This is a genomic window from Amycolatopsis sp. NPDC034160, assembly GCF_055575355.1.
This window is the reverse complement of sequence record NZ_JBVISU010000022.1, coordinates 57672-112501: the sequence shown is the minus strand read 5'-3', so window position 1 is coordinate 112501 and position 54830 is coordinate 57672. Positions and strand designations below refer to the sequence as shown.

The 54830-nt window shown below is 68.6% G+C and carries 47 protein-coding genes (1 of these 47 only partly in view); 29 read left to right on the top strand and 18 right to left on the bottom strand.

Features of this window, described 5'->3' with window-relative positions; translation table 11 throughout:
* Positions 1–1222, bottom strand: a 1222-nt coding sequence (locus tag ACZ54P_RS33015; protein WP_465465520.1) for an aldose epimerase family protein, incomplete at its 3' end; no start/stop codon positions are given.
* Between the two features lie 285 nt (positions 1223–1507).
* Here ACZ54P_RS33015 and ACZ54P_RS33010 point away from each other — a divergent pair.
* The 10 genes from ACZ54P_RS33010 (at position 1508) to ACZ54P_RS32965 (ending at position 17175) form a co-directional block, all read left to right on the top strand.
* Entirely contained in the window at positions 1508–1867 is a 360-nt protein-coding gene (locus tag ACZ54P_RS33010; protein ID WP_465465519.1) for an RIFT barrel domain-containing protein, read from the top strand.
* 304 nt (positions 1868–2171) lie between these two features.
* A complete protein-coding gene (locus ACZ54P_RS33005; protein WP_465465518.1) occupies positions 2172–5159 on the top strand; it encodes a glycoside hydrolase family 3 C-terminal domain-containing protein in 2988 nt (995 codons plus the stop codon).
* A 30-nt stretch (positions 5160–5189) separates the two neighbouring features.
* Complete coding sequence (locus tag ACZ54P_RS33000; protein ID WP_465465517.1) at positions 5190–7607, top strand: glycoside hydrolase family 95 protein; 2418 nt, start codon at positions 5190–5192, stop codon at positions 7605–7607.
* Positions 7608–8260: 653 nt separating this feature from the next.
* The gene (locus ACZ54P_RS32995) at positions 8261–8956 is read left to right on the top strand and encodes a glycoside hydrolase family 12 protein (RefSeq protein ID WP_465465516.1); all 696 of its coding nucleotides are present in this window, start codon (positions 8261–8263) and stop codon (positions 8954–8956) included.
* Positions 8957–9050: 94 nt separating this feature from the next.
* The gene (locus tag ACZ54P_RS32990) at positions 9051–10337 is read left to right on the top strand and encodes a GDSL-type esterase/lipase family protein (RefSeq protein WP_465465515.1); all 1287 of its coding nucleotides are present in this window, start codon (positions 9051–9053) and stop codon (positions 10335–10337) included.
* 421 nt (positions 10338–10758) lie between these two features.
* Positions 10759–11511: a thioesterase II family protein gene (locus ACZ54P_RS32985; RefSeq protein ID WP_465465514.1), complete on the top strand. Its 753-nt coding sequence runs from the start codon at positions 10759–10761 to the stop codon at positions 11509–11511.
* On the top strand, positions 11508–13274 hold the full coding sequence (locus ACZ54P_RS32980; RefSeq protein WP_465465513.1) for an amino acid adenylation domain-containing protein: 1767 nt from the start codon (positions 11508–11510) through the stop codon (positions 13272–13274). The genes ACZ54P_RS32985 and ACZ54P_RS32980 overlap by 4 nt, the downstream gene beginning before the upstream one ends.
* Positions 13256–14620, top strand: coding sequence for a tryptophan 7-halogenase (locus ACZ54P_RS32975; protein ID WP_465465512.1), 1365 nt, complete (start codon positions 13256–13258; stop codon positions 14618–14620). Before ACZ54P_RS32980 ends, ACZ54P_RS32975 begins: the two co-directional genes overlap by 19 nt.
* A complete protein-coding gene (locus tag ACZ54P_RS32970; protein ID WP_465465511.1) occupies positions 14613–15785 on the top strand; it encodes a cation:proton antiporter in 1173 nt (390 codons plus the stop codon). Before ACZ54P_RS32975 ends, ACZ54P_RS32970 begins: the two co-directional genes overlap by 8 nt.
* Positions 15778–17175, top strand: coding sequence for a tryptophanase (locus ACZ54P_RS32965; RefSeq protein WP_465465510.1), 1398 nt, complete (start codon positions 15778–15780; stop codon positions 17173–17175). Before ACZ54P_RS32970 ends, ACZ54P_RS32965 begins: the two co-directional genes overlap by 8 nt.
* Before the next feature lie 585 nt (positions 17176–17760).
* Here the strand turns inward: ACZ54P_RS32965 and ACZ54P_RS32960 are convergent.
* Positions 17761–19092 (bottom strand): FAD-dependent oxidoreductase, encoded by a 1332-nt coding sequence (locus ACZ54P_RS32960; RefSeq protein WP_465465509.1) that lies wholly within the window; start codon positions 19090–19092, stop codon positions 17761–17763.
* Positions 19093–19196: 104 nt separating this feature from the next.
* On the opposite strand from ACZ54P_RS32960, the gene ACZ54P_RS32955 reads away from it, so the two are divergent.
* Positions 19197–19991, top strand: coding sequence for a helix-turn-helix domain-containing GNAT family N-acetyltransferase (locus ACZ54P_RS32955; protein WP_465465508.1), 795 nt, complete (start codon positions 19197–19199; stop codon positions 19989–19991).
* 42 nt (positions 19992–20033) lie between these two features.
* On the opposite strand, the gene ACZ54P_RS32950 is transcribed toward ACZ54P_RS32955, so the two are convergent.
* Complete coding sequence (locus ACZ54P_RS32950; protein WP_465465507.1) at positions 20034–21158, bottom strand: S1 family peptidase; 1125 nt, start codon at positions 21156–21158, stop codon at positions 20034–20036.
* A gap of 242 nt (positions 21159–21400) precedes the next feature.
* Between ACZ54P_RS32950 and ACZ54P_RS32945 the strand changes: the two genes are divergently transcribed.
* Positions 21401–21646, top strand: a complete 246-nt coding sequence (locus ACZ54P_RS32945) for a hypothetical protein (protein WP_465465506.1) — start codon at positions 21401–21403, stop codon at positions 21644–21646.
* Positions 21647–21655: 9 nt separating this feature from the next.
* Here the strand turns inward: ACZ54P_RS32945 and ACZ54P_RS32940 are convergent, their stop codons facing one another.
* Positions 21656–22123: a glycogen operon protein GlgX gene (locus ACZ54P_RS32940; protein WP_465465505.1), complete on the bottom strand. Its 468-nt coding sequence runs from the start codon at positions 22121–22123 to the stop codon at positions 21656–21658.
* Between the two features lie 88 nt (positions 22124–22211).
* Between ACZ54P_RS32940 and ACZ54P_RS32935 the strand changes: the two genes are divergently transcribed.
* Entirely contained in the window at positions 22212–22970 is a 759-nt protein-coding gene (locus ACZ54P_RS32935) for a TetR family transcriptional regulator (RefSeq protein WP_465465504.1), read from the top strand.
* 9 nt (positions 22971–22979) lie between these two features.
* Here ACZ54P_RS32935 and ACZ54P_RS32930 read toward each other — a convergent pair whose 3' ends face one another.
* From ACZ54P_RS32930 to rho, 5 genes are all read right to left on the bottom strand, one after another.
* Entirely contained in the window at positions 22980–23207 is a 228-nt protein-coding gene (locus ACZ54P_RS32930; RefSeq protein ID WP_465465503.1) for a hypothetical protein, read from the bottom strand.
* Positions 23208–23279: 72 nt separating this feature from the next.
* The gene (locus tag ACZ54P_RS32925) at positions 23280–23615 is read right to left on the bottom strand and encodes a cupin domain-containing protein (protein ID WP_465465502.1); all 336 of its coding nucleotides are present in this window, start codon (positions 23613–23615) and stop codon (positions 23280–23282) included.
* Positions 23616–23670: 55 nt separating this feature from the next.
* Positions 23671–24669 carry a MerR family transcriptional regulator gene (locus ACZ54P_RS32920; RefSeq protein ID WP_465465501.1) on the bottom strand — a complete coding sequence of 333 codons (999 nt, stop codon included), beginning with the start codon at positions 24667–24669 and terminating at the stop codon, positions 23671–23673.
* A gap of 9 nt (positions 24670–24678) precedes the next feature.
* The gene (locus tag ACZ54P_RS32915; protein WP_465465500.1) at positions 24679–25338 is read right to left on the bottom strand and encodes a HEAT repeat domain-containing protein; all 660 of its coding nucleotides are present in this window, start codon (positions 25336–25338) and stop codon (positions 24679–24681) included.
* Between the two features lie 333 nt (positions 25339–25671).
* Entirely contained in the window at positions 25672–26802 is a 1131-nt protein-coding gene (rho, locus tag ACZ54P_RS32910) for a transcription termination factor Rho (RefSeq protein ID WP_465465499.1), read from the bottom strand.
* A 517-nt stretch (positions 26803–27319) separates the two neighbouring features.
* On the opposite strand from rho, the gene ACZ54P_RS32905 reads away from it, so the two are divergent.
* From ACZ54P_RS32905 to ACZ54P_RS32890, 4 genes are all read left to right on the top strand, one after another.
* Positions 27320–28468, top strand: a complete 1149-nt coding sequence (locus ACZ54P_RS32905; protein ID WP_465465498.1) for a hypothetical protein — start codon at positions 27320–27322, stop codon at positions 28466–28468.
* Between the two features lie 497 nt (positions 28469–28965).
* Positions 28966–29277 (top strand): hypothetical protein, encoded by a 312-nt coding sequence (locus ACZ54P_RS32900; protein WP_465465497.1) that lies wholly within the window; start codon positions 28966–28968, stop codon positions 29275–29277.
* A 36-nt stretch (positions 29278–29313) separates the two neighbouring features.
* Complete coding sequence (locus ACZ54P_RS32895; protein ID WP_465465496.1) at positions 29314–30561, top strand: nucleotide sugar dehydrogenase; 1248 nt, start codon at positions 29314–29316, stop codon at positions 30559–30561.
* A 74-nt stretch (positions 30562–30635) separates the two neighbouring features.
* Positions 30636–31172 (top strand): EF-hand domain-containing protein, encoded by a 537-nt coding sequence (locus ACZ54P_RS32890; RefSeq protein WP_465465495.1) that lies wholly within the window; start codon positions 30636–30638, stop codon positions 31170–31172.
* Positions 31173–31216: 44 nt separating this feature from the next.
* Here ACZ54P_RS32890 and ACZ54P_RS32885 read toward each other — a convergent pair whose 3' ends face one another.
* The 6 genes from ACZ54P_RS32885 to ACZ54P_RS32860 are packed head-to-tail and all read right to left on the bottom strand — an operon-like array spanning position 31217 to position 36582.
* The gene (locus ACZ54P_RS32885; protein WP_465465494.1) at positions 31217–31618 is read right to left on the bottom strand and encodes a DUF6917 domain-containing protein; all 402 of its coding nucleotides are present in this window, start codon (positions 31616–31618) and stop codon (positions 31217–31219) included.
* Positions 31551–32495 (bottom strand): Gfo/Idh/MocA family protein, encoded by a 945-nt coding sequence (locus tag ACZ54P_RS32880; protein WP_465465493.1) that lies wholly within the window; start codon positions 32493–32495, stop codon positions 31551–31553. The genes ACZ54P_RS32885 and ACZ54P_RS32880 overlap by 68 nt, the downstream gene beginning before the upstream one ends.
* A complete protein-coding gene (locus ACZ54P_RS32875) occupies positions 32492–33541 on the bottom strand; it encodes an Ldh family oxidoreductase (RefSeq protein WP_465465492.1) in 1050 nt (349 codons plus the stop codon). Before ACZ54P_RS32875 ends, ACZ54P_RS32880 begins: the two co-directional genes overlap by 4 nt.
* Entirely contained in the window at positions 33538–34758 is a 1221-nt protein-coding gene (locus ACZ54P_RS32870; RefSeq protein WP_465465491.1) for a M20/M25/M40 family metallo-hydrolase, read from the bottom strand. Before ACZ54P_RS32870 ends, ACZ54P_RS32875 begins: the two co-directional genes overlap by 4 nt.
* Positions 34755–35573, bottom strand: coding sequence for a sugar phosphate isomerase/epimerase family protein (locus tag ACZ54P_RS32865; RefSeq protein ID WP_465465490.1), 819 nt, complete (start codon positions 35571–35573; stop codon positions 34755–34757). Before ACZ54P_RS32865 ends, ACZ54P_RS32870 begins: the two co-directional genes overlap by 4 nt.
* A complete protein-coding gene (locus ACZ54P_RS32860; RefSeq protein WP_465465489.1) occupies positions 35563–36582 on the bottom strand; it encodes a Gfo/Idh/MocA family oxidoreductase in 1020 nt (339 codons plus the stop codon). The genes ACZ54P_RS32865 and ACZ54P_RS32860 overlap by 11 nt, the downstream gene beginning before the upstream one ends.
* 253 nt (positions 36583–36835) lie before the next feature.
* Here ACZ54P_RS32860 and ACZ54P_RS32855 point away from each other — a divergent pair, with 253 nt between their 5' ends.
* Genes ACZ54P_RS32855 through ACZ54P_RS32810 form a run of 10 tightly spaced genes read left to right on the top strand, consistent with a single transcriptional unit; the run spans position 36836 to position 47632 of the window.
* Positions 36836–37897 (top strand): DegT/DnrJ/EryC1/StrS family aminotransferase, encoded by a 1062-nt coding sequence (locus tag ACZ54P_RS32855; protein WP_465465488.1) that lies wholly within the window; start codon positions 36836–36838, stop codon positions 37895–37897.
* Positions 37894–39015: a DegT/DnrJ/EryC1/StrS family aminotransferase gene (locus ACZ54P_RS32850; protein ID WP_465465487.1), complete on the top strand. Its 1122-nt coding sequence runs from the start codon at positions 37894–37896 to the stop codon at positions 39013–39015. Before ACZ54P_RS32855 ends, ACZ54P_RS32850 begins: the two co-directional genes overlap by 4 nt.
* A complete protein-coding gene (locus ACZ54P_RS32845; RefSeq protein ID WP_465465486.1) occupies positions 39015–39656 on the top strand; it encodes a class I SAM-dependent methyltransferase in 642 nt (213 codons plus the stop codon). The genes ACZ54P_RS32850 and ACZ54P_RS32845 overlap by 1 nt, the downstream gene beginning before the upstream one ends.
* A complete protein-coding gene (locus tag ACZ54P_RS32840; protein WP_465465485.1) occupies positions 39653–40576 on the top strand; it encodes a UbiA family prenyltransferase in 924 nt (307 codons plus the stop codon). Before ACZ54P_RS32845 ends, ACZ54P_RS32840 begins: the two co-directional genes overlap by 4 nt.
* A complete protein-coding gene (locus tag ACZ54P_RS32835; protein WP_465465484.1) occupies positions 40573–41862 on the top strand; it encodes a protoporphyrinogen/coproporphyrinogen oxidase in 1290 nt (429 codons plus the stop codon). Before ACZ54P_RS32840 ends, ACZ54P_RS32835 begins: the two co-directional genes overlap by 4 nt.
* Positions 41859–43352 (top strand): class I adenylate-forming enzyme family protein, encoded by a 1494-nt coding sequence (locus tag ACZ54P_RS32830; protein ID WP_465465483.1) that lies wholly within the window; start codon positions 41859–41861, stop codon positions 43350–43352. The genes ACZ54P_RS32835 and ACZ54P_RS32830 overlap by 4 nt, the downstream gene beginning before the upstream one ends.
* Positions 43349–44152 carry a class I SAM-dependent methyltransferase gene (locus ACZ54P_RS32825; protein ID WP_465465482.1) on the top strand — a complete coding sequence of 268 codons (804 nt, stop codon included), beginning with the start codon at positions 43349–43351 and terminating at the stop codon, positions 44150–44152. Before ACZ54P_RS32830 ends, ACZ54P_RS32825 begins: the two co-directional genes overlap by 4 nt.
* Entirely contained in the window at positions 44149–45522 is a 1374-nt protein-coding gene (locus ACZ54P_RS32820; protein ID WP_465465481.1) for a CoA transferase, read from the top strand. Before ACZ54P_RS32825 ends, ACZ54P_RS32820 begins: the two co-directional genes overlap by 4 nt.
* On the top strand, positions 45519–47000 hold the full coding sequence (locus ACZ54P_RS32815; RefSeq protein WP_465465480.1) for a class I adenylate-forming enzyme family protein: 1482 nt from the start codon (positions 45519–45521) through the stop codon (positions 46998–47000). The genes ACZ54P_RS32820 and ACZ54P_RS32815 overlap by 4 nt, the downstream gene beginning before the upstream one ends.
* 41 nt (positions 47001–47041) lie before the next feature.
* Entirely contained in the window at positions 47042–47632 is a 591-nt protein-coding gene (locus ACZ54P_RS32810; RefSeq protein WP_465465479.1) for a hypothetical protein, read from the top strand.
* Positions 47633–48540: 908 nt separating this feature from the next.
* Here ACZ54P_RS32810 and ACZ54P_RS32805 read toward each other — a convergent pair.
* Positions 48541–49062 carry a hypothetical protein gene (locus tag ACZ54P_RS32805; RefSeq protein WP_465465478.1) on the bottom strand — a complete coding sequence of 174 codons (522 nt, stop codon included), beginning with the start codon at positions 49060–49062 and terminating at the stop codon, positions 48541–48543.
* Between the two features lie 324 nt (positions 49063–49386).
* Between ACZ54P_RS32805 and ACZ54P_RS32800 the strand changes: the two genes are divergently transcribed.
* The gene (locus tag ACZ54P_RS32800) at positions 49387–50838 is read left to right on the top strand and encodes an amidase (protein ID WP_465465477.1); all 1452 of its coding nucleotides are present in this window, start codon (positions 49387–49389) and stop codon (positions 50836–50838) included.
* A 70-nt stretch (positions 50839–50908) separates the two neighbouring features.
* Here ACZ54P_RS32800 and ACZ54P_RS32795 read toward each other — a convergent pair whose 3' ends face one another.
* Together ACZ54P_RS32795 and ACZ54P_RS32790 are read right to left on the bottom strand one after the other, a co-directional pair.
* Positions 50909–51937 (bottom strand): hypothetical protein, encoded by a 1029-nt coding sequence (locus tag ACZ54P_RS32795; protein WP_465465476.1) that lies wholly within the window; start codon positions 51935–51937, stop codon positions 50909–50911.
* Between the two features lie 978 nt (positions 51938–52915).
* Positions 52916–53356: a hypothetical protein gene (locus tag ACZ54P_RS32790; protein ID WP_465465475.1), complete on the bottom strand. Its 441-nt coding sequence runs from the start codon at positions 53354–53356 to the stop codon at positions 52916–52918.
* Between the two features lie 175 nt (positions 53357–53531).
* On the opposite strand from ACZ54P_RS32790, the gene ACZ54P_RS32785 reads away from it, so the two are divergent.
* Positions 53532–54830, top strand: partial view of a DUF6461 domain-containing protein gene (locus ACZ54P_RS32785; RefSeq protein ID WP_465465474.1) — the 5' portion only. The gene runs 861 nt beyond the window's last position; the window shows 1299 of its 2160 coding nt (coding positions 1–1299); the start codon lies at positions 53532–53534; its stop codon lies off the right edge, out of view.

The window sequence follows — 54830 nt, the reverse complement described above, 5'->3', positions numbered from 1 at the left end:
GGGCCTTGGGCCGAGAGTAGGGGGGGGCCGGGGCCGGGGAGGGGGGGGGGGTGTTTCGGCCCCGTTGTTGGGGGGGGGCGTTTGGGGCAAAACCCCACCCCCCCCCCCACGACCCGTCCGGACCGTCGGCGACGCCGAGTTCGTAAACGGTCGTCTGCCGGTAGGTCTGCCCCGGCCGCAGGACGGTGCTGGGGAAGTCCGGCCGGTTCGGCGAATCGGGGAAATGCTGCGCTTCGAGGGCGAAACCGGCACCGGGGCCGTACGGACGGCCGCCGGTGCCGGTGAGCGCGTCGGTGAGGAAAGCACCCGAATAGAACTGGAGGCCGGGTTCGGTCGTCAACACGGTGAGAACGCGGCCGGACACTGGATCGCAGGCACGCGCGGCGACGCTGAGCGACGTCGTGTCGCTCCGGTTGAGCACCCAGTTGTGGTCGTATCCGTGTCCGGCACGCAGCTGGGGATCGTCCAGGTGGAGGCGGGCGCCGAGCCGGGCCGGACGGCGGAAGTCGAACGGCGTGCCGTCGACCGGTTCTGGGTCACCGGCCGGGATCAGGCCCGGACCGACAGGGGAGAAATGGTCGGCGTTGAGGGTCAGCCAGTGATCGTGGACGTCGCCGGAGCCTTCGCCCGCGAGATTCCAGTAGGTGTGGTTGGTGAGGTTGACGACCGTCGGCGCGTCCGTGGTGGCCTGGTAGCCGATGGTCAGCCGGTTCCGGTTGTCGAGGCTGTAGACCACCTCAGTGGTGAGGGTGCCGGGATAGCCCTGTTCCCCGGCTGGGCTGACGCGGGTGAGCCGGACCCCGGCGGCGTCCGCGTCGGCGAGGTCGGTCGCCGCCCACACCTTGGTGTCGAAGCCTTCGCTGCCGCCGTGCAGGCTGTTCTCGCCGTTGTTCAGCGGGAGCCGGTACTCCTGGCCGTCGAGGGTGAAGCGGCCGCCCGCGACGCGGTTCGCGTAACGACCGATGATGGCGCCGAGGAAGACCCGGGCAGCGTCAGGGCGGTTGTTCGCGACGTAACCGGCGAGGTCCGCGAAGCCGAGGACGACGTTGGCGCTGTGGCCGTCGCGATCGGGCGCGTGCACCGACTGGACGACCCCGCCGTAGGTGAGGATCCGCACGGTGACGCCGTGTTCGTTGGCGAGGACGTACCGGTGCACGTCCTCGCCGTCGACGGTGCCGAGGTGCTCCTTGCCGACGGTGGGGGCCTTCGAAACCACGCTCATTCCCGAGCCTCCGATGTCCGGTTCGCCGGTCGTCGTCCGGCGTGCGCTGTTAACGCTAACACGTTGTGAGTCGGGTTCGGGTGAGTCTGCCGGGGAGGAGTGATCGGCGGGTGATGTCCTTATTGGACGGTGACACGGCCGCATGGGTGACAGCGAAAAGTCACCCCTTGTGCCCGCCTCAGGAAAGCGCTTTCCTGAACTTGCCGGAATTCGGCCGCGGACGCCAGAAATCCTTTGCAGGTTCGGCATGTCCTTACTCACTCGACGGACGCTGTGGAAAGCGGTGTGGTCGCAGGGACGGGTTCCGCGCTGCCGCTGGCGCTTCCTGTTCCGGCCGTGCACGCGGCGGAGCCTGGCGAACCGACCGAGATGCGCTGCCTCGACGGTCGCCCTCCTGGCGAGATGGTCGGGGTGACCTGGGAAGCGCCTTGGCCGAAAGGCCGCTTGCAGCCGGGTTCGCCGTTCGGGCTGCGTAGCCCGGACGGCGTCGAGGTGCCGGTACAGAGCTGGCCCATCGGATACTGGCCTGACGGCTCGCTCAAGTGGAGTGCCCACGCCGTGCCCGCCGGTATCTCGCCCGCCGCGCGGTATCGGCCACCAGACGGCGCGGGAAGATCGTGGGTGTCGACCAACGCGACGGCGTAATACGTGCTGGCCGCGATCCAGTGCCTGGCGCTGGTGGGCGACCGAGTTCCTGGGTAGCACCCGACGGGAAAGCGGTTTCCCGACGAGCGACGGAAGCTGGAGGTGGCCCCAGCACGGGCTGGAAGATGAGCCATTGTCTCGTCGTGTCCGGTCCGCTAACATCGCCGTGACACAGGACCGAATCGTTTCGACAACCCGTTTCCCTCCTTTGGTCACCGATTGATCGCCACCACCTCGAAAATAGCCGGGACAAGTCCCCGGCCATTCGTCGAAGCGCTTCGATTTTCCCGCGATGGAGTCCCCGATGAGCAGAGCAGCTCTCTTCACCCGCCTACGCAGGACGGGAATGTTCGCTATGGCGGTCGCCCTCACCATGGGCCTCGCCTCACCCGTTGTCGCGGACGAGCTGAACGCTTACCCGTTCCGCAATCCCGCGCTGCCGTTGAACACCAGGGTGGACGATCTGGTGAAGCGGTTGACCCTGGCGGAGAAAGTGTCCTTGCTGCACCAGTTCCAACCCGCGATCCCGCGACTCGGCGTCCCCGAGTTCAAAACGGGGACCGAGGCGCTGCACGGCGTCGGCTGGACGACGGAGCGGAAGAACGGCAACGTCGTGACCGCGAACGCCACGGTCTTCCCGCAGGCGATCGGGCTCGCCTCCACCTGGGACCCGGCGTTGATCAAGCAGGTCGGCTCGGTCGTCGGTGACGAGGCGCGCGGCTACCACTCGCAGGACCCGGGATTCTGGGGTCTCCAGCTGTGGGCGCCGGTGGTCAACCTGCTGCGTGATCCGCGATGGGGGCGCAACGAGGAGGGCTACTCGGAAGACCCCTTGCTGACAGGGGCCATTTCGACGGCGTACGGGAAGGGGATGACGGGCGAGCACCCTCAGTACCTGAAGACCGCTCCGGTACTGAAGCACTACTTGGCCAACAACAACGAGATCCGCCGCGACACCACGTCGTCCAACCTGCGCCCGCGGGTGCTGCGTGAATACGACGAGCAGGCGTTCAAACCGGCGATCGCGGCCGACGCGGCGACCGGCGTGATGGGGTCGTACAACCTCGTCAACGGACGGCCGGCGACGGTCAACCCCGATCTCGACGAGGTCGTGCGGAGCTGGACCGACAAGACGCTCTACAACGTCAGCGACGCGTCCGCGCCGTACAACCTGACCGGTTCCGAGCAGTACTTCAAGACCAACGAAGAAGGCTTCTCGGCCGCACTCAAAGCCGGTCTCGACGGCTTCACCGTCGACAACCAGAACCCCGCGCCCACCATCGGGATCATCAACTCCGCGCTGGCCAAGGGACTGCTCGCCGAGTCGGACATCGACAAGGCGGTGAAGCACGTCCTGAGCGTCCGTTTCCGGCTCGGTGACTTCGACCCGGACGGTGGCCCGTACGCCAAGATCGGCAAGGACGTGGTGAACAGCCCGGCGCACCGGCAGCTCGCCCGTAAGTCGGCGGCCGAGGCCATGGTGCTGCTGAAGAACGACCGCGGCGCCCTGCCGCTCGACCCGAAGCGCAGTGTCGCGGTCATCGGGCCGCTGGAGAAGACCCTGTACACCGACTGGTACTCCGGCGGGCTGCCGTACAAGGTGACTCCCGTGGACGGGATCAAAGCACGGCTGGGCGCCGGTGCGAAGGTCACCGACACCGAAGCCGTCGACCGGATCGCCCTGCGCGAAGCCGCCACCGGCAGGTATCTCAGCGGTGGGGCAGGCGACGCCGGCGCGGTACTCAAGGCCGGCGCCACCAGCGTCGGGGCCACGGAACAGTTCGACGCCTTCAACTGGGGCGACGGCGTGCTGACCCTGCGCAGTGTCGCCAACGGGAAGTACGTCGAGCGGCAGAACCTCGCCGACGCCACCAGCCCGTTCCTCAACCAGGCACCGCAGCCGCGTGACTGGTTCGTCCACCAGCAGTTCAAACTGGAGGACGCGGGCGACGGCACGGTCGTGATCAGGTACGCCGGCTACGAGATCCCGAACGCTTGGGACGGGCCGAACAGCTACCTCACCGTCGCCGCCGACGGCACGCTGACCCTGGGCTCGCCGAACGCGGCCGGTGCGACCAAGTTTCGCAAGGAACAGCTCACCTCGGGTATCGACAGCGCGGTGAACGCGGCACGATCGGCCGAAACGGCGGTCGTGGTCGTGGGCAGCATGCCGTTCATCAACGGCCGGGAAGACCACGACCGCACCACGACCGCGCTGGCGGAGACCCAGAGCGAGCTGATCAAGGCCGTGCGCAAGGCGAACCCGAACACCGTCGTGGTGGTCGAGAACAGCTACCCCACGACCTTGAACTGGGAGCAGGACAACATCCCGGCGATCGTGTGGACCTCGCACGCCGGACAGGAGACCGGCAACGCGCTCGCCGACGTGCTGTACGGCGACGTGAACCCGGCCGGTCGGCTCACCCAGACCTGGTACCGCTCGGACTCCGAGCTGCCGGACATCCTCGACTACGACATCATGAAACGCGGCACCACCTACCAGTACTTCAACGGTGACCCGCTCTACTCCTTCGGGCACGGCCTGTCGTACACGAAATTCCGCTACAGCGATCTGCGGCTGGGCAAGGCGGGTCCACAAGGGACGTTCGAGGCGACGGTGAAGGTGACCAACACCGGGAAACGTGCCGGTGACGAGGTGGTGCAGCTCTACACCCACCAGCTCGGCTCCCGGGACCAGCAGCCGAATCAGCAGCTGCGTGCCTTCCAGCGGGTGAACCTCGAGCCGGGGCAGAGCAAGACGGTGCGCCTGTCGGTGCCCGACCTCAGGCATTGGGACGTCACCCGGGGCAAGTGGGTGCTGGAGTCCTCCGTCCACGAGGTGATGGTCGGGGCCTCCGCCACCGACATCCGGCTGCGGTCGGCGCTCCCCGTCCGGGGCGAGCAGATCCCGCCGCGTGATCTGACCAAGGACACCAGGGCGATCGACTTCGACGACTACTCGGGTGTCGAGCTGGTCGACGAAAGCAAGGCCCGCGGGGACGCGGTCGGTGTCGGCGCGGGAGATTGGCTGCGCTTCAGTGACGTGGACTTCCGTTCCGGGGCGAAGACGTTCACGGCCAAGACGGCTCGCGTCCAACCGGGAGCGTCCACTGTGGAAATCCGGCTCGGGAGCCCGCGCGGACGACTGGTGGGCACGGCGCAGATCACCAGCACCGGCGACAAGTACAAGTACTCGACGACCTCCGCGACGGTGTCCGGGCTGAGCGGGCGGCAAGACGTCTACCTCGTCTTCACGTCCGATTCGAGAATCAGCACGTTCTCCTTGCGGTAGCGGTCCCGAAGTGAACGAAGGAGGCGTGCCGTGGTGAGAGTCCGGTTCCAGCTGCTCGTCGGCGCCTTGCTGGCAGGCGTCCTCGCGCCGCTGCCCGCGCAGGCCCTGCCGGGAGCTCCGGCTTGCGGCACGCCTCCGACCCGGGAACGGCAGGCGCTCTGGTACGACCGGCCCGCCACGGAATGGGAAAGCCAGACCCTGCCCATCGGCAACGGCGCGCTCGGCGCCACCGTCTACGGCGGGATCGCGCAGGAGCACCTGCAGTTCAACGAGAAATCGCTGTGGTCCGGTGGTCCCGGCGCCGATCCCGCCTACACGGGCGGCAACTGGGAGTCGCCGCGGCCCACCGCGCTGGCGGAGGCGCGGAAAGCGATCCTGGAGAAAGGACCGCAGCAGCCCGAAGCGATGGCCGCGTTGCTGGGACAGCCCAAACGGGCGTACGGCAGCTACCAGAGTTTCGGCGACGTCTACTTGGCCGGAGCCGAACCGGCCGAGGTCAAGGACTACCGCCGGGAGCTGGACATCTCCCGGGCACTGAGCCGCGTCGGTTACGTCGCCGATGGGGTGCGGTACACGCGGGAGTCGTTCGTGAGCCACCCGGACGGCGTGATCGTCGTCCGGGTGAGCGCGGATCGTCCGGGCGCGGTGTCGTTCACCACGAAGCTCACCTCGCCACACCCGAAGTCGACCGTGTCCGTCTCCAACGGCCGGATGACACTGGCCGGCGAGCTGGCGGACAACGGGATGGCGCTCGAAGCGCAACTACTCGTGCGGAACCAGCGCGGGAGCCGGACCGATTCCGCCGCCGGGGTGGCGGTGTCCGGCGCCGACTCGGTGACCTTGGTGCTGGCCGCGGGCACCGACTACGTCCACCGGTATCCGGACTACGTCGGCCTGCCCCCGCATCGGCGGGTCGGCGCGACGGTCGATGCCGCGGCGCGGAGGTCGTTCGACGACCTGCTCGCCCGGCACGAACGCGACTATCGCGCACTGTACGACCGGGTCACGCTCGACATCGGCCAGCAGACGCCGAATGTGCCGACCGACAAGCTCCTCGCCGCCTACACCGGCGGGGCGGGCGCGGCCGACCGGGCGCTGGAGGTGCTGTTCTTCAACTATGGCAGGTATCTGCTGGTCAGCTCGTCGCGGCCAGGCTCGCTCCCGGCGAACCTGCAGGGAGTCTGGAATCCGTATTCGTCGGCACCGTGGTCGTCCGACTATCACGTCAACATCAATCTTCAGATGAACTACTGGCCCGCCGAGGTCACGAACCTCGGCGAGACCACGCCACCGCTGTTCGAGTTCATCGACCGGCTTCGGCCGCGTGGCAGGGAAACCGCCAAGACCATGTTCGGAGCCGGTGGTTTCGTGCTGCACAACGAAACCAACACCTTCGACTACACCGGCGTCCACGACTGGCCGACCGCGTTCTGGTTCCCCGAATCCGCGGCCTGGTTGTCGAGGCACCTCTGGGAACACTACGAATTCACCCAGGACCGCGCCTTCCTGCGCGAGAAGGCTTACCCGATCCTGCGGGACGCGGCGGCGTTCTGGCTGGACTCACTCGTCGCCGACCCCCGGGACGGGAAACTCGTCGCGGTTCCGTCCTATTCCCCGGAGCACGGCCCGTACACCGCCGGAGCGGCGATGTCGCAGCAGATCGTGTGGGACCTGTTCACCAACGTGCTGGAGGCGGGAGAAGCCCTCGGCGGCGATCGGGCTTTCCGCGCCAGGGTCGCCGCGGCACGGGCGAGACTGGATCCGGGCTTGCGCGTCGGATCATGGGGACAGCTGCAGGAATGGAAAGAGGATCTGGACGACCCCGCCGACACCCACCGGCACGTGTCGCATCTCTACGGGTTGCATCCGGGCAGGCAGATTTCACCACTCAGCACGCCGGAACTCGCCGCGGCCGCGGAGAAATCACTGACCGCGCGCGAAGGGGGCGGAAGTGCGGGCGCACCCGGCTGGAGCCGGGCATGGAAGGCGAATTTCTGGGCTCGGCTGTTGAAGGGCGAATCGGCGTTCGCGGCCTTCCGCGATCAGCTGCGTTTCCAGACGTTGCCGAATTTGTGGGACAACCATCCGCCTTTCCAGATCGACGGCAATTTCGGCGCCACCGCCGCGGTCGCGGAAATGCTGGTGCAGAGCCAGACCGGCACGGTGCATTTGCTCCCGGCGCTGCCCGCGGCCTGGCCTACCGGGCAGGTGAACGGCCTGCGGGCCCGTGGGGCGTTCACCGTGGGCGCCACTTGGCGAGCCGGTCAAGCCGTCGAACTGCGGCTGTGCGCCGATAGGGGAGGACAGGTGTCGGTGAAGAACGACCTGTTCGAGAAGTCGTTCCGGGTCCTGGATGCGCATACGGGCAAGCCCGTCCGGTGGACGCGGACCGGAACCGACACGATCCGGCTGGACACGCGTCCGGGCGGCGCCTATCTCGTCTCGTGAGTGGCGATTCGGGTTATTGAGAAGAAGGCCGAACGTGTCGTGCTTGTGGGCGGCCTGTTCGTCGGGGTGGCGGGCAGTGCGAAGGTGTAACTCGCGTGCTCAGACACGGGACTCGCGTGCCAGGATCCCGCACTCGGGTGTTACGCCTCCAAGCACGCGAGACTCGTCTCTGAGCACGCGAGTGCGGCGCCACGTCACCCAGACCACCATCCCACCCGAACACGCCACGTTTGCCTTACCCCTCAATAGAATCAAGGGTGTCTTAGGTGCCTAGGTGATTTCGGTTGCGATCTTCCGTTGATCAAGCTCGTGCCGATCACGGCCTGTGGACCGGCACTCGGCGCACGCTCCACACCAGTGGGTAAGCAAATACGGGTCCCTCAAAAGAGGAGCCCTTCACGGACTCGGTCATCGCCACGTTTGCCTCACAGCTCCAGCAGTCACACCTTCCCCAGTACATGATGGCCCCCTTCCTTGCGCCTAGCGCAAGGAAGGGGGCCATCAGGTACTTCACGCGAGCAGAGCCGCCGCTCACGACTCAAGCGGCTCTTGACCCTTAAGCCCGCTTCCTGCGACACTTTGTCGAAGCGCTTCGATATCCGGCGCCTATTTCACCGCTATCCGCGCAATGATGCACGGAAGGAAATCCGGCCATGCGTAGTTCAGTACGATCCTTGATGAGCAGTGTCGTTATGGCGTTGGTCGCCACCCTGGTGATCGGGGGTACGGCTCAGGCCGCCACTTGGAGTTCCTCGGACAAGTGGGCGTCCTGGTCCAACAACGGTTATACCGTCCGCAACAACGTCTGGGGCGGCGGTGCCGGCCCACAGTCGATCTGGGCGAACTCCTCGGGCAACTTCGGTGTCTGGGCGAACCACCCGAACACCGGCGGCGTGAAGTCGTATCCGCATTCGGCCAAGAACATCGGCCGCCAGCTGAGCGGGCTGCGGAGCCTTTCCAGCAGTTTCAACGTATCCAGGCCAGGAAACGGCGCCTATGCCACGGCGTACGACATCTGGGCGAACAACAACGCTTACGAGATCATGCTCTGGATGAACAAGCAGGGCGCGGTGGGCGCGATCGGGTCGAAGCAGACCACGGTCTCGGTCGGCGGTCACACGTGGGACGTCTACCGGGGGAGCAATGGTGCCAACGCGGTGTTCTCCTTCCTGCGGACCTCCAACACGAACTCGGGTTCGGTGGACGTGCTGGCCATCATGAACTGGATCAAGAACCGCGGCTGGTACGGCGACGTGACGGTCGGTGAAGTCCAGTTCGGCTTCGAGATCACCTCGTCCAGCGGCGGAATGAACTTCACCTCGAACAGCTATTCCGTTTCCTCGTCCTGATCAGCTCCTGACGGGCATCGGCCGCGTACGGCGTCGGTGCCCGTCAGGGACCAATCCCGTACGGTATCGGTGTCGTCGGCCTGGGAGTGTCTTCATGCGCATGCGTCGAACGGTTGCTGTTCTCGCCATCGCCGCGTCGGTGTTGACCCCGGCGACGGCGGAAGCCGCGCCATCGGATGGGGCCTGGCCGCACGCGATCACGCTGACCGAGTCCTCCCTCCAAGGGGTGCACGGCACGGCTCCCGACGCCACGATCCGCAACGTTCTCACTGTCACCGCGAACGGGGCGGCGCTGCGTATCCGGCTGGGCAACCCGTTCGGCGGCACCCCGCTGGTCGTGCGCTCGGCGTGGGTCGGTTTGCAGCCCGCGACGCATTCGCCCGCGCTGGTGCCCGGGTCGAACCGCCGTACCACGTTCGGGTTCAGGCGGACGGTGACGGTGCCGCCGGGCGGCAGCGTCTGGAGCGACCCGCTGCCGCTGACCGTGCGGTCCGGCGACCACGTCGCGGTGAGTGTGTACGCGCCGGGCTCTCCGATCAACGACCACACCTTCCCGCCGCCGGAGACCGACACTCCCGGTTCGTTCCTGTCCGCCGGGCCCGGTGACGCCGGATCGGACGAGTCGGGGGCCGCGTACGGCGCCTTCTCGCCCGGCAACCTGTGGTGGGTGGACGCCGTCAGCGCCGTCTCCGCCGCGCGCGGCACCATCGTGGCCCTCGGCGATTCGATCACCGATGGCTACAACGCCTTCGGTGGTGGCCCGCGCTGGACCGACGTACTGGCGGCGCGGATCGGGCAACTGCCCCCGGCTCGGCGGCTCTCGGTGGCCAACGCCGGCATCAGCGGGAACACGGTCAGTGTCCAGCCGAACCCGTACGACCCGACCAACCAGTGCTGTGGCCCGCCCGCCCCGTCGCGGCTCGACCGCGATGTGCTTTCGCTCCCCGGCGTGACTCACGTACTGCTTCTGGAGGGCACCAACGACCTCGGCGGCGGCGACCACGCGCCGCCCGCGCCCGCGGCTCAGGTCATCGACGCCATGCGGACCATCGCGGCGAGGGTGCACGCCGCCGGGCTGAAGATGATCGGTGCCACGATCCTGCCGATGTGCAACGCGGCGGGCGGCTCGAAGGAACAGGCCCGGCTCGCGGTCAACGACTGGATCCGCAAGTCCGGGACGTTCGACTCGGTGCTGGACTTCGACGTCGTGCTGCGCGATCCCGTCGCTCCGACGGTGATCCGCGAGGCCTGGCGGAACGACTGCTACCACCCCAACGCGGCGGGCGATCGCGTCCTCGGCGAGTCGATCGACCTGTCGGTGTTCGGCCTGCCCCGGCCCGCCGCGCTCGCGCCGGCCCGTGACCACCGCCTCGCCGGGTAGCGAAGCCACACCTGAGGTAGCCCGTGTGAGGGAGCGAGAGGACGGTTTCACCGCCTCTTGCAGCCGGTTTGTGCTCGCCATCAAACTGTTACCCCGGACGGGCTAACGGCGCCGTATCTTTCGGGCTACCACCTCTGACGGTTAGTACGTAACGGAAGAGGGAGCAGGAAGGAGTCTCGCACCTTTCCCGCGGTCGACGCGGTCGCGGAATCACCCAAAGGTGCGGGCGAGACGAGTCCGGCGAGGCCGGCTTTCGTCAAGGCGCGTCATCGGCGCGGAACCCGGTCTTCACCGGGGTGGCGCGACATCGTGAAAAGTCGCTTGCCGTCATGGCGGCGGATACCTCTTTGTCCATGGTGGACACCTGGGTGCGTGACGCCCGGGTGTTTCCGTCGATGGACCGGCTCGGGAGAACGCGGCAATGAACACTGCCCTCATACGTCTGTCCACAATGGACATAGGAACGGGTTTTGGTCCCCGGTGTCTGTGCTTTCCACCTGCCGGGGGAACGGCTCTCGGTCTGCGCGGGCTCGCTCGTGCCTCGTCCGGTTCCGAAGTGTGGGGTGCGGAGTATCCGGGGCGCGGTGAGCGGCTCGCCATGCCGCCCGCCGGATCGATCGAGGAGCTGGCCGAGGAAATCGCCCGAGAAGCCCTCGATCGCTTCGGCAGGGACGGTCTTTCGCGGACCGTGCTGATCGGATTCAGCATGGGCGCGTTCGTCGCACTCGAAGTGGCCCATCGCCTCTATCGCCGAGGACATCAGGCGCCGTCCGCGTTGGTCGTCGCGGGGGTGTGCGCGCCGCACCGGCGAGCGCGGGGGAGAGCCGCGAGGGTCGGCGCGTTCGAGGCGGCGCGGCTGCTCGGCCGGATCGGCCCGGCCGAGTTCCGGGCCTACGTACTGGATCTCCTTCGCACCGACCTGCGGCTGACCAGCGACTACGCCGGTCCTGCGGAAGCGATGCTGTCCTGCCCGATCATCGCGGTCCGGGGCGAAGACGACCCGGTCTTCGCCGGTGGCGATGACGCCATCCGGGCGTGGCGGGATTGGACGTCCGGGCGGTTCGAGAGCCATGTCGTGTCAGGGGGCCATCTTGGAATGTTGACCGCTGGTCAGGAAGCCGGTTTCTGGGCTTTGGTCGCGGAGACCACGGTCCGGCAAGGAGCCACGCGATGAGTGAGCCATCGCCGTCCGTGGTGGACGGAGGGACACGACAGCTTCCTCAAGGGACCTGGTGCGACTTGTTCGAGCGCCAAGCTCAGCGGGCACCCTCCCGTCGATGCCTGGTCACGGACGAGGTCGCCTGGACATTCCGCGAGCTCGACGTCTGGAGCGACAGGCTCGCCCAGGTACTGCGGGACGCGGGCGCGGTGCCGGGTTCGGTGGTGGCCTGCGGGATGACGCGGTCCGTGCGCGCGGTTCTGGGAGTGCTCGCGACAGCGAAGGCAGGGGCGGCCCATCTGCCGATCGATCCCGTTTCGCCCGCCGCCAGAGTGGACGTGATCCTCGGTGACGCCCGGCCCGCCGTGGTGCTGACGGACGCCGCGAGCCTCGCGCCGCGGGCGGACGTCGTGCTGTCGGACCAGGACTGGAAGGCGGAACTCGCCGGTCGAGACGGGCTGCGGCTGTCCAGAGGCGTCGCAGGTCCGGCGTACATCATCTACACCTCCGGTTCCACGGGCACGCCCAAAGGAGTGATGGTCGGCCACCAAAGCCTGGCCAACCTGTACGGCGAACTCGCCGATCGGTTCTTCCCCGCGAGCCGTGGCCCGCAACGGGTGGCGCACGGTTTGCCGCTGTCCTTCGACGCGTCGTGGAACCCGCTGTCGTGGTTGGCGGGCGGGCACGAACTGCATCTGGTTCCCGATCCGGTCCGGATGGACCCGGAGTCCTATGTGGACTTCGTGCGGGAGCACCGGTTGTCGGTCGTGGAAGCGGTGCCCGCGCAGATGTCGGCACTGCTGGAGGCCGGACTGCTCGACGGCCGGAATCGCCCACGGCTGCTGTTGATGGGCGGAGAGGCCATCGGACAGGAGCTCTGGTCACAGCTGCGGGAAGCCCCGGACGTCACCGCGGTGAACCTCTACGGGCCGACCGAGTGCACGGTGTTCACCACTGCCTGCCGACTCGACGAGCGCGCGACGCCGTCGATCGGGCGGCCCATCGGCAACACCGCCGCGCAGGTGGTCGACGAGGACCTGCGGCCGGTGCCGATCGGGGAGCCCGGCGAGCTGCTGATCAGCGGATCTTGTCTCGCCCTCGGTTACCTCGGGTCGCCGGAGTTGACCGCGGACCGGTTCGTCACCGCGGGAGAACGCCGGTACCGGACGGGCGACCGATGCCGTCTCGCGGTGGACGGCCGGCTGGAATGGCTGGGCAGACTGGACGATCAGGTCAAGATCCGCGGGCATCGGGTCGAACCGGGGGAGACGGAGCACGCGCTGCTCGCGTTGCCCGGCATCCGGCAGGCCGTGGTCCGAGCCGAAGGCGCCGAGCCACGGCTGGTCGCCTACGTCGTGCTCGGCACAGGCACTCTCGCTGAGGTGAGTGAACGGCTGCGGGCGATGTTGCCGACCTATCTGCTGCCCTCCGCCGTGCTCCCGATCGAGGCGATGCCGCTCGGGCCGAACGGGAAGATCGACCGGACCGCCCTCGCGCCACTCGCCCCGGCACCGAGTGCGAGCGTGCTGACCTCCGCGCAGGAACTCGTCGCCGCCGCGTTCCGTGCCCAACTGGAGATTCCGGCGGTCGACGCGGACAGCGACTTCTTCGCCCTCGGCGGTCACAGCCTTTCCGCCGCGGCGCTCGCCGCACGGCTGCGGGCGCGCGGAGTGCCGTGTTCGCTGCGGGACGTATTGCTGCGCCGCACGGTCGCCCGGCTCGCCGAACTCGTCCCCACCCTTATGAAAGGAGAGTCGCCATGGACGACTACGACGTGATCGTGGTGGGCGGCGGACCGGGCGGCTCCACCGTCGCCGGGCTCACCGCCGCGGAAGGTCACCGAGTGCTGCTGCTGGACAAGGACGTCTTCCCGCGCTACCAGATCGGGGAATCCCTGCTGCCCGCCACGATCCACGGGATCTGCGCCATGCTCGGACTGCGCGACGAGATCGAGCGGGCGGGCTTCGTCCGCAAAGGTGGTGGCACCTTCAAATGGGGTACCAGCGCCGAACCGTGGACGTTCTCCTTCGCCGCTTCCGACCGGATGGCGGGGCCCACGTCGTACGCGTACCAGGTCGAGCGCAGCCGGTTCGACCTGCTGTTGCTCGACGGCGCACGCCGTCTCGGTGCCGAAGTCCGGCAAGGACACCGGGCACTCGGCACGATCCGCGAGGGCGGCCGGATCGCCGGCGTCCGCTACGCCGACGACACCGGACGCGAGCGGCTGGCGACGGCCGGATTCGTCGTGGACGCCTCGGGGCACCGCAGCAGGCTCCATCACGACGTCGGCGGTGCCCGCGAGTATTCGCCGCATTTCCGGAATCTGGCGCTGTTCGGGTACTTCGAGGGCGGCCATCGGATGCCCGCGCCCCACGCCGGGAACATCCTGTGCGCGTCGTTCGCCGACGGCTGGTTCTGGTACATCCCGCTTTCGGACACCTTGACCAGCGTCGGAGCCGTCGTCAAACACGAATCGGCGGACAGGGTGCAGGGCGATCCCGACGTGGCTTACGCCTCGCTGATCGATGATTGCCCACTCATCGCCGAGTTCCTCCGCGACGCTCGCCGCGCGACCGAACCACCTTACGACCGGCTCCGGGTGCGGAAGGACTACTCCTACGACCGGACCGTCTTGTGGTGCCCCGGAATGGTCCTCGTCGGGGACGCCGCGTGCTTCATCGACCCGGTGTTCTCCTCGGGTGTGCACCTGGCGACCTACAGCGCGCTACTGGCCGCCCGGTCGATCAACAGCACCTTGTCCGGTCTTGTCGAGGAGAGCCGCTGCTTCACTGAGTTCGAAGCCCGCTATCGTCGGGAATTCGCGCTGTTCCGGGATTTCCTAGCCACCTTCTACGAGCTGGACACCGCCGAAGACGAATACTTCCGGCACGCGCGGCGACTCACCGGCCAGCACGGTGCCGCCGACGAAGCCTTCGCCGACCTCGTCGGGGGAGTGTCCTCACAGGACTTCTCCCGCAGGATGTTCGGCGACGTGCTCGCCGAAGGAGTGCAACTGCAGTTGCGCGGGCTGCTCGGCGACGCCGCGGGCGACGAACCACCGATGTTCCCCGGCGGACTCGTCCCCACCGCGGACGGCAGGCGATGGCGGGTGCCCGATGCCTGACCTCGCGCTGCTGCTCGCGGCGCTCGCCGTACTGCTGAGTCTGGCCCGGTGCTTCGGCTGGGTCTTCACCAGGATCGGGCAACCGGCCGTCCTCGGGGAGATCATCTGCGGCCTCGCCGTCGGCGTCGCCCTGCGATCCGGGCCAGGTCTGCCCGGCGGTGTCGACACGACGCTGGACGCCCTCGCTCAGCTGGGCCTTGTCCTGTTCCTGTTCGGTGTCGGCGCCCACCTCGCGCCGTCGATGACCGCGAAACGGATCAAGACAGCCTCCGTCCCGGCACTCGGCGCGACCGTCGTCCCGCTCGTCCTCGGAGCCTTGCTGGCGCTCGTGCTCGCCGACCGGCACGCTCCAGCCGGGGTCACGCCGTTCGTCCTGTTCACCGCGCTGGCGCTGGCGGTGACCGCCTTTCCCGTGCTGGCCCGGATCCTGGCCGAACGGCGGATGCTGGACGACTCCCGCGGCCGGTGCGCGCTCACCGCCGCGGCGATCACCGACGCCACCGCGTGGACGGCGCTCGCCTTCGTCGCCGCGTCGGTCCACAATGGAGCGCGAGTTTGGCCGCTCCTGGCGACTGTTCCGTTCGTGCTGGGACTGTTCCTCCTCTCGCGGCCGTGGTTCGGGCAGGCGACGGCGCGCCTGTCCGGGCCGACGGCGGCCGTGGCCATGGTCGCCGTCGCCTGCGCGGGGGCCGCGGTGACCGACTCGATCGGCCTGCACGCGGCAATCGGCGCGTTTCTCGTCGGTGCGGCCGTCGGCCGGTCGGGGTCCCGGCACGACCCCGCCGCCCTGATCACCCCCGCCGCGTCCCTGCTGGTGCCGTTGTACTTCGTCCTCATCGGACGGAAGATCGACCTCGGTGACCTCGACGGCGCCCTGTTCGCCGAAATCCTCGCCGTCATCGCGGTCGCGGTCGTCGCGAAAGGCGGCGGCGCGTATCTAGGCGCCCGGCTCGCCGGACAACCACCCCGGGCGGCCGCGGTCTTCGCGACCTTGATGAACACCCGAGGCGTTACCGAACTCGTCTTCCTCAGCATCGGGCTCGGCCTCGGCGTCATCGACAGCGCGTTCTACACCGCGATGGTCGTCATGGCCCTCGTCACGACCGCCATGACCGGCCCCATCCTCAACCATCTCGAACGAAACAAGGTGACCCGAGATGCCTGACCACCCAGCGGAACCGTGGCGGATCAAGATGGTCGAACCGATCCACGCGCACACCCGTGACCATCGCGAGCGGGCACTCCGGTCCGCCGGCTGGAATCCTTGCCTGCTCCGCTCCGAAGACGTCTACATCGACCTGTTCACCGACTCCGGCACCAACGCCATGTCCGACAGGCAGTGGTCGGCCCTCATGCGCGGCGACGAAGCCTATGCCGGCGCCCAGAGCTTCTACGTCTTCGAAGAAGCCGTCCGCAGCCACTACGGCTACGAACACGTCATCCCCGTCCACCAAGGCCGCGGCGGTGAGAACATCCTTTCCCGCTGCCTCATCCGCCCGGGCACCCACGTTCCCGGCAACATGTACTTTCCGAGCACCCGCGCCCACCAGGAACTCAACGGCGCCACCTTCCACGACGTCATCGTCGACGAAGCACACGACGCGGGCGGCGAACACCCGTTCAAGGGCAACGTCGACCTCGCCAAGCTGCGGGCCGTCATCGCCGAACACGGCGCCGCCATCCCCTACGTCTCGCTCGCCGCGACCGTGAACATGGCCGGTGGTCAACCCATCAGCGTCGCCAATCTCACCGAGACCTGCGAACTCGCCCACGCGAGCGGGATATCCGTCTTCCTCGACACCGCCCGCGCCGTCGAAAACGCCTGGTTCGTCAAACAGCGTGAACCCGGCTGGGCGGACCGCTCGATCGCGGACATCCTGCTCGCCCTCTGCGCCCCCACCGACGGGGCCGTCATGTCGGCCAAAAAGGACTGTCTCGCCAACATCGGCGGCTGGATCGCGTTGCGCGACCCCGGCCTCGCCGAACAAGCACGCGGCCTGGTCCTGCTCTACGAAGGCCTCCACACCTATGGCGGCATGGCAGGCCGCGACATGGAAGCCATCGCACAGGGCATCGCCGAATCCGTTACCGAACAACACATCCGGGCGCGCATCGCCCAGGTCGAGTATCTCGGCCACCGGCTCGACACCGCAGGGGTCCCGATCGTGCACCCCATCGGCGGCCACTGCGTCTGTATCGACGCCACCGCCGTCCTCGCCCACCTGCCCCGCACGGCTCTGCCGGGCCAGACCCTCGCGGCCGCCGTCTACCTCGAGGGTGGGGTCCGCGGCGTCGAACGCGGCACCGTATCAGCCGGACGCGACCCGGCCACCGGCGAGAACCGTTACCCGCCACTGGAATTTCTCCGGCTCGCCCTTCCACGGCGCGTCTACACCCAAAGCCACATCGACCACGTCGCCGACACCGTCATCCGTGTCCACCGGCACCGTGACCGCATCACCCGCGGTCTCACGTTCATCCACGAACCAGCCCACCTCCGGTTCTTTCAAGCCCGCTTCGCGCCTACTGAGGGCACGAGCGTTTACGGCAGCTGAAGGGGGAAGGAACTGAGGCCGCACAAGGGGAAGGAGATCGTGTCGCGAACGCCACTTTGGCGACATTGAGGGGTAAGGCAAAGGTGTCGTGTTGCGTGCGACGTCGGCTCGCGCCGTGGCCTGATGTCCCCAATGTGGCATTGGGGACGCTGACTGTCTCCAATGCCACATTGGGGACATGCCCGCCTCCCGATTGCGTGCTCACACCGCCAGGGGTGACCAGTCTCCCTCGGCCCTCAACGAGGTGTCGCGAAAGCCGCTTCCGCAACACCGAGCCTGACCCCAGGGCATGCCAACTTGCCTATGCGGTGCGTGTTCTCGCGAAGGCGGCGCCCGCTGCTCGTGTCGCGAAAGCCACTTTCAGGACACGTGATGTCCCGAAAGTGGCTTTCGCGACACCTACGGGACGCCACCGCCCAGTGTCGAAGCCTCATGCCCGACATCTCACAGGTCTCCCGAACAGGACACCTTTGCCTTACCCCTCAATAACCCCGCATTAGCACTCGCGATCCAGTCGGGAGCCGGGTCGAGCCTCTCGAGTGAGCCCGTCCCCTTATGGCAGCGGCATCGGCCGACGCGCTCACTTCACCGGGCAGACGGAGCGGACAACGTGAGTACCTCCGCCTGCGGTGCCGCGCAGCAGCCGCTGCTCGTCGTCGCTTCGGCCGGTTCGTCGAACAGGCCCGAACCGCCGCAGACCCCGGTCTCGGTCATGCGCAGTTCGACGCGGGCGGCGGCCTCGTGGTCTCCGGCGAGCTGGGCGGCGATGCTGCGGACCTGCTCGTAGCCGGTCATGGCCAGGAACGTCGGCGCCCGGCCGTAACTTTTCATCCCCGCGAGGTAAAAGTCCTTCTCCGGATGCGCGAGTTCCTTCGCGCCGTGCGGATACACGGTGCCGCACGAGTGCACGTTCGGGTCGATCAGCGGTGCGAGCGCGACCGGCGCCTGTAGCGTCGCGTCCAGGCCGAGGCGGATTTCGGAGAGCCAGGTCAGATCGGGACGGAATCCGGACAGGGTCACGACTTCGTCCACCTGCTCGATCCGCTGCCCGGCGGACGAGATCAGGGACAGCGGTCCGTCACCGTCACGTTCGACCGCCTCGGTGCGGAATCCGGTCACCACCCTGATCTGCCCGGAGTCCACGGCCTCCTTGGCGCGCAGCCCGAGTGCGCCCCGGGCGGGGAGCTGGTCTGCCTCGCCGCCGCCGAAGGTGTTGCCCACCGCGCCGCGCCGCAGGACCCAGCTGACCCGCGTGTCGTCGTTCGCCAGTCCGGACAGCGCCACCAACGCGGTCAACGCCGAATGGCCGCTTCCCGCGACCACCACGTGCTTGCCCGCGTACCGTGCCCGCACCACCTCGTCGCCCAGATTCGGGACCCGGTAAGCGATCCGGTCCGACGCGGCGTGTTCTCCCACCGCCGGAAGTCCTTCGCCGCCCAGTGGATTCGGGGTCGACCAGGTGCCGGACGCGTCGATCACCGCCCGGACGACCACTCGCTCCTCGGAGCCGTCCGCGGAACGAACGTGCACCGTGAACGGCTCGTCGTCGCGACCGCTGTCGACGACCCTGTCCCGTCCCCGGCGTGCTACTCCGATCACTTCGGCGCCGAACCGCACCCGGTCGGCGAGTGCCTCGGCCAGCGGCCGCAGATACAGCTCGGCCCAGTCCGAGCCCGTCGGGTATGCCTCGTTGTCGGGCCGCTTCCAGCCGGTCGGCTCCAGCAGCCGCCCGGCGGCGGGGGCGACGAGTTCGGACCACGGCGAGAACAACCGCACGTGATTCCACTCCGCCACGTCCGCGCCCGCCCGCGCGCCTCGTTCCAGCACCAGCGGTTCGAGGCCCCGCTCCAACAGTTCGGCGGCCGCCGCCAGCCCCACCGGACCGGCCCCGATCACCACGACAGGCAGCTCGTTCATCCCCATGCACCTTTCATCGATCCACCTCGATTAAGTCGATGCGACGGACTGTATCGATCGGCGTCGATTGACGCAACCATCGATTCGGGTCGATACTGTGCGGTATGACCACGGTTGTGCCCGTTCCCCTCGCCGGTCTCCTCCCCGAGCGCGAAGCCGCGACCTACGCGGGATGGTTCGCCTGCCTCGCCGAACCGACGCGGGTCAAACTGCTGCACGCCGTCGCGACCTCGCCCCGAGGGCTGACCGTCGGCGCGCTGACCGAGATCCTCGGGACCAGCCAATCCACCTGTTCCCACCACGTCCGCAAACTGGCGGAGGTCGGTTTCCTGCACTTGCGCAAAGAGGGCACGGCCACGGTCGTGACGATCAACCAGGCCTGCTGCAGCGGGCTCCCGCACGCCGCCGACGCGGTCATGGGCCTGCTCGCGCCGCGTCCGTGCTGCCCGGACAACCTGCCGGCCGACGTCACCATTCGCGACCTTCACGATGACGACCGGGACGCGATCCACCGGCTCTGCGGCGAAGCGCTCGACAGGCAAGGACTGCCCGGACATCGCTGGGTCGCCGAACTCGATGGCGAGGTCGTCGGCTGGACCGCCGCCGTCCCGGTCTCGGCAGGCGAGTGGTACCAGGGTGTCGCCGAGACTTCGGTGTACGTCGGCGAAGACCACCGCGGCCGAGGGGTGGGGAAAGCCTTGCTGTTCAAACAGGTCACCGAAGCCGACGCCGCCGGGCTCTGGACGCTTCAGACTTCGGTCTTCACCGACGATCGCGCCGGTATCGCCCTGCACCGAAGTGCGGGCTACCGCACCGTCGGCATCCGCGAACGCGTCGCGCGGCTCGACGGCGTTTGGCACGACGCCGTCTTCCTTGAACGCCGCAGCCCGGTCAACTAGCTCCGGCGTGGGCCAGGTCCCGTGGCGGCGGGACCCGGCGCTTTACGCGGTGACGAGCGAGAGGCCGTAGGTCTGCAGGATCTCGTTCACCGGCTGGAACCAGGTTTCCCCGCCGGATCCGCAGTTCCCCCAGCCGCCCGAGGTGACTCCCTGTGCCTGGTCACCGGTGATGAAGGAGCCGCCGGAATCGCCGGGTTCCGCGCAGACATTGGTGCGGGTCATCTGGTGGACGGCGCCCTGCGCGTAGTTGACGGTCTCGTTGTGCCCCAGCACGGTCCCGCAGTGCCAGTGCGTCGTCGAACCCGACCGGCACACCGAAGTGCCGACCGGCGCGACCCACGATCCTCGGACCAGTGCGTCGCTCACCGTGCCCCAGCCGAGGACGACCGGCGCGGTCCACCAGCCGTTGCCGATCCGGATGAACGAATAGTCGTTGCCGGGGAACGAAGAACCGGAGAAGCTGCCCATCGCCGAGCCGTCCCAGCCCACGACCGGGCTGCCGACGCCGCCGCAGTGGCCGGCGCTGACGAAGCCACCGTGGACGGAGAAGCCGATCGAGCAGCGGGTGTTCCCGTTGATGTAGTAGGGATCCCCGCCGACGGTGCCTGCCGCGAACGGGGTGGGCGCCGGTGCCGTGACGACGGTGATCGGTCCGGAGTTCCTTGCTGTGGCGAGGAAATCTTCGAGTGCGTCACCGTGCGCGCCGGGACGTACGGCGACCACGACGGTGCCAGTGTGCACATCGGTGCGCCAGCCGCTGACGGCCGCGGGAGCGGGTTTGGTCTTGACCGACGAGTCGATCGCGGCCTTGGCGGCGTCGAGTTTCGCCGCGCTGATCGCGACAGTGGCCGGTTCGGCACCGGCCCGCCGGACGGCGGCCGCGGCCGCGGGGTCGGTCACCCCGACGACGAGCTTGCCGCGCGCCGGGTCGAACCAGGCGCCGCCGAAGGCCGCGCCCGCGGCGTCCCGGGCGGCGGGCATGACGCGCGTGGCGGTCATTTCCTGGGCGAGCCGCGTTTCGGCCTGTGCGGCGGTAAGCCTCAGGTCCCGCTGCATGGCGGCGATCAGTCCGGGGGACGCCAGTGCGACGGGTGCGAGGGCGGCGGCCGTGAGGCTCGCGGTCAGGACGGCGGCGCCGCCGAGTGCCAGGGCGATTCTTCGACGCATGGAGGACTCCTTCAAGGTCGGGGGAAAGAAACACACTGCCCGCCGAGTGTGCGTCCCGGGTACGGAGTGAGTCGAGAATTGTCCGGTCTTCTGTCTGAATCCCTTGTCCGCCAACATCGAAGAAAGTTTTTCACTGGCTTCACGGCGACAGTGGCGACAACATTCGGCTCATCCGCCCTGATGCGGCAACGACATCCGGGTTCGCGGTACCGTATGGCCGTGATGGGGGGGAGGAGGGTTCGTTGGTGATGATGATCGGTGATCGCGGAAACCTTTGCCGCCGCCTGGGCTGCGAGGACGCGGAGTTCTGGCTGGGGCTGTGCGCCCCGCATTGGGCGCGCTGGCACGACGGGCTCGATGCCCTCGACCAGTCCGACGACGAAAGGCCCGCTCCGCCGCGCAGCGTGTTCACCGCTCCGGTACAGGCGGGCAGTGTGTCGCGACGCGCGCGGGCCGTGACCGGGATGTCGTACGAAGTCAGCGCCTGACGCCTCGATTCATCGGCAGGCGTGGATACCGGCGAGGACGGCGCTCAGACTGGGAAGCCACCGCTGCCGCGGGTCGGGCGCCGTCACCCATTCCGGCGAGGAGTCGACTCGCCGGTTCCCGACCGGCAGTGGGAGCAGTGCGCCTCCTGCGAGTACCTCGACGTCCCTCGGCAACGCGGAGCGAGGGGGGATGAGGCCATCGGTCTCCGCGAGCATGGCCACGCGTCGCCCCTGTCGTGACGGGACGACGAAGGCGGGCCCGTCGCAGCCGGTGGCGGCGAGACGGTCGAGGACCGGTCCGGCGCTGAGCTTGGGGAGCGTCGCGGCGCAGATCCCGTTCTCCAGCGCCAGGAACGGCCGGGGCCCCAGCCATTTCACCGACCAGCCGAAGAGTTTGCCGTAGTAGGCGTCGAAGTTCGCGGCGGTCGCGTCCCGCGGCGTGGACTCGGTGGGCTGTACCTGCTGGTCGAGGGTCATCGTCGACGCCTTCGGCTCGGCGGAGTGGGGCGACCACAGCTTAACGGCACTGAGTGTCACTAGCAAGCCGGGCTGTTACCGTTCGGCCATGACCGATTCGTCGCGTCGCACGCCGGTCGCCCGGGTCGGGGCGACCCCCGCCGGACGGCGGCAGCTGCGTCGCTCGCTGGCCTCCGCGGCCGTGGACCTGTTCGTGGCACACGGCTACGAGGCCACCACCATCGACGAGATCGCCGCCGCCGCCGGGATCGGCCGCCGCACGTTCTTCCGGTACTTCGACGCCAAGGACGACGTGCTCTTCGCGAATCACGACGAGATCGTGGCGGAGATGGAAGAGGCCTTCGCCGCCGCGGATCCCTCGCGTGATCCGGTGGAGGTGGCCTGCGCCGCGGTCAGCCTGGTCCTCGACTCCTACGCCGCCGATCTCGACGGCTCGCTCAAGCGCTTCACCCTGACCCGTACCGTCCCGTCGTTGCGGGACAAGGAAGTCGCGACCGTCGACCGCTACCAGCGCGTCCTCGCGCGCTACCTGCAGCGGCGATTCGAGGATCAAGGCGACATCATGGCGGCGTTGCGCGCGGCCGTGGCCGCGGCGGCGATCGCGGCGGCCAACAACCATGTGCTCCGCCGCTGGCTGCGCAGTGGCGGCAAGGAAGACATCGAGGCAGGCGCCGCCGAAGCCTTCGCGCTGGTCATCGACGCGTTCCGGACCGACGGCCCGTCGACGGGCGGCAACGACGGAACGGTGGTCGCCGTGATGAGTTCGTCGGCGTCCTTGCCGGAGGTGCTCGCGCAGGTCAGCGCGGCGCTGCGCCAGGGCGACGGCAGGACGGCCGACCAGAACTGACACTGAGTGTCATTGCGCGGCGGGAACACTTCCGAGGCGGTGGACCGGCTTCGCGGGAGTACGCCCGGAAATCGCGGTCCAGCCGGTCGGGGCCTCACGCCGGGCAGGCCGAGTTCGAGTCCGGCGCTGCGGGCGCTGGTCGTCGCGGGCGGCGCGGAGTCTCGTCGGCACGGTCGCTTCCACGCGTTCCATGGCCAGGGCGAAAGCCATGATCAGCATCGGTGTCAGCAGCGCCATCCACATGATCAGAGAAGTACCCGGCCGGCCCCGGATTCAATCGGCGCCCGTCGTTCGTGGGTGATCCGGCGCTCAGCGGAGCGCGACGGTGAGCAGGACGGCGCTGTCGAGGAAGGCGGTCAGACTGTGCCGCTCGGGCGGGACGGCGGTGAGCTGGCCGCGGTCGAGGAACCGGTCGTGGTCGTGGGTGCTCAAGCAGACCCGTCCGGTGACGACGTGCAGCGTGGCGGCCGGGGGCGAGTCGTGCTCCGCCAGCTCGGCACCTTCGGTGAGCGCGATGAGGGTGACTCGCTGGGCGACGCCCGCCACCAGGGTCTTGGCGGCACGCCGGGAGTGGTGTTCGCGAGCTTTCAGGAGCAGTTCGGCGGCCAGGACTTCGACGTCCGCGACTTCGGGACGGGCGGTCATGGCGTTCAGCGTAGTGGCTGACCGACACGGTCGCAGATCGTCAGCGGCCGAGGGATCAGCCGAGGACCGTCGCGAGTGCCGAGGCGAGCCGGGCGACCGACTTGTCGGCGTCGTGAGCCAGCCGCCGCAGGACGTCCCGCGCGACGCTCGTCGGCATCTCGGCGAGTGCTTGGGTGAGACGCAACCGCGCGTCAGAGTCCGCGTCGGGTGCGGCGAGCGCGTCGACCAGGGCACTCATGATCCGGTCCGCGCGGTCCGGGTCCGATGACAATGTGCCCAGGACCTCGGCCGCCTCGACGTCGTTGGTGCCCTCGGCCACCATGCGGACGAGCGTCGGCACGGCCAAGGTCAGGCCGCGCTTGCCCAGCGCCAGAGCGGCTTGCTTGCGGACCGTCGTGTCCGGGTCCTCCAGCGCGTCCGTGAGCACCTGGGTCGCTTCGGCGTCGGGCAGGTCGGAGATCGCGAGGATCGCGCGCCGCCGGATGTCGACGTTCTCCGAGCGGGCGCCGGACGCCAAACTCGCCAGACCGTCGGCGCCCGCTCGGGCGAGGGCCCACCGCAGGGCGCCGGCGACGTTCGGATCGGATTCGGCGAGGACCGCTCCGGCCAGCAGCTCGGCGGGAACCGGCACATTTTCTGCCGGGGCGAGGACGGCCTGCTGACGGCGTGCGGCATCGGGGGAGTTGAGCCCGTGCAGGAGTCGCACGATCCGCAAGACGTCCTGCCAGTCGAAAGGTGCCGAGGCATCGACCGAACGGAGCCGTTCGAGCAGCTCCTGCTCCCGCTTCAGCCTGTCCTCGGTCCTTCGGATGAGGTCGCCGACCAGCGTGGACGGCGCGAACGCGGGATCCTCCAGCGCGCGGCCGATCTCGCTGAGCGACATGCCGAGGGACCGCAGGCATTCCACGTGGAAGATCCGGCGGATGTCCTCGGCGGAATACTCGCGATAGCCGCCGACGGTGCGACCTGTCGGCCGCACCAGCCCGAGGGTGTCGTAATGCCGGAGCATCCGGGCACTCACCCCCGAGCGGCGCGCCACTTCGCCGATCAGCATGCTGCGTCCTCACTGCCCTTCCGTGCCGAGCGCGACGATCCGTTTCGCCTCGTCGAACCCGGCGTCCGGGTCACGGAGAAGCCGCTCCGTGGCACGGGCGTGCGCACTGACCGCCGGGTCCTCACTCGCCAGCCCCTTGCGCAGGACGGGCTCGATCACGTCCCCGAGCGCGGTGAGCGCTCGGCTGAGGCTCAGTCTCACAGTACGGTCGCCGCGACCGAACTCCGCCGCCAGCTCGACGGCCAGTCCTTCCCGCTCGCCGGCGGGGACGAGGACGACAGCGGCACGCCAAGCGCTTCGGGCCACCTCGTCGTCGGCGTCGTGCAACAACGACCGCGTGATCGCGGGCCACACGGCCTTGTCCCCGATCTTGGACAGCGTGTGCAAGGCCTGGCTGCGGGCCTGAGCGAGTTCGGAACGCAGCTCCGCGCGGAGTTCGGGCACCGTGACCTCCGGCGGAAGACGGGTCAACGCCCAGGTGAGCATGTCCCGCACGAAGAAGTCGGGCTCGATCGCGCACCGTGCCAGGAGGACGTCGGCGAAGCCGGGGTCCGGGTGCGTGCCCGCCGCGAGCGCGGCCTTGAGCCGCGTCGACGAGTCGTCCGCGCTCAGCGCGTCGAGCAGCCGGGTGTCCTGTGGGGTCTTGGATGTCGTGTTGATCTCGACCACCTCCTGCACCCAGTCAAGACGTTGTCACAGTGTCAAGGTCAAGTGCGAACTCGAAGTTCTGATGGCGGGATGGCAGCGGTGTTCCCGCTGTGTCGCGAAAGCCACTTTGGAGACATGTGGTGTCCCGAAAGTGGCTTTCGCGACATGGGCAGCAGCGGCTGCGACTTCGAGGGGCAGGGCGAGTACGGCAGGAAACTCGACAATCTCACCAAGTACGTCGCTTCGTCGAAGCTCCCTGGGCGGCTTCCCCGCCGCGGCCGTGATGCGCCTTTTCGAGGACCGGCAAGACCTGAAACCGGTCGAGGCCACGGTGTCCGGAAATAACGCAGCGGTCTACGGGCGAGTCAGCTGGGTCAGGAATTCGTGGTTGGTCTCGGTTTTCCGGAGGCTGCCGAGCAGGGTCTCGATGGCGTTGTCCCGGCCATCGAGGGCCCGGCGAAGAGTGCTGACGGCGGCAGTTTCACCGGAGGAGACCAAAAGGTCCTCTCGGCGGGTGCTGGATTGCGCGAGGTCGACGGCAGGCCATACGCGTTTGGTCGCCAGCCGGCGGTCCAAGCGTAGTTCCGCGTTGCCGGTGCCTTTGAACTCTTCGAAAATCACCGTGTCGCCGGTGGAGCCGGTATCGACCAACGCGGTGGCGAAAATGGTCAGCGAGCCGCCGTTTTCGATATTGCGCGCGGCGCCGAGGAATCGTTTCGGTGGGGTGAGCGCGGTGGAATCCACGCCACCGGAGAGGATGCGGCCGGACGCCGGTGCGGCCAGGTTGTAGGCCCGGCCGAGCCGGGTCAGCGAGTCCAGGAGAACCACGACGTCCTGCCCCTGCTCAACCAGCCGCTTCGCCCTCTCGATGGCGAGTTCGGCGAGCGCGGTGTGCTCGGCGGGCGGGTGATCGAAGGTGGCGGCGATCACCTCGCCGGGTACCGCGCGGGACAGATCGGTGACCTCCTCCGGTCGCTCGCCGACCAGCACCAGCATCAGGTGGCATTCCGGGTGATTCTTGCTGATACCGTGCGCGATCGCTTGCAGCACCGTGGTTTTCCCTGCCTTCGGCGGTGCGACGATGAGGGCGCGCTGCCCCTTGCCGACCGGCATCACCAGGTCGATCACCCGGGTGGTGAGGGCGTGCGACTCGGTCTCCAGCCGCAGTCTTTCGTTGGGGTGGAGCGGAACGAGGTCGGCGAAGTCGGGTCGGCGTCGCACCGGGTGCGGGTCGCGGCCGTTGACCGCGGTCACCTCGCCGTTGTCGCCGAGGCAGATCAGGTCGCCGCGACGCAGGCCGAGGTCGCGGACCACCCTTTGCGGGACGGGCACGTCGTCGGGACTGGGCAGGTAGCCGTCCGCCCGGACGTGTGCGCGATCGCGCACGATATCGAGTATTCCGTTGATGGTCATGCTGAAGTTCTTTCTGTACTGGGAGAAACGGCGAAGGTACGCCGGAAGAGACCTTCGAGGTGAGAAGGACATTGAAAGACGCTCTCGCGGGAGGCGTTGCCTGCATCCGCCAAGAGGAACAGCACGACGGTATCCCAGCCGGCAGTTACCGCGCAACCGGGTAAGCCCGGAGCGCGGTTACGCCCGATTGCGCTGGCATTGGGGGGAACCTGTCCACGTATGGGTGGCCGGACGCGCTTTTCCTTGCCAGTTCCGGTAAAAGGGCGAAGGGTCGGTCAGGTCGAGGGTGTTGGTTGATCCGGTGCCCTCAGCTATTCGGCACCGGGCAATGGCCCCAGACTCCGGTCAGCACACACCACCTCGCAGGTCCGTGGCATCAGTCCCGGACCCTCTATCAGGTGGAAGGTTGATCATGAGATCGACAGCACGTATCAGCACAGCGGGCCGGGCAGGCCGGGCTCTGATCGGTCTGGGTACCGCGGCGGGATTCGCACTTCTCGTGCCAGGGCAAGCGTGGGCACTTCCGCCGGGATGTACCCAAAGCGGCGCCAATTTCACTTGCACGGCAGGGATTCCCGCCGGTCAGGTATTGGATGGCACCACGGGGAACAACATCATCACCATCACCGGCGGCGCTGTGAACGGCACGGTGAACGGGCTCGCCGGCAATGACACGATCAGGGTCACCGGCGTCGCCGGTACCGCGGGCACCAACGGTCCCGCGGGAGCCGACGGTAACGCGGGCACACCCGCGGGCAACGCCGGTGGCAATGGTGGGGCTGGAAACGTCGGCGGTGCCGGCGTGGGGACCAACGGGGTCATCGACGGCGGTGCCGGTACGGACAGCATCACCGTCCTCGGTGGTGCGGGAGGCAACGGCGGAAACGGTGGCAAGGGTGGCGCCGGATTCTCCAGCGGCGCCGGTGGCGCCGGCGGCAACGGCGGAGTCGGCGGGATTGGCGGCGTCGGTAACGCCGGGAGCGTCACCGGTGGTGCGGGCAGCGACACCGCTGTCTTCACCGCGGGCAGGGGCGGTAACGGAGGTCTTGGTGGGCTCGGGGCCAACAGCGGTCTTGTCGCCGGTGGTGCGGGTGCCGGCGGTATCGGTGGCGCGGGAGCGGCCGGTGGAGTAGGGAACTCCGGGACCTTCACCGGTGATCTCGCCGATCCCGGGCTCGACAGTGTCACCGCCAACGGTGGCGCCGGCGGTACCGGTGCGGCCGGGGGTGTCGGTGGTTGCGGTCACGGCGGCGGTGCCGGTGGCGTCGGTGGCGCCGGGGGAGCCGGCGGCGTCGGGAACGCCGGGACCATCAGCGGTGGTGCCGGTGCCGACACGCTGAAGGCCAACGGCGGGCTCGGCGGTAACGGTGGCGCAGGTGGCAAGGGCGGCAACGGCCTCGCCGCCGTCCAGCCCGGCGGTGCCGGGGGTGTCGGCGGTGCCGGTGGTGCCGGTGGGATCGGGAACTCCGGCACGCTCACCGGCGGAACCGGTATCGACAACATCACCGCGGCAGGCGGCAAGGGTGGCAACGGTGCCGGCGGCGGTAACGGCGGTACCGGTTGTAGTGGCCCCGGCGGTCCTGGTGGCATCGGCGGCGCCGCGGGCGCGGGTGGCCTCGGGAACTCCGGAACCATCAACGACGGCGCGGACACCATCTCCACCCCGTCCGGCGCCAGCGGCCTCGCGGGCCCCAGTGGCATCGCCGGTGTCAACAACGGCGGCGTCTGCACCTGCTGACGGGTAGACCAGCGGTGACAAACGGGCGGCGGCGGCATCTTCGGTACATCGGAGGTGTAGCCGCCGCCTTTCCTTTGGTCGCGCTCACACCGAGTGAGGGGCCGACCCGGGGGTGCGATTCCCCGGATTCAGTAACGGAAAGAGCGAGGAGACGGCGGCATCGGCCGGTATTCGCAAGAGCGCGGTGCGGCAATGGGTGCGAGATCTTCTCCAACTGTGTTCGGCACCGGAACCCTTGCACTGCGCCAAATCCACCGTGCCGCGCGCAGAGTGCCATCGCGTTCCGCCGAATTCGCGCGCGTATCGACGGCGCCACTCGTTCATGTGAACGGCCCGCCCTCGGAGATCACGCTGAGAGCGGTTGAAGCCGCCATCCGGATGACCCGTCCGGGCCGACCGCAACCTGTGCGCGTGAAGTCTCTCCGCCGCAGCGTTTTAACTCCCTGTGACTGTTACCGTGCGGAGAGCAGTCGTGATCTTGAATGAGGAGGCATTCGATGAACCGTCTTGTCAACGCGGCGTTGTGCGCGATATCCGTGGGAGCGCTGGTGCTCGTGGCGAGTCCGCTCGCCATGGCCGCGGCGGGCACCGTGGTGGTGTTCTCGACCGAAATGCAGCGGCTGGATACATACCGGAATCCCGAAGGCTGTACAAAACTCCCCGTCGCCGCGCATGTTCTGGCGAATCTGACCTCCTCCGAGCTGGTCATCCACGGAGATCCGCTCTGCCTGACCCCCGGCTTGACGGTCAACGCGGGGTACGGCTCGCACGTCACAGCCGGAAGCGGATCGTTCTCGGTCAGCCGGTGATCGTTTCGAGTGACAACGGGACCGAGAAAGGCTCAAGTGGCTGTCGATCTTGTCGTTGTAGGAGTGGGTTACGTCGGACTTCCGCTGGCGGCGGCCGCCAGCGCGGCGGGGTTGTCGGTTCGCGGATACGACACCTCGGCGCGGGTGGCGGACGGGGTGGCCACGGGCCGGTCGCATGTGCCCGACGTGTCCGCGGCCCGGTTGCGGGCCATGCGGGCGAACGGCTTCACGGTGACGACCGACCCGGCGGTCCTCGGCGCCGCGGACACGATCGTGATCTGTGTGCCGACCGGCTTGAACTCCCACGGTGGACCCGATCTCGATGCCGTGCGAGCCGCGGCGACGACGGTCGCCGAGCGATTACGGCCCGGCACGCTGGTGGTGCTCGAATCGACGAGCTTTCCGGGCACCACCGAGGAGATCGTCCTGCCGATCCTGGAGAAACACGGCCTGATCGCCGGTGAGGACTTCTTTCTCGCGTACTCACCCGAGCGGGTCGATCCGGGGAACCCCCGGTTCGGGGTACGTAACACGGCGAAGGTGATCAGCGGGTATACCCCGTTGTGCGCCAAGCATTGCGCGGCGTTCTACGGGCGGTTCGTCGACACGCTGGTGGTCGCTCGCGGTACGCGGGAAGCGGAGATGGCCAAGTTGCTGGAGAACACCTACCGCTACGTGAACATCGCCCTGGTCAACGAGATCGCGATCTTCTGCGACCAAATCGGCGTCGATGTGTGGGACGTGCTGCACTGCGCGGCGACCAAGCCGTTCGGTTTCATGCCGTTCGTGCCGGGACCCGGCGTCGGCGGGCATTGCCTCCCGATCGACCCCAAATACCTGCTGGACAAGGCGGAGCGGGAGGGAGCGCTCCTCGGCGTCGTGCACGCGGCCCGTCTGGTGGACGACCGGATGCCGGGGCATGTCGTCGAACGGGTGACGCGGTTGCTGGCAGAACACGGCAAACCCCTGCGTGGCACGAAGGTCCTGCTGCTCGGAGTCGCGTACAAAGCCGATGTGCCGGATACGCGTGAGTCCGCCGCCATCCGGATCGCCGTCCGGTTGCGCGCACTCGGCGCCGACGTGTCCTACCACGATCCGGTGGCCGTCACGGTGCCCGAGCTGGGCCCACCGGTGGAAGACCTCGACGCGGCGCTGCGTGCGGCGGATGTCGCCGTGCTGGCGGTGGCACACCGCGCCTACGACCTCGGCCGGCTGAGCTCGACAGCCCGGCTGATCTTCGACGTGACGGGACAGATTCCCGGGGAGGAGGTCGTCCGGCTTTGAACGTCCGGCCGGGTCGAGAGACGGCGGACGCGTACGTGAACTGATCCGAACTTCCGCGAAAAGGAGATGCACGAATGACCACAGCGGTCAAGAACGACAGGCTCAAGAAGCGTTTCGAGAAGTGGGACGTCAACGGGAACGGCAAGATCGAGAAGTCCGATTTCGAGGCCGAAGCCTCTCGGATCATCGAAGCTTTCGGGGAGGACCCGGCCTCACCTCAGGCCCGTGCGGTGAAGGACTCGTTCGCGACGATGTACGAGTACCTGGCGACCAAGGCGGGCACGGGCCCGAAGGGGCCGCTGAACGAGCGACAGTTCACCGAAGTGATCGAAGCGCAGATCTTCCAGGAAGGCGACGCGGGATTCGACCGGGTGGTCCGTCCCACCATCGCGGCGATCGTCGGGCTGTGTGACACCGACGGCGACGGCGAGGTCAATCAGCAGGAGTTCGGCAAGTGGCTGGCCGCGATCGGTGTCGAAGCCTCGGCCGCGGGTCCCGCGTTCCGCGCGATCGACACCAACGGAAACGGGAAGCTGACCGTCGACGAACTCGTGCGCGCGGTGCGTGATTACCACATGGGCAAGATCGACGTGCCACTGCTGGGCAAGTGACCACGGCATAGCGTTCGGTGGTGAGTGACCCGCTTCCGGATCACTCACCACCGGCCGCGGAACCGCACCTCCCGCTCCGGTTTCAACCCGATGTCCTCACCGGAAACCGGGCGCGCGGTGTGAATGAGAATGTTGTAGTGGTTGGGAAAATGGCATCCGTCGAAACCGAGCACGGTGCCGACCAGCTCGTTGCCGAGCCAGACCTCGTCTCCGCGGTCGATCACGCCGGCACGGTCGATTTCGGCGAAACCGAGGAAGGCGACGCGGTCGATCCGTGCTCCGGGAGCCGTGTCCTGGTGGTTCGTCGTGACCAGTTCGTGTACCTCTCCGACGCGAACGCAGCGGCTGGCGAAGGGTTCGAGACTCATTCCCCGATCGTCACGGTGATGGACGAGCACCTTCACCACGGTGCCGGTGATCTCCCGTTTCGGCCCGTCCTCCCGCATCGCGCTCCCTTCGATAACATTCGTCCACTATGGACAGCATGGCGAGGCCGTTGTCGTGCCGCGGTCCGCCCACGCGCACCGCGTCCGTGAATTCGCGGAGCAATCCGGCGTACTCGTGCCAGAGCGATTCCTTGAACCTCGGGAAGCCTGCCAGCATGTCGGCGCGCAACACGGTCCCGTCCGTCAGCCGGACCTCGATGTCCTTGGCCTCGCCGGGAAACGACCAGTCGAGTTCCACGACCGCGCCGTCGAGCACGAGTGTCGCCTGACGGTCGACACCGTCCTTGTCACGCTGGATCCGTACGTCGCGCAGTGCCACCGTGCCCAGGAACAGCTCGACGAGGTCGAGCGCGTTCGGTCCGTTGTCCGCCACGCAGCCGCCGCCGCAGCGTGCCGCGTCGAGGTACCAGCGGTCACGGCCGACGTGCTCTTCGATCCGCTCCAGGTACCGCACGGTCAGCGAGGCGATCGGTGCCCTGCCCGCGATCTTCTCGCGCAGCGCGCGCACGTTGCCGTTGTACCGGCGATGGAACGCGGTGAACAGCGCGACACCCCGTGCCTCGGCTCTGGCCACCAGGTCCTCGCCGTCCGCGAGCCTGGTGGCGAGTGGCTTCTCGACGCATACCGGCAGGCCCGCGTCCAGAACGTCCCGGCACACCGTGGCGTGGACGTCGTTGGGCGCTGTCACGATGACCGCGTCGAGACCTCCGGCGGCGAGCATCGCGCGATGATCGCCGTACCTCGGCACACGTAGGTCGCGCGACGCGGCCGGGTCGAGATCGCAGACGGCGGCGAGCTCGACGTCAGGCGACCGCTCCACCGCGGCGAGATAAAACCGCGAGATGACACCGAGCCCCACGACGCCGACCCGGATCATCCGGCTTTCCTCTCCAACGCGGTGGACAGTTCCGCGTACACCGCGTCCGGCACCGGCACCCCGTGTTCACGGCGCTGGGCGGCGCGCTCGCCCTCGTGCCAGCCGGGGTAGACGACCGGGGCGCCGGGATCCTGAGCTGGCCAGTCACGTACCGCGGCGAAGAGCGCGGCCGCGTCGGCGGCGAAACCGGTGCGCAGCAACTCCGGTGCGATCGCCAGCGCCATGACCCCGATGTCGTCGTCGCTTTCCCCGTCGGCGGACAGCGCGCCGAGTGCGGCGCCGGGTACCAGCGCCCCGAGCACCTCGACCAGCAGACCGAGACCGAAACCCTTGTAGGCACCCGTTTCAGGGGCGCCGCCCAGCCAGAGCAGGCGGGCATCGCCCCGGTCGAACGCGGCGGCGTCGGTCACCGGTGAACCGTCTTCGGCGGCCAGCCAGCCAGGCGGGATCGGTCTGCGTTCCCGTGCCGCGGCACGCACCCGGCCGGTCGGCACGACGGTGGTGCTCATGTCGAGGACGAACGGATGCGCGTCACCGGCGGGACAGGCCAGTGCGAGCGGATTCGTGCCGAGCATCGCGGCCGCTCCACCCGGTGGCGGAGCGATGCGCTGGCCGCCGCAGTTCGAAGCGAGCAGGCCGATCATGCCGTGGGCGACGGCCCGCGCGGCATGGTGACCGGCGCAGCCGATGTGGGTGGCGCCGCGCAACGACACCAGGCCGATGCCATGTCGCGAGGCCCTGGCGCACGCGAGTTCCATGGCCTGCGAAGCCGACCACAAGCCGAGTGTCCGGCGCGCGTCGGCGAGGACACAGGCGCCGAGATCGGTCCGCACGACCATGCTCGCCTGAGGATCCGCGCGTCCTCGGTCGAGCAGCGGCAGGTACAGCCTGGTCAGATTGATCAGGCCGTGCGAAGTCATCCCGGTGAGGTCGCCGTGGCACAGCGCCGTGGCGGCGATCGTCGCCCGCTCCTCGGGAACACCCCGGTCGACGAAGATCCTGGCGACCATGGACAGAAGGGCCTGGTAGGGCACCAGTACGGTCATGCTCCTCCATTCCGGCTGAACTCCACGACGATGTCCCGCACGAGAGCGCTGAAGCGGTCGAGGTCCGCGACGTCGGCGTACTCCCCGCTCGAGTGAGCGTTGTTGGCGCCCAAGGAGCCGGGGCCGAGGACGGCCGTCCGCGTGCCCGGGACGCCGGCGAGCCAGATGGCGTCGCAGGTGAAGCCGGGTTCGTCGTCCGGCCACCGCGGAACGAGCCTCTCCATCAGCGGGATCTCCTGCGCGGGCAGGGCGGGAAGGCCACGTTTCCGCCAGTGCACTCCGGTGATCGCCGCCGCGTCGGCCGCGGTACGGCGGAAGGGCGGCGAATCCCGGAACCGGGCGCTGAAATCGGCGAGGCCGGAGCGCAGGCCGTCCGCCAAGGCCGCGGCCAGCTTCGACGCCGATTCCTCGCTGTCGTAGGGCAGGTTGAGCAGCAGCTCTCCACGGCCGTACACCCGGTTGTGCAGATGTCCGGTGTGCAGCCCCGCTATGCAGAACCGGCCGTGCGGCGTCAGCTCGTGTGCGAGGTGCTGGGCGAGGAAACCCAGCAGGACCGTCGCGTTGTGCCCACGGTGCGGCTCGTCGTCGATCGCGTCGTCGCCGTCCACCCGCAGGCACGCGGTCATCGACGCCGAGCATCGCGGCAGGTACCGCAGGCCGGTCGGTTCGCAGAAGATGTTGAGCTCGCCGTGGAATCCGGCCTCCACGAGCGGGCGGGTGCCGAAGGTGCCCATCGCGCCGCCCTCCTCGCCGGACACCGCCTGGATGAGCACGCCGGCGTCCCTGCCGACCGCCGGATCCGCCGCGAGCGCCGCGCGGACACCGGCCAGCAAGGCCACCGCGGGTCCCTTGGCGTCGATGGCGCCCCGGCCGACGAACCTGCTCCCGTCGAACCCCGCCGGTTCGAACGGCGCCACCGTGTCGAGGTGCACGTTGAACATGACGGCCGGTGCGGTGGGCCCGATCCGGAGTACGAGACTCGGCTGGCAGGCGAGGAAGTCCGGCCCGGCGTCGCGGACCGCGGCTGGGACACCGGGGTGGTCGAGCACCGACAGGGCGGGGGCGGCGAGGTGCGGCGTGTCGAAGCCGAGCTCGGCCGCCGCGCCGGCGTAGACACGCATCGCGTCCCACAGCCGGACCTCACCGGTCGTTTCGAGCGGACCCGCCGTCGGCAGGTCGAGCAGCCGTAGCAGCAGGTCGCGGTCGTCCGGGATCACCGGAGCAGCCCGGCCATCGCCCGCCCCGCGGCGATGAACTTCTCCGCCGCGTCCGGCGACGGCTCACCCGGTTCGTGCGGCAGCATCGCCAGGTGGGGTTCCAAGGACCACGCACCGCCGTATCCGGCGGCTCGCAGCAGTTTGACGCAGTCCGCGACCCGTGCGGAGCCCGCACCCGGGATGGTGAAGCCGCGTTCGTCCGCGTCCTTGATGTGCACGTGTTCGACGTGGTCGACGATGTCGGCCAGCAGGTCGAAGCCGTCATAGCCGTGGGCGACCCCGTTCCCGGTGTCGAACAGCAGTTTCAGCGCCGGGCTCGCGACCTCGTCCAGCAGTTCGAGCATCCGTTCGGCGCTCGTGCCCGCCCAACCCGAGCAATTCTCGTGCAGCAGCGTCACGCCGTGGCGCTCGGCGCGGTCGGTGAGGACGGTGATCCGTTCGATCACCCGCGCGCGCCAGTCGGGATCGCTGAGACCGGCGTTGGGATACGACATGATCCGCAGGTAGCGGGTGCCGAGTGCCCGTGCTCGCTTGGCGAGGACGTCGAGTTCGGCGAGGTCGTGCCGGAAATCGGTGGAGATCGGCCTGGCCCAGCTCCCGATCCGGGTCGCCAGGCAGACGACGCGCAGGCCGCTGTCGGACAAGGCGGCCGACACGGTCGCGAACCGTTCGTCGGAGAGCTCGGCGATGGCGATCTGATCGACGCCGCGCAGTTCGATCGCCTGCCAGCCCAGTGCGCGGAGTACCGCGATCTGCCCTTCGATGTCCGCCGCCGCCTCGTCGGTGATGCCTGCCAGTTCCGGGTCACCCGGCACGGGTGGCCGCCACTGGGGGTTCGGGGCGCGAAACCGGTTCCGCACAGATGTTCTTGGCCACCGAGAGCAGCTGCACCACCTCGGTCGCGAAGGTGAACCCCAGCGTTTGCTCCCCGCCCAGCTGGAACTTCCGGTAGGCCTGGAACATCCACTCGGTCATCGCGTCGTCCCGCAGCACGTCATGTTCGGACCGGCCGTTCGAACTCAGGGTCAGCTGCGAGTGGTGATCGTCCCCGCTCACCGCGAAGTGCCCGACCGCGCCGCCTTTCTCGAAGTCGACGGTGACCCGCCGCTCCCGCACCGGGGACGTGAGATCCGAGCGGATCTCCGTGTGGATACCCGTGTTGTGCCGGAGGCCGACGACGGCCCCGCCCATCCGCGGGCCGAGGTTGCCTTCCACTTCGAGATCGGTTCCGGAGGCGTGGGTGACCCGTGCGGCACCAGCGAGCCGGAGCGCGAGCGCGACACCGTGCGGCAGTTCGACGTCGAAGGCCGTCGGATGACCGGGCGCCATGAGGGAACGGCGGAATCGCGGTTTGTTCTGCACGATGCCGATCGACTTCGGAGCGCCGAACCGGCCACCGCGGATCAGTTCGACCAGCCGCCACGTGAGGGTGCTGGTGAGCCACGGTTCGACGACCTCGATATGCAGTTTGTGCTTACGGCGCAGGCGGATGATCCGGGCGAGATCGTCGATGTCGGCCGCGAGCGGCTTCTCCACGATGATCTTGCGGAACCCGAGCGTGGCCAGCTCGGAGAGCACCGTGAGGCGTTCGGTCGGCGGTGTGCAGACGTGCACGACGGTTTCGGCCGGGTCGAGCCCGTCGGCGGCGGCGTCGAGCGTCGGCTCGACCACGAGACCCGGCCGCGCGGCGGCGTTCTGCCGTGGTTCACACGCCACGACGGGCGCGTCGCCGAAGAGTTGCGGAGTGCTGGAACGGAGTTTGGCCAAGACCGGGAGATGCAGTCCCGCGCCTGCCCTGCCGAGTCCCACGACGAATGAACGCACTGGTGAGCCTGCCCCTCGAGTTTCACATGCGAAATCCCGTCGCAAAACTGACATCCGGGAAGATCAACTGTCAACACTTTCTCCTTGAGTTGACCAGGAAGTGCGACTCCGCCGGGTAGCCGGATTACCTGTCCTAGGCTCGGGAACGGTTCCTATGCCCCCGGAGGTGGGTACGCTGGCGGTGTCTTTCTACAACCAATCGGGCACATTCGAGCAACTGTGGACAACAACTGAGCAGCACATTCTCGACGTGGTGGAGAATGGCAAATATTCGCACGGCCGCAAGGTCGCCGAACTCGAGGCCGCGCTCGCCGCCTACACCGGTGCGCGGTTCGTCGTCGGGGTGAACAGCGGAACGGACGCGTTGGTCCTGCTCCTGCGGGCGGCCGGCCTGCGGCCCGGCGAGGAGGTGGTCGTTCCCGCGTTCTCCTTCGTGGCGTCGGCGTCGTCGGTCGTGCTCGCGGGCGGACGGCCGGTCTTCGCCGACATCGAACCGGACGGATACGGGATCGATCCCGCCACGCTGGCGGGCGCTGTCGGCGAACGCACTCGATTCGTCATGCCGGCACATCTGTTTTCCCAGCTCGCGGACATCGACGGGGTGCTGGGCGAGGCTCGGCGGCTCGGTCTCACGGTGGTCGAGGACAGCGCGGAGGCCATCGGCATGCGCCGTCGCGGCACCCACGCCGGGCTGTTCGGGGCGGGTGGCGTGCTGTCGTTCTTCCCGACGAAGACGCTGGGCGCGATCGGTGACGCGGGCGCCGTCCTCACCGACGACCCCGCGGTCGCCGAGACCGTCGACGCGCTCCGCCACCACGGCCGGTTCGGCGCCACGATCGGCGACTTCCCGGCGATCTCCACGACGACGGGTCTGCCCGGGTCGAACAGCAAGATGGACGACATCCAGGCCGCGGTCCTCCTCGCGAAACTCACCAGGCTGGACAGCGACATCGCCCGTCGCGCGAGCCTGGCCGCCCGGTACGCGGAATCGCTCGACGGTGTGGCCGGTGTGCGCAGGACACCGGCGATCCGGCCGGACAGCGTGTTCTACGTCTACGTGATCGAAGTCGACTCGCGGGACGAGCTGGCGGCGCATCTGTCGGCGAAGGGCGTGCAGACCGAGGTCTATTACCCGACGCCGCTGCACCTGCAACCTTGCTTCGCCGACCTCGGATATCGCGAGGGTGATTTCCCGAATGCCGAGAAGGCCTGCCGTCATACCCTCGCACTGCCGCTGTATCCGGATATGTCGTCCGGCGACGTCGAACAGGTGTCTTCCGCTGTTCGCGATTTCTATCGCGGGCGGCGAACATGACGCTCCCGTTCTTCCCGGTGGATCTCTTCGACGGCGACCGGGAGGTACTGCTGGACATTGTCAAACGTGTCGGAACCGCGCCGGAACAGAAGTTCATCCTCGGCGAGTACACGGCCGCTTTCGAGGCGGCGATCCGGGACTCGATCGGCGCGGCCGACGCCATCGCCTGCGGCAGCGGCACCTCGGCGCTCATGCTGGTGCTGCGCGCGATGGACGTCGGCGCCGGGGACGAGGTGATCGTGCCCGCCTTCGGCTGCGCGCCGCTCGCGGCCGCACCTGCCCTGGTGGGTGCGACCCCGGTGTTCGCCGACGTCGACCCGTGGACGATGGTCGCCGACCCCGGCGCGGTCGCGCGGCTGATCACACCGCGTACCAAGGTGATCATGCCGGCGCACATGTTCTCGGTCATGGCGGACATGCCCGCGTTCCGCCGCATCGCCGACGGCGCGGGCGTACGGCTGCTGGAGGACTCGGCGGTCGCGCAAGGGGGAGTGCTGGCGGGTACCCCGGCCGGACGCTGGGGTGACGCGGGGGTGTACTCGTTCGTGCAGGTCAAGACGTTCGGCATGCCGGGCGAGGGCGGCATGGTCGTCACCGACGACCGCGAACTCGGCTCGACGGTGCGGATGCTGCGCAACCACGGCCAGGACGGCACGACGCGGTTCCGCCACCACCGTGTCGGCTACAACAGCCGGTTCGACGAGATCATGGCGGCGTTCCAGTTGCACCGGTTCCCGACCCTGCCGGGGCGACTCGAACGACGGACGCGGATCGGGGAGTACTACACCGGACGCTTCACCGAACTGGCGGGCTGCGGCGTGCTCGCGCCGCCACCGACGAGTGACGGACGGTGCTACTACGTCTATTCCTTGCTCTGTGAACGCAGAGACGAACTCCATGAGTTCTTGGCGGTGCGAGGAATCGGCTCGCACGTCTACTACCGGAACCCGCTGCCACGGCAACCCGCCTTCGCGCCCTATGCCCGGCAGGGTGAGGCGTGGCCGTCGGCGGAGCTCGCCGCACAGCGGTCGCTCGCCATCCCGATCTACCCCCATTTGACGGATCAGCAGATGGAACGCATCGCGGACGCGGTGTGCGAATTCGCGAAGGAGTCGTGATGCGGCAGATCACCCGGACGCCCGCGCCGAGCGAGGTGGCCGACGAGTGGCGCAGGCGGGCCGAACGGCCCGGACTGGCGCGGGTCATGCGCGCCTCCCAGCCCGCCGAACTCGCGGCGGAGACGACCGCCCGCACCATCCGGCTCGTCACCGGCCTCCTGCGGTCCGTCGGCGCGGTCGACGACGCCTTGGAGATCGGGTGCGGGATGGGCAGGCTCACCCCGTCGGTCGCGGCGCGGGCGCGGACGCTCACGGCGATCGACATGACCCCGCGCATGCTCGCGCTCGCCAGGGAGAACTGCGCGCACCTGTCCAATGTGGACTTCAGGCAGGCGACTGTCCAGCGGCTTCCCTGGAAGGACAAGCGCTTCGACGTCGCCGTCTGCGTATGGGTCCTGATGCACGTATTGGACGACGACGAGGTCGCCGAGGCGTGCCGGGCGATCGCCGCGGCGGCGCGGCAGCTCGTCCTCGTCGAATACGAGGAGGCGGACATTCCCGTCGGGCGGTTCTCGAGACTGCGGAGCCTGGAGGAATACCTTGTCCTGCTTCCCGGTGCCCGGCTGGTCGAACGACGCGAACTGCGTTACGGCGGAGACCGGTCCTTCGCCGCGTTGATCGCACTGGACGATCCGCGATGACGACACTGGCCGTCACCCGGGGCAAGGCGTATTTCCGGCTCGCGAAACTCGACATCGTCGACTACTACCTCGGTGTGGTCGTGGTGTGGACGCTGCTCGCCCCGGTGTCGAGGTTCGATCCCGGTGTCCTCCTCGCCATCGGCGTGTTCCTGCTCGGCGAGGTGTTCGTGATCGCGGCGATGGTCGCGCTGGACGATCTCACCGGATACCGCGACGGCAGCGACATCACGAACTACTCCCCGGACGACCCCAAACGCAAGCGGTACCGCAAACCGCTGGTGGCGGGAACGCTCGACGAGGACCAGGTGCTGCGGTTCGCGTGGGTGACCGGGGTGCTCGGTGCCGCGCTCTGGCTCGCGGCCATCGTGATCGCCCCCCATAGTCCTTTGTGGACTGTGATATTGATCGTGGTCACGTACTTCTTCTCCCTGCAGTACTCCTGGGGTGTGAAGCTCAGCTACCACGGTTTTCAGGAGTTCTTCATCGCGGCGCTGGGCTGGGCGCTGGTGCTCGCGCCGTACGGCCTCGCGACCGGCGAGTTCACCGGGTTCGCGCTCGCCGAGGCGTTGCTCTTCGGACTGGGACCGCTGTTGTTCGGCGTCTACTCCAACACCAACGACGTCGACGGCGATCGGCGGGTCGGCAGGCCGACGGTCGCGGCGCTGACCTCCCCGCGCGGCAACATGTTCTTCGTGATCGCCGTGTCGGCGGCCGAATTCGCGCTGATCCTCACCGTGCCCGCCCTCGGCGGCCCGTGGTGGTTCCCGCTCGCGCTGCTCCCCACGATCGTGGCGCGGGTACGGCAGGTGTGGCTCGGGTTCGCGCTGGGCGACATCATGCGGGCCCGGATGCTCGGTATCCGCATCCACCGGATCACCGTGCTGTCGCTGGTCGTGGTGAACCTGGTGGTGATCACATGACCGACGTCGACGTGGCGGTGGTCGGCGCGGGCGTCGCCGGGCTCACCGCCGCGTACCGGCTGAGCGGGTCGGGGCGCGAGGTGCGGGTGTTCGAGGCGGCGGACGTGGTCGGCGGCCGGATGACGACGGTGCGCGAAGACGGCTATCTGATCGACACGTGTGCCGAACAGCTGGCGGAACGGGGCTACCCGGCGACCTGGCGGCTGCTGGCGGAGCTGGGTATCGACAGCACTTCGGCACCCAGAATCGGCCGCGGCATCGCGATGTGGCGCGGCAGGGCCCGGTCCGGGGTCGCGCAACCGCGAGGACTGATCACCGGAGCCGGGTTGTCGGCGCGGGCCCGGCTGGACGGTGCTCGGGTGATCCGGGGAAAGTTCGACACCGAACGGCCGGAGAGTTCGCGGCTGGGCGATCGCACCGTCGCGGAGTTCGCCGCGCCGCACCACCCGGATCTGCTGAACTACTTACTGCAGCCGGTCGTCTCGGGGTTCTTCGGCTGGAATCCGGCGCGGTCGGCGGCCGCGCCACTGCTGGCCCTGCTCACGTCGGTGGGCCCGCCCCGGACCTGGCGGGTGTACAGCGACGGCATGGACACTTTCGCCCGCACCCTCGCCGGGCGCGTCGACGTCAGCACCGGGTTCCGGGTCGATCGGGTCGTCGGCGACGGGTCCGCGCCGCGCATCATCAGCGGTACGCGGGAAATCAGCGCGAAGGCGGTCGTACTGGCGGTTCCCGCCCCGGTCGCGGCCGAGCTGTACCCCCGGCACGGTTCCGAGTTCCTCAGCGCGTGCTCGTTCACGCCCGTGGTCAAGGCGCATCTGCTGCTCGACCGCCCCCTCGGCGGCCCGGACTACGCCCTGATCGTGCCGACCGCGGAGAACGGCACCGTGTCCACGGTCATCTTCGACCACCTCAAACATCCTGGCCGCGCGCCCGCCGGCCGCGGCTTGGTCACGCTCATGGCCCACCCGGCCGTGGTGCCGGAGTTGCTGGACGCGTCCGACGAGGACGTGGCGGAACGCTTGACCGGTGCCGCCGAACGTCTCGTGCCGGGCCTGCGGCCTGCCACGTGGCGCGTGATCGTCCGGCGGGTGCGGCACGCGGCGCCCGAGGTGACGCCTCGTGCGCTCGCCTTGCGCGCCGCCTTCGAGGCAGGGCTCGGCGGCACCGTCGACTACGCGGGTGACTGGGTCTACCTCAGTCCATGCAGCGAAGCGGCGGTGCGATCCGGGCTGGGGGCCGCGAAGCGCCTCGCCCGGCTCGCCGTCGACGAAAGGGCACGATGAAACCACACGACATGGGAACGTTGTTCGACGAGTGCGCGCGGACGCGGACGACCGTGCGCCTCGACCGGCCGTTCGACATCGCGCCGGCGGGCGGCGTCACCTACCCGGTCGCCCGGCTCGCCGGGCTGGTACGGGACGCGGCGGGATGGCTGCACGAAGCCGGTGTGCGGCCGGGTGACCGCGTCGCCATCGTCAAGCGCAACCACTGGGACTACGACCTGCTGGCCTGCGCCGCGGTGCGGGTCGGCGCGGTCCCGGCGAAGCTGTCCGGACACCTGCCGGACGACACGCTGGAGATCCTGGTGAAGCGCCTGGACGCGGCGGTGCTGGTCACCGATCGCCCCGGGTTGAGCGCCAACCGCATCTTGCGCGTCGAGGATTTCGCCGCCGCCCGGCCACCGGCGCCGCACCGGCGGCATGCCGACGCGCCGCTGATCATCTGCCATACGTCGGGGACGACCGGCGTCCCGAAGCTGGTGGTGCACACGACCCGGACGATCATCGAGCGGCTGGCCCGGCCGGAATCGGTGCGCTGGCCCGTGATCGGTGTCCGGCGCGACGACGTGGTCGGCAACGCCAGCGCGTACTCGCACGGCCGCACGTTCTGCTGGACGGCTTCGGCGATCTGCCTCGCGCCCCGGGAACTCGTGATCCTGAGCGAGCACTCCGCGGCGGCCGAGGTGTTCGGGCGACATCGGCCGACCGTGCTCGAAGCCCTTCCGTCGACGTTCGTGCGCTGGCGTCCCCTCGCGACCACACCGGAGAACCCGTTCCGCCGGGTCCGCAGATTCGTCAGCACCTACGACGCCGTGCATCCGCCGGTGATCAGGACGATGTTGCACGCCAGCGAGCGCAAGCGTCCACTGTGGATGCAGGGCTGGGGCCAGTCCGAAACGGGACCGCTCTCGTTTCGGTTCTTCACCAGAAGTTCCGTGCGCACGACCCGGGATCTCGGCAGACCACTGCCGGGGCTCGCCAGACTCCGGGTCGTCGATCCGGAGACCGCCGAACCGGTGCCGCGCGGCACGGCCGGGCTGGTACTGGCACGAACCCGCGCACGGTGCGTCGGCTATGTGGGGGAGCAGGACCGGTGGGCGGCCAAGGTGTCCGGGCCGTGGTGGAACACCGGCGACCTCGGGGTAGTGAGCCGGACCGGTGCGGTGACCTTGCTGGACCGTGAGGTCGACACCGTTCCAGGGACGAGCTGCCTCACGCTGGAGGACCTGATCGAGGACAGCCTTCCGGCCATCGCCGAATGCGTGGTGCTGTCCGCGGCGGGACGGGAGCCGATTCCGGTGGTCGTGACCGACACCGGACTGGATCCGGCGGAGTGGCGGGCCGCGGTGTCCGGCCTTCCGCCGATGGGGGAGCCGGTGGTGCTTCCGTGGGACGACGTGCCGAGAACCGGCACCGGCAAGGTGCGGCGCCTCGACCTGCTGGCACGGCTGACCGGGACGAGCGCGACGAACGGATCGGGAAGGTGGACGTGACCACGACCTCCGTGTTCGACAACCCTTACGTGTTCGACAACCACAGTGGACACGCCACCGAGCAGCATCGGTGCCTCTCCGAGGCGTACGACCCGTTCACTCTCGCGCGGCTCGCTCAGACCGGCGTCGGACCCGGTTGGTCCTGCCTCGAAGTCGGCGCGGGCGGCAGCGGCGTCGCGCATTGGCTCGCCGGCCAGGTGGCACCCACCGGGTCGGTGCTGGCGACCGACATCAAACCCGGGCACATCACTCCCGTGCCGGGGCTGACCGTGCTCCGGCACGACGTCGTCCACGATCCATTGCCGTGCGGCGAATTCGACCTCGTCCACGCCCGGCTGGTGTTGCAGCATCTGTCCGAGCGGGAAGCGGTGCTGCGCAAGCTGGCACGGGCTTTGAAGCCGGGCGGCTGGATGCAGATCGACGAGTTCGACATCTCCTACGGTCCGGTGCTGCTCGCCCCCGACGCCCGCGCGGCGAGCCTCTACGAGGCGTTTCTGGCCGCCAAGGAGAAGACGTTCGAGGCCGCGGGCGGGGACGGCACCTGGGGCCGTCGCGCCGCCGCGTCCATGGCCGCGGCGGGCCTGGTCGACGTCGACCCGGTGCCCACGCTCTTCCCGTGGCGGGCGGGCTCGCCGGGCGTGCGGTTGCTGATCCATCACACCCGTCATCTGCGAGACCGGTTGCTCGCCGCGGGGATGACCGACGGCGAACTCGCCGAGGTGCGCGCGGTGATGGCGGATCCGGGGTTCCGGGCGTCGTCGTGTGTCGTGTACTCCGTCCACGGACGGAGCCCCGGATGATCACCGCACCGGACACCGTGACCGTGGCGGGGCCGGTCGACCTGCCGCTGGCGGGCGAACTCGACGTACAGGCCGCCTGCGGGATCATGCAGGTGCACGGCCGGAGATTCGGGACGCCGACCCCGCTGGGGCTCGACTACGCGTCCCTCCTCGCGGTCGAACTCGCCGAAATGGGCGCCGTCGCGCTGAAACTGGCCAGGGTGCGCGGGATCCCTCTGCGCGGGGCGGCCACATCGCTGGCACAGGCCGCTTTGCTGGCGATCTCCCAGTACTTGGCGGCGGCGACGGCCGGGGACGGACACCGGGAAGCGTTCGCCCCCGGTGGCCCGCCGTTTCGTTCGGCCGACCGGGTCACCTTCGAGATCGAGACCCTCGATCCGCTTGTCTGGCAACGGTTCTGGATCTCGATCGGAGCCGACAGGAAGGCGGTTTCGACGGGCTGGCGGCCGTTCGCGCACAGGTTCGCGACCGCGACCTGTCCGCTGCCGCCGCGGTTGGCCGGGCTGCTCGCCGCGCTCCCGATCGCCGCGATCGAACGGGCCGCCGTCCACGCGGGCATGACGCTGATGCGGGTCTCAGACCGGGCGCTCGACCGGTTGCCGGCCTTCGTCGTGAGCGGGAACGGGCGCGGGCACCGGCCCGTCCGTCCGCTGGAGCTGCTTCCGTTGTCGGGCTTGGTGGTCCTCGAATCGTGCCGTCGGGTACAGGGGCCGATGGCGGGTCATCTGTTACGGCTTCTCGGCGCGACGGTGTTGCGGATCGAGCCGCCGGGCGGCGACCCGCTGCGGTGGGTACCGCCGATCGCCGGTGAGACTTCGGCGAGGTTTCGGGCGCTCAACGAGGGCAAAGAAGTCGTAGAAGCCGACTTGAACACGCCAGGCGGAAGGCGGCAGTTGCTCGAACTCGCCGCCGGGGCCGACGTGTTCTTGCACAACTGGGCGCCGGGCAAGGCCGAGCAATGGTCGTTGTGCCCGAACGATCTGGCGCGTGTCCGGCCAGGGATCGTGTACGCGTACGCGTCGGGCTGGGGCACCGAGTTCGGACCGAAACCACCGGTGGGCACGGACTACGTCGTACAGGCACACGCGGGCGTACCGCCGTCGTTGATGACGATCGTCGACGTGTTCGGCGGGATCGTGTCCGCGCACGGGATCGTGACCGCACTGGCGCGCGGCGCCACGCGGGTCGACTCGTCGCTCCTGTCCGCCGCCTGCCGGCTCAACGCGGGTGCTCGACGGCGATGTGACCGGCCCTTGACCGTGCCGGTCTGTGAAGACCTCGCCGTGCTGGCCGCGGATCCCCGCTTCGCCCGCGCGCTCAGCCCAGGGGAGTGCGTACTCGTCGCTTCGCCCTGGGAGTTCACCGTATGACCTGGGTATCCGCCACCGGGCTGGTCCTACCCGACCTCGTGCCCGCGGAGCTGCGCCGCGAGTGGGTCCGAAGTGGACACTGCCCGGACAGGGACCTGCACTCCTTGTTCCGTGACCGGGTGCGCGAGCATCCGCTGCGCACAGCGGTCATCGACGACGAGGGATCGCTGACCTACGCTGCACTCGACATCGCGGCGCGGGAGCTGGCCGCGCGGCTGGAGGCCGCGGGCTGTGGCTCCACGGACATCGTCGGGGTGTGGGAGCCCAACGGACGTGCCGCGGTGATGGCCGAACTGGCCGTGCTCGCGGTCGGCGCCGTGGTCCTGCCGGTGCCGCCGGGATCGGACCGGCTCCTCGAACGGGCGGGCGTGCGGTTCGTCATCGGCAACGGGCGAGTGGCGGGTCCACCGCGACCGCGTCGCGCGGGCCGCGTCCGTCCGCACCCGGACGCTCCGGCGCGGATCCTGGTGTCCTCCGGCTCGGAGTCGGAACCGAAGATGGTCGCCTATTCGCACAACGCCTTCGCCGGCGGCCGGGCCAACTATCTCCGCGCCGTCCACGGCGCCACCCCGGTCCCGCGCGACCTGGTCCTCGTCCAGCCGACGTCGGGCTTCGGTTCGTTCGGCGTGCCGGTGACACTGTGCTGTCTCGGCGGCACGCTGATCGTGGCGCGCCGGTTCGAACCGGGCATGGCGCTCCGGCTGATGGGGGAGCACCGGCCCACTCACGTGTTCGCCGTCCCCGCCATGTGGCGGCGGATGGCCGATCACCCCGCGAAAGTGGATACCTCCGGGCTCGCGGCCATCGTGTCGAGCGGCGACACTTTGCCGCTTTCGACCCTCGCCGCGTGTCGTGAGCGGTTCGGTGTCGACATGATCGACATCTACGGTTCGTCCGACGGCGTCAACTGCCATACGACGACTCCGGAGAACGGTGTCGGGGTGCCGGATCCCGCGGTCTGCGAGATCCGCGTCATCGACGGCGAGATCTGCGCGCGAGGTCCGATGACCCCGCTGTGCTACGTCGGCGCGCCGGAGCTGGACGCGGCATACCGGGTCGACGGCGGCTGGGTACGGACGGGCGACAGTGGCAGATTCGACGAGCAAGGCCGGTTGCACGTCACCGGCAGGCGCAAACGCGTCGTGATCCGCGGTGGGTACACGATCAGCCCGGCCGAGGTGGAGCGGGCGATCGGTGACCATCCCGCGGTGAAGGAAGTCGCTTGTGTCCCGGTGCCGGACGCTGAACTGGGGGAACGGCTCTGCGCCTGTGTGACCGTCCGGAATGGACAATCACCGGCATTGGCGGAGCTCACGGCCTTCCTCGCCGGCAACGGCGTCGCGATGGCCAAACTGCCGGAGTTCTTGGTCGTCCTCGGCGAACTTCCGCTCGGCCGCACCGGCAAGGTCTGCCACCGCACGCTGACGCGGCTCGCCGCTCGCCGCTGCGGTGCCGAGCGCGGAACTCGGGGCCGCTGATCACCCTGTTCAGCGCCCTGTCCGCCGGATAGGGTGGCGCGGTGACGAGTTTTCCCGCCGCGGCTCGTCGGGTTCGCGACACCGACCTGGCGCCGAGAGACAGGTCGCTGTCGCTGCGAGAGTGTGTGCTGTGTTTCGCGCCGTACGGTTTTCGCGCCACCTGGCACCACTTGGTCGTCAGCGCGGACGGGTCGGAGGGGGTCGACGCCGGACCGTTGCCGCTGCTGAGCATGGTGGACGAACTGGAAGAAGCCCGCTTCGTGTGGCGCGCGCAGGTCGAGGACTACATCGCGCGCCGCCGCCGGGAGAAGGCGTCCGGACGCCGGACACCTCCTCGTGCCGACCAGTGGCGTAGCTGGTCCGGAACGATCGCCTACTGCCCCGACTTCGAAAAACACCCGGCAGACCGGCTCGCCGTCGTGGTCCGGCGGGTGATCGCCGCCTCTGTCTCCGGTGTCGATCCGGTGGTGACGTGCCGCGCTTGTGGACAGTCGCTAACCGCGGACCACCCCTGTCCTGTCTGTGGCGTAGACCCCCGTCCGGCCGCGCATCGCCCCGAGTTCCGGACCTTGCTCGCGCACCACCGATGGCGCGAACTGTGGCTGCGCAGCAGAACACGCGCGGCACTCTGAGGGGTAAGGCAAGGGTGTCGTGTTGGGGAGGGTCTGTGAGACGTTGGACGTCAGGCTTCGGCACTGGGCGGTGGCGTCCCGTAGGTGTCGCGAAAGCCACTTTCGGGACATCACATGTCCTGAAAGTGGCTTTCGCGACACGAGCAGCGGGCACCGCCTTCGCGGGAACGCGCGGGCGCCTAGGTGGCCGACCATGACACCAATCGGGAGGCGGGCATGTTCCCAATGCCACATTGGAGACGGTCAGCGTCTCCCATGCGGCATTGGGGACATCCGGCCGCGGCACGAGCCGACGTCGCCCACAACACGACACCTTTGCCCTACCCCTCAAGAGAACCGGGACACCCGAGTGCGGGATCCAGGCATGCGAGTCCCGTGCCCGAGCACGCGAGTTACGCCTTCGCGCAACCCGCTATCCCGGCGAACAGGCCCGCCCACAACTACGACACATTTGCCTTACCCCTTAATAGAACCCTCATCAGCACTCACGATCGCTTCTTGAGATCGCGCGAATCACCTGAAACGAGGGCCATGGTCGCGGGGAGTGTCCGTTATGGACAGTCAGGGACGGGTTGAGCCTGATCGAGGTGTGGTGAGGTCGTTCTTCGGCAACCTGGAGGCCGACGTGGATGAGCGGGGAAGATGTGCTTGCCCGTTGATGACCACCCCGCAGGAGCCACAGATCCCTCCCGGCAGTCGTGGTCGAATGCCACCGGCGTCTCACCGCTGATGATCCAGGTTCCGCGTCACCCGCTTCGCCGAGCCGGGGCTCAGCAGGGTCGTTCGGCTCGCCAGTCGGAGGACGTCGAACCGTCCAGGGCCGTACGAGCCTTGCGTGACGCCATTACCGGCTACCGAGGCGCGCCGATCGAGTCCGACCCCTCGTTCCTTTACCGACCACTCCCTGGCTAATGCCCGCGATCGGGTCGAGTTGCCGGGAGCGTCGAGCGCAGTGGTCGCGCGAGTACTTGGACGAGTGAGGCGGGCAGCCGCAGAGTCGGCAGGAGGTGCAACTCCGCTTCGAGATCGGGGTCCACCTGTGCGCAGTCGCAGTCCAAATACTCTTCCGCCGTGAAGCATCGGTTGGCCAGATCCGACTCGAAGTCCGGGGGCGCGAGGCGGGCGAGCAGACGGATCATCGGCGCGGTGACCGCGGCGGGCCGGGCACGAAGGTCGTCCGCCATCAACCGGGCCACGAGTTCCGTCGACTCACTCTGGCCGGGGATCGAGACACCGTGCCGCTCGGATACGGTGGTCACCAACGGCTCGGTGTCCCACCCGGTCACCTGGCGGCCCATCCCGGCCAGTTCGGCGATCTCCGGATCTTCATTGCCTTCCAGCAGCATGCTGACCGCGACGTCCGGCCAGTCGCCCGGCCGCAGGCAGCCGCAGCGCTCGGCCGCCCTCGCCGCCGAGAGCGCCATACGCACCGAAACATCCTCCACTCGATGACTCCAAGCGCTCAGGGCAATCAACACCGGCACAAAGCGTACGCCTCCTTCCATCGACACGCCTGCGCTTTTCCTTCCCTCGTAAAGAGCGGGAGAATTGAGACGTCCATCCTGTTGTGCGGCGCGGCGTTTCCTGGCTTGCGCCTGCGGATCTTACCGGCCTTCGGCGCTGTGACCTGCGGGTTCATCTCTTCGTCGGGGTGATGAGTGCGTGCCTTCGCGAGCGAAGGCGGCCCGTTCGATTTCTTGGTTGCGCGCACCGGAATTTCGTGGCTGCTGAAGTGGTCCGATAGCTTCGAATTCATGGAATGGAGCTTTCGAACGGCCGAAGAACTCGTCGCCGCGTTGCGCGCCGGTGCGGTCACGTCGGTGGAACTGACCGAAGAGGCGATCGCCCGTATCGAGCGCGAAGACAAGGTGATCAACGCGATCTGTGTGCCGGACTTCGACCGTGCGCGGGCCACCGCGCACAGCGCCGACCAGGCCCGCGCGCGGGGTGAGGACCGGCCGCTGCTCGGTGTTCCGGTGACGGTCAAGGAGTCCTACAACGTCGCCGGGCTCCCCACGACCTGGGGCATGCCGCCGCACCGGGACTACCTGCCGTCCGAGGACGCGGTACAGGTGTCGCGGCTCAAAGCCGCCGGCGCGGTGATACTCGGCAAGACCAATGTGCCGTTGGGACTGCAAGACATCCAGAGCTTCAATGAGATCTACGGCACCACTAACAATCCGTGGGATCACCAGCGCACGGCGGGCGGGTCTTCCGGCGGCTCGGCGGCGGCACTGGCGTGCGGGTTCGGCGCGCTCTCCATCGGTTCCGACCTCGCCGGTTCGCTGCGCACCCCCGCACATTTCTGTGGTGTCTACGCGCACAAGCCGACGCTCGGGCTGGTGGCCACCCGCGGTATGGTCGCGCCGTCCGAGCCGGCGTTGCCCACCGACCTCGACCTCGCCGTGGCCGGTCCGATGGCGCGCACCGCCCGCGACCTCACGCTCCTGCTCGGCGTCATGGCCGGACCGGACCCGCTGACGCGCGGCGTGGCGCACCGGCTGGCGTTGCCGCCGGCTCGCCACGAGCGGCTCCGCGATTTCCGCGTCTTGGTCATCGACGAGCATTCGCTCATCCCGACCGGGGCCGCCGTGCGGGCGGGCGTGCACCGGGTGGCCGCCGCGCTGGTCGACAGCGGTGCCCGCGTCGAACGGCACAGTCCGCTGCTGCCTGATCTGACCGAAGCCGCGACGCTCTACATGCAGTTGATGATTTCGGGCTCCGTCGCGCGTTTCCCCGTCGATTCGGACGAGCAGCTGCGGGCCCGCGTCGCCGGACTGAGCGCGGACGACCAGAGTCTCGACTCCGTGCGGTTGCGCTCGATGCTGTTCAGTCACCGCGACTGGCTCGAGGCGAACAGCCGTCGTGAGGTCCACCGTCACGACTGGCGGCAGCTGTTCGCCGAGTTCGACGCCGTGGTCTGCCCGATAACGCCGACGCCCGCTTTCCCGCACGACCACGACCCCGATCCGCTGGGACGTCGCGTCGACATCGACGGCGTCGAATACCCGTACTTCGACCAGTTGGTCTGGGCAGGCCTGGCCACCATGCCGGGCCTGCCCGCGACAGCCATCCCCACGGGCCGGTCGCCCGAGGGCCTGCCGGTCGGAGTGCAGCTCATCGGCCCGATGTTCGAGGACCGCACCCCGCTGCGGCTGGCCGAACTGCTGGAGCGGAAGATCGGCGGCTTCGAGGCACCGGAGTAGGGCCTACTGGCCGGGATGGGCGTTGTCGAGGACGCCCATCCCGGCCTGCGCCGGACTTCTGGGGCACTGGCTAAACGACCCAGTCGGCTTGAGCGAAGACGGCGAGCATGTCGCTTTTGCGGACGCCGTTGGTCGAGAAGGAGCCTTCGACGCCTACCCAGCCGCGGAAAGCGCCGTTGTCGTCGAGGATCTGCAACAACGGTTTCACGTGCGAATTACCGGTGTAGCAAGGCTCGCCACGTTCCATCGCCAGGCAGGTGCACCAGTGCCACAGCGCGTCGCGCCGGTCGCCCGAGTTCACCCGGCCGAGGTAGTACTGCAAGGAACTGACGTTGGCCGGGGTGCCGCCGCCGTAGTTCGGGCAGCCGCCGCCCGCCTGGCACACCTTCGCCGATGACGGCTGCAGGTAGGTCAGGCACCAGGTCACCGTCTTGCAGGTTTTGAAGGAGCGAACCGAGAACGAACTGGCCACATCGCTCGCCGTACCACCCGTCCAACCCTTTCCGACATAACGCAGATCTCCCGGATGCGATTGCACGCTCGACATCGCACGACGGTCGGTCAACGCCGCGTTGCTGCCGTAGCCGTAACCGCTGTTGACCCGGGTGGAACTCACGAAGTTCAACCGCGCCAGCGCCTCTTGGGTGTCCACGGACCACTTGTCCGTCCAGGTCGGCGACCAGGTGATCGTGACGGTCTGCTTGCCGTCTTGGGTGCCCAGCACATAGGTGCCCTGCCGGACGTCGTCGGGAGCACCGGTGAACCCGCCCGCCGTCATGATCTCGCAGGGGCGGACCTTGTCGGTCACCTTCGGATCGGTGGTCGAGCACGACGAGTCCGGAGTGACCTTGATACCGGTCCGCTGTGTGGGCTTAGTCTGCTCCCACACGTGCATGCGCGCTGACACCTTGCCGGTGGCCGCGTCGAACGCGTAGGTGCCCAACCGGAACCAGTTACTGGTCGAGCCGGTGGTCAGGCTTCCGGTCGACACCACGAAATTGGCCCGCCCACCGGGAAGTTCACCGGCCGTGGGGATCGCGGTCGCGGGGACCGCGGCGGCCAGCAGCGCGATCACGACAAGGAAGAAAGCACGCTTCATGAACCCGGTAGCTCGGCCCCGCCCGGCAAGATCGAGGCCAGTACCCTCGTCGGAGGTCCGCGCGCTCGCCGAGTCCGGAGAAGATCGCGCAGCCCCGCTCGCGCTGCCAGGCAGTTCTTTCGGTTGGTCCTTCTGCATAGTGGCTGAACCATCCAATCTCGGGTGTTGTGTCATCGCAGGTCATCGGCGAGTGCGAAGCCGTCCATGTGCAGAGGTCGCTAGGTCAGCGAGAATCAGCTGTCGGTGTCGTGAATGTGAAGCACGCTGCCACCGCCATAACGGCTGTGACATCCGTTCGAGACCTCAGTCCGGACATAGCTGTTTCCCTTTGGTTGTGTAGGGCCGGTGGTGGCCACTGTGACCGCGACCGCTAATTTTTCACTAACTGCCACAGTTTCGGGGTCGTCAACCCAACCGCCAGATCGCTCAGGCACTTTCTCGACTAGTTGCGAAAGTGACCTTCGCGATCCCTCGTCGAGGCTGGTCACCCTAGGAGTGTGAGCGGCGAATAGGGGGCTGGGACATCAGACCGCGGCGTGAGCTGACGTCACACGCGGCACGCCACGTTCACCTTGCGCAAAGCACCCGAATCGGGCGCCGTGGCATCGAAAAGTGCCCCGCATGGACAGGCAAGAGCCCTGTCGAGCCTTTTGCTGAGAGGTAAGGCAGAGGTGGTGTGAGGTTTCGATGCTGACACAGCGGTGTTCCCGCTGTGTCGCGAAAGCCACTTTGAGGACATGTGGTGTCCCGAAAGTGGCTTTCGCGATATGGGCAGCAGTGGCCGCGGCTTCGAGGGAATGTGCCGTAGCGGTGTCGGTCACGCCACGTTGTCTTACTTCTCGATAAGTGAGCCCACTTTTGTCAACTCCATCACGAGACGACTTTGCCGGGACCCTGGCGCAAGGGGGGTTCACGGCGCAGCCGGCATCGGGCCCACGCCCGCACCATCGAGATCGCCGCGGATCCGGACGGTGAAGGTCAGCGCCGTCCGGCGGCCAGGATGACGAGGAATTGGCCGCCACCCGGTTCGATCGTCGCGGTCACCGGCAGCCCTGGTACCAGTCGGGAGAACCGGTCCACCAGCCAGTCCGCCGCTTCTCGGGCGTCCTGCTCGGTCGGGCAACGGGCCACCATTTCGCGGCCTCCCTTGCGCTCCAGTCGCCCCGCGACGGTGATCAGCGGCGCGGGTTCCACCACGTGCAGGCGGTCCGGCCAGGCGATGACCACCTTGACCGCGCCTTTGCGGGTGTTGCAGCCGCGGTGCGCGAGGCGCTCGGCGATCTTGGCCTTCCGGTCGGCGGTCCGGCTGTCGACACTGGGCCCGCGCGGATCGTTCACCGACATTCCGGGGTCGACCGGTTCGTCGCACACCCAGCATCGCCAGCCGTCGCGCTCGGCCACATCATCGAGGAGACTCACCCGAGCAAACTAGCCTGCTCGGTCGCAGCCTCGGACACCGCATCGTCGACTCCGGAGCCGAGGCCGAGTACCCAGCCTCTGTGGCACCACGGAAATTCGTCCACTTTGGACTCGAACCCAATCTGTCGGTGGCACCCGCTAGCGTGTCCGCGTTGTCGAACATCGGGGGTTTGCGATGGAGAAGTACACGGAGGTACCGACGGGGCTGGCGGACGCGCTCGTGCCGGTGGTCGCGGAGCTGGTACCGATGCTGCGAGGGCGGATCCCGCGCGGTCCGGCGGCGGCGCTCGGCAGGCTGGGCGCTCCCGATGCGAAGCCGGACGCCTTCGGCCTGGTGGTGGGACGGCTGGTAACGGGCCATGGTGAATCGGCGGCGTTGAGCCGGCTGCGTTCGCTCGGAGATCCCGTCTCCGAGCGGTTGCTCGGTGCGCTCGAACTGACCTTGGACGCGCTGGCCGTCCCCGTCCCCGCCGAGGTCGATGCGGCGGTGCCGGGGCCGGACGCGACACCGCGGTCCTTCGGCTTCGGGATGATCGGCGGGCCGAGCGCCGAGACCGTCAACGCGGTGCGCCTGCTCGATCAGCTGCGGCCGGGGATCTCCGGGCTGGTCGTGGCGCTGGCCAAGGAACTGGCCGGGCACCGGGCCGTGATGCCGCTGCTGGCGGCCCCGCCGGAGCTCACCGGCGAGGAGGAACTGGCGGCGGCGCACGGAGCGGCTCATCTCGCACTGGCCGTCGCGGTCGCCGCGCCGGTACTGAGGAGGGTGGGCGCTCCGCTCCTCGCCGGGACGTCCGCGGCCGTCGTCGGTGTCGCGTTGGGTGCGGCTTCGGCTTTGTTGAGCGAAAGCCCGATGCCGCCCGCGTATGAGGCCGCGCTGCTGGAGAAACACCGGGCCGAATACGTGCTGCCGGTGTCGGCGTCGGGTTCGGCCGAGGTGCGTGGGCACCGGTTCACCCTGGCCGAGCGTCCCCGTGTCGGCGAGGCCGACTTCAGCGGGAACGGCCTGGCCGTCGCGGTTCCTGGCGGAGTCGCCGTCCGGACCGGATTGGGGGAGGGCCAGGTGCCCGTGTCGACGCGGATCCTCCAAGAACCACCGGAGGAAGTGGAACTCGACTGGTGGGACGAGGTCGTCGAGATCTCCTGGCGGGCCGAGCGGGGTGACGCCACGTTGAGCGAAACCGACTCACGGCGCCTGAGAACACCGCCGTGGTCGGGCGACTTCCGCGTGCGGGTGCACGCGATCGGCCGAGACGGCGAGGAGCGCGAGCGCTACGAACTGATGCTCTGGCAGGCGCCGCCGGGTCCGGACATCGTGCACAAACGCGGTGACAGGCTCGGTTACGTCGTCCGCGGCGAACCCGTGCCTGACCTCGTGGCGCCACCGGAGGCCGCCTATCGGTGGATCCGCGAGAGCGTGCTCGGTGAAGCGGCGACGGTCACGGTGGTCAGGGACGCCTCGCCCACCGAGGTGCTC

What these genes read in the sequence shown, in the direction of transcription:
- ACZ54P_RS32890 (WP_465465495.1), top strand. Translation starts at nt 30,636, where the DNA reads ATGACCACAGCGGTCAAGAACGACAGGCTCAAGAAGCGTTTCGAGAAG.
- ACZ54P_RS32800 (WP_465465477.1), top strand. Translation starts at nt 49,387, where the DNA reads ATGGAATGGAGCTTTCGAACGGCCGAAGAACTCGTCGCCGCGTTGCGC.
- ACZ54P_RS32815 (WP_465465480.1), top strand. Translation starts at nt 45,519, where the DNA reads ATGACCTGGGTATCCGCCACCGGGCTGGTCCTACCCGACCTCGTGCCC.
- ACZ54P_RS32975 (WP_465465512.1), top strand. Translation starts at nt 13,256, where the DNA reads ATGGACGACTACGACGTGATCGTGGTGGGCGGCGGACCGGGCGGCTCC.
- ACZ54P_RS32955 (WP_465465508.1), top strand. Translation starts at nt 19,197, where the DNA reads ATGACCACGGTTGTGCCCGTTCCCCTCGCCGGTCTCCTCCCCGAGCGC.
- ACZ54P_RS32985 (WP_465465514.1), top strand. Translation starts at nt 10,759, where the DNA reads ATGAACACTGCCCTCATACGTCTGTCCACAATGGACATAGGAACGGGT.
- ACZ54P_RS32830 (WP_465465483.1), top strand. Translation starts at nt 41,859, where the DNA reads ATGAAACCACACGACATGGGAACGTTGTTCGACGAGTGCGCGCGGACG.
- ACZ54P_RS32885 (WP_465465494.1), bottom strand. Translation starts at nt 31,618, where the DNA reads ATGCGGGAGGACGGGCCGAAACGGGAGATCACCGGCACCGTGGTGAAG.
- ACZ54P_RS32850 (WP_465465487.1), top strand. Translation starts at nt 37,894, where the DNA reads ATGACGCTCCCGTTCTTCCCGGTGGATCTCTTCGACGGCGACCGGGAG.
- ACZ54P_RS32925 (WP_465465502.1), bottom strand. Translation starts at nt 23,615, where the DNA reads ATGACCGCCCGTCCCGAAGTCGCGGACGTCGAAGTCCTGGCCGCCGAA.
- ACZ54P_RS32965 (WP_465465510.1), top strand. Translation starts at nt 15,778, where the DNA reads ATGCCTGACCACCCAGCGGAACCGTGGCGGATCAAGATGGTCGAACCG.
- ACZ54P_RS32980 (WP_465465513.1), top strand. Translation starts at nt 11,508, where the DNA reads ATGAGTGAGCCATCGCCGTCCGTGGTGGACGGAGGGACACGACAGCTT.
- ACZ54P_RS32990 (WP_465465515.1), top strand. Translation starts at nt 9,051, where the DNA reads ATGCGCATGCGTCGAACGGTTGCTGTTCTCGCCATCGCCGCGTCGGTG.
- ACZ54P_RS32920 (WP_465465501.1), bottom strand. Translation starts at nt 24,669, where the DNA reads ATGCTGATCGGCGAAGTGGCGCGCCGCTCGGGGGTGAGTGCCCGGATG.
- ACZ54P_RS32940 (WP_465465505.1), bottom strand. Translation starts at nt 22,123, where the DNA reads ATGACCCTCGACCAGCAGGTACAGCCCACCGAGTCCACGCCGCGGGAC.
- rho (WP_465465499.1), bottom strand. Translation starts at nt 26,802, where the DNA reads ATGTCCTTCTCACCTCGAAGGTCTCTTCCGGCGTACCTTCGCCGTTTC.
- ACZ54P_RS32960 (WP_465465509.1), bottom strand. Translation starts at nt 19,092, where the DNA reads ATGAACGAGCTGCCTGTCGTGGTGATCGGGGCCGGTCCGGTGGGGCTG.
- ACZ54P_RS32900 (WP_465465497.1), top strand. Translation starts at nt 28,966, where the DNA reads ATGAACCGTCTTGTCAACGCGGCGTTGTGCGCGATATCCGTGGGAGCG.
- ACZ54P_RS32930 (WP_465465503.1), bottom strand. Translation starts at nt 23,207, where the DNA reads ATGGCGCTGCTGACACCGATGCTGATCATGGCTTTCGCCCTGGCCATG.
- ACZ54P_RS33005 (WP_465465518.1), top strand. Translation starts at nt 2,172, where the DNA reads ATGAGCAGAGCAGCTCTCTTCACCCGCCTACGCAGGACGGGAATGTTC.
- ACZ54P_RS32875 (WP_465465492.1), bottom strand. Translation starts at nt 33,541, where the DNA reads ATGACCGTACTGGTGCCCTACCAGGCCCTTCTGTCCATGGTCGCCAGG.
- ACZ54P_RS32840 (WP_465465485.1), top strand. Translation starts at nt 39,653, where the DNA reads ATGACGACACTGGCCGTCACCCGGGGCAAGGCGTATTTCCGGCTCGCG.
- ACZ54P_RS32795 (WP_465465476.1), bottom strand. Translation starts at nt 51,937, where the DNA reads ATGAAGCGTGCTTTCTTCCTTGTCGTGATCGCGCTGCTGGCCGCCGCG.
- ACZ54P_RS32835 (WP_465465484.1), top strand. Translation starts at nt 40,573, where the DNA reads ATGACCGACGTCGACGTGGCGGTGGTCGGCGCGGGCGTCGCCGGGCTC.
- ACZ54P_RS32950 (WP_465465507.1), bottom strand. Translation starts at nt 21,158, where the DNA reads ATGCGTCGAAGAATCGCCCTGGCACTCGGCGGCGCCGCCGTCCTGACC.
- ACZ54P_RS32845 (WP_465465486.1), top strand. Translation starts at nt 39,015, where the DNA reads ATGCGGCAGATCACCCGGACGCCCGCGCCGAGCGAGGTGGCCGACGAG.
- ACZ54P_RS32820 (WP_465465481.1), top strand. Translation starts at nt 44,149, where the DNA reads ATGATCACCGCACCGGACACCGTGACCGTGGCGGGGCCGGTCGACCTG.
- ACZ54P_RS32935 (WP_465465504.1), top strand. Translation starts at nt 22,212, where the DNA reads ATGACCGATTCGTCGCGTCGCACGCCGGTCGCCCGGGTCGGGGCGACC.
- ACZ54P_RS32880 (WP_465465493.1), bottom strand. Translation starts at nt 32,495, where the DNA reads ATGATCCGGGTCGGCGTCGTGGGGCTCGGTGTCATCTCGCGGTTTTAT.
- ACZ54P_RS32970 (WP_465465511.1), top strand. Translation starts at nt 14,613, where the DNA reads ATGCCTGACCTCGCGCTGCTGCTCGCGGCGCTCGCCGTACTGCTGAGT.
- ACZ54P_RS32995 (WP_465465516.1), top strand. Translation starts at nt 8,261, where the DNA reads ATGCGTAGTTCAGTACGATCCTTGATGAGCAGTGTCGTTATGGCGTTG.